The organism is Cupriavidus sp. L7L, from assembly GCF_004353535.1.
Lineage (GTDB): Bacteria > Pseudomonadota > Gammaproteobacteria > Burkholderiales > Burkholderiaceae > Cupriavidus > Cupriavidus oxalaticus_A.
On sequence record NZ_SMNY01000003.1, the window covers coordinates 230,070 to 287,238 of the forward strand.

50 protein-coding genes and 4 pseudogenes (2 of these 54 only partly in view) are annotated in these 57,169 nt (G+C 62.0%); 30 read left to right on the forward strand and 24 right to left on the reverse strand.

All coding sequences use genetic code 11. The annotated features are described in order from the left end of the window. The 3 genes from E1J61_RS03055 to E1J61_RS03065 all read right to left on the reverse strand — a co-directional run. Positions 1–610 carry the beginning of a carotenoid oxygenase family protein gene (locus E1J61_RS03055; RefSeq protein ID WP_133092677.1) on the reverse strand. Its footprint begins 866 nt before the window's first position, so only the first 610 of its 1,476 coding nucleotides appear in the window; it begins with the start codon at positions 608–610; the stop codon falls past the left edge of the window. Positions 611–655: 45 nt separating this feature from the next. Continuing rightward, the gene (locus E1J61_RS03060) at positions 656–2,329 is read right to left on the reverse strand and encodes a class I adenylate-forming enzyme family protein (RefSeq protein WP_243736750.1); all 1,674 of its coding nucleotides are present in this window, start codon (positions 2,327–2,329) and stop codon (positions 656–658) included. A 78-nt stretch (positions 2,330–2,407) separates the two neighbouring features. Continuing rightward, positions 2,408–3,847: a carotenoid oxygenase family protein gene (locus tag E1J61_RS03065; protein WP_133092679.1), complete on the reverse strand. Its 1,440-nt coding sequence runs from the start codon at positions 3,845–3,847 to the stop codon at positions 2,408–2,410. 121 nt (positions 3,848–3,968) lie between these two features. On the opposite strand from E1J61_RS03065, the gene E1J61_RS03070 reads away from it, so the two are divergent. Next, positions 3,969–4,757, forward strand: coding sequence for an IclR family transcriptional regulator (locus E1J61_RS03070; protein ID WP_133092680.1), 789 nt, complete (start codon positions 3,969–3,971; stop codon positions 4,755–4,757). 35 nt (positions 4,758–4,792) lie between these two features. Here the strand turns inward: E1J61_RS03070 and E1J61_RS03075 are convergent, their stop codons facing one another. Further along, positions 4,793–5,569, reverse strand: coding sequence for an IclR family transcriptional regulator (locus tag E1J61_RS03075; RefSeq protein ID WP_133092681.1), 777 nt, complete (start codon positions 5,567–5,569; stop codon positions 4,793–4,795). Between the two features lie 180 nt (positions 5,570–5,749). On the opposite strand from E1J61_RS03075, the gene E1J61_RS03080 reads away from it, so the two are divergent. From E1J61_RS03080 to E1J61_RS03090, 3 genes are all read left to right on the forward strand, one after another. Then, positions 5,750–6,457: an alpha/beta fold hydrolase gene (locus E1J61_RS03080; RefSeq protein ID WP_133092682.1), complete on the forward strand. Its 708-nt coding sequence runs from the start codon at positions 5,750–5,752 to the stop codon at positions 6,455–6,457. A 209-nt stretch (positions 6,458–6,666) separates the two neighbouring features. Further along, entirely contained in the window at positions 6,667–7,077 is a 411-nt protein-coding gene (locus E1J61_RS03085) for a limonene-1,2-epoxide hydrolase family protein (RefSeq protein ID WP_133092683.1), read from the forward strand. Between the two features lie 55 nt (positions 7,078–7,132). Further along, the gene (locus E1J61_RS03090; protein ID WP_133092684.1) at positions 7,133–8,128 is read left to right on the forward strand and encodes an SDR family NAD(P)-dependent oxidoreductase; all 996 of its coding nucleotides are present in this window, start codon (positions 7,133–7,135) and stop codon (positions 8,126–8,128) included. A 146-nt stretch (positions 8,129–8,274) separates the two neighbouring features. Here E1J61_RS03090 and E1J61_RS03095 read toward each other — a convergent pair. The 8 genes and pseudogenes from E1J61_RS03095 to catA form a co-directional block, all read right to left on the reverse strand. After that, positions 8,275–8,598 (reverse strand): annotated as a pseudogene (locus E1J61_RS03095) (transposase); the annotation flags it as partial. A gap of 310 nt (positions 8,599–8,908) precedes the next feature. Next, complete coding sequence (locus tag E1J61_RS03100; protein ID WP_133092685.1) at positions 8,909–9,733, reverse strand: 3-keto-5-aminohexanoate cleavage protein; 825 nt, start codon at positions 9,731–9,733, stop codon at positions 8,909–8,911. Between the two features lie 55 nt (positions 9,734–9,788). Continuing rightward, complete coding sequence (locus E1J61_RS03105) at positions 9,789–11,189, reverse strand: aromatic acid/H+ symport family MFS transporter (RefSeq protein WP_133092686.1); 1,401 nt, start codon at positions 11,187–11,189, stop codon at positions 9,789–9,791. Between the two features lie 102 nt (positions 11,190–11,291). Continuing rightward, a complete protein-coding gene (benD, locus tag E1J61_RS03110) occupies positions 11,292–12,068 on the reverse strand; it encodes a benzoate diol dehydrogenase BenD (RefSeq protein WP_133092687.1) in 777 nt (258 codons plus the stop codon). After that, a complete protein-coding gene (gene benC / locus E1J61_RS03115; protein ID WP_133092688.1) occupies positions 12,065–13,087 on the reverse strand; it encodes a benzoate 1,2-dioxygenase electron transfer component BenC in 1,023 nt (340 codons plus the stop codon). The genes benD and benC overlap by 4 nt, the downstream gene beginning before the upstream one ends. 39 nt (positions 13,088–13,126) lie before the next feature. Next, positions 13,127–13,615: a benzoate 1,2-dioxygenase small subunit gene (gene benB, locus E1J61_RS03120; RefSeq protein ID WP_133092689.1), complete on the reverse strand. Its 489-nt coding sequence runs from the start codon at positions 13,613–13,615 to the stop codon at positions 13,127–13,129. Next, positions 13,612–14,970, reverse strand: a complete 1,359-nt coding sequence (locus tag E1J61_RS03125) for a Rieske 2Fe-2S domain-containing protein (RefSeq protein ID WP_133092690.1) — start codon at positions 14,968–14,970, stop codon at positions 13,612–13,614. The genes benB and E1J61_RS03125 overlap by 4 nt, the downstream gene beginning before the upstream one ends. 105 nt (positions 14,971–15,075) lie before the next feature. Next, on the reverse strand, positions 15,076–16,011 hold the full coding sequence (gene catA, locus E1J61_RS03130) for a catechol 1,2-dioxygenase (RefSeq protein WP_133092691.1): 936 nt from the start codon (positions 16,009–16,011) through the stop codon (positions 15,076–15,078). Positions 16,012–16,183: 172 nt separating this feature from the next. Here catA and E1J61_RS03135 point away from each other — a divergent pair, with 172 nt between their 5' ends. After that, a complete protein-coding gene (locus E1J61_RS03135; RefSeq protein WP_133092692.1) occupies positions 16,184–17,107 on the forward strand; it encodes a LysR family transcriptional regulator in 924 nt (307 codons plus the stop codon). A 119-nt stretch (positions 17,108–17,226) separates the two neighbouring features. Here E1J61_RS03135 and E1J61_RS03140 read toward each other — a convergent pair whose 3' ends face one another. Beyond that, positions 17,227–17,433 (reverse strand): hypothetical protein, encoded by a 207-nt coding sequence (locus tag E1J61_RS03140; RefSeq protein ID WP_133092693.1) that lies wholly within the window; start codon positions 17,431–17,433, stop codon positions 17,227–17,229. Between the two features lie 849 nt (positions 17,434–18,282). Between E1J61_RS03140 and E1J61_RS03145 the strand changes: the two genes are divergently transcribed. The 11 genes from E1J61_RS03145 (at position 18,283) to E1J61_RS03200 (ending at position 32,928) form a co-directional block, all read left to right on the forward strand. Further along, the gene (locus E1J61_RS03145) at positions 18,283–19,068 is read left to right on the forward strand and encodes a cyclase family protein (protein WP_371702619.1); all 786 of its coding nucleotides are present in this window, start codon (positions 18,283–18,285) and stop codon (positions 19,066–19,068) included. A gap of 244 nt (positions 19,069–19,312) precedes the next feature. Next, positions 19,313–20,635, forward strand: coding sequence for an MFS transporter (locus E1J61_RS03150; protein ID WP_133092694.1), 1,323 nt, complete (start codon positions 19,313–19,315; stop codon positions 20,633–20,635). 799 nt (positions 20,636–21,434) lie between these two features. Next, positions 21,435–23,630: an indolepyruvate ferredoxin oxidoreductase subunit alpha gene (locus E1J61_RS03160; protein WP_133092695.1), complete on the forward strand. Its 2,196-nt coding sequence runs from the start codon at positions 21,435–21,437 to the stop codon at positions 23,628–23,630. A gap of 22 nt (positions 23,631–23,652) precedes the next feature. Then, positions 23,653–25,167 (forward strand): indolepyruvate oxidoreductase subunit beta family protein, encoded by a 1,515-nt coding sequence (locus tag E1J61_RS03165; RefSeq protein ID WP_256376122.1) that lies wholly within the window; start codon positions 23,653–23,655, stop codon positions 25,165–25,167. A gap of 34 nt (positions 25,168–25,201) precedes the next feature. Then, entirely contained in the window at positions 25,202–25,717 is a 516-nt protein-coding gene (locus tag E1J61_RS03170) for a thioesterase family protein (protein ID WP_133092696.1), read from the forward strand. An 89-nt stretch (positions 25,718–25,806) separates the two neighbouring features. Next, positions 25,807–28,134, forward strand: coding sequence for a bifunctional salicylyl-CoA 5-hydroxylase/oxidoreductase (locus E1J61_RS03175; protein ID WP_133092697.1), 2,328 nt, complete (start codon positions 25,807–25,809; stop codon positions 28,132–28,134). Positions 28,135–28,192: 58 nt separating this feature from the next. Beyond that, positions 28,193–29,320: a cupin domain-containing protein gene (locus E1J61_RS03180; protein ID WP_133092698.1), complete on the forward strand. Its 1,128-nt coding sequence runs from the start codon at positions 28,193–28,195 to the stop codon at positions 29,318–29,320. Between the two features lie 124 nt (positions 29,321–29,444). After that, complete coding sequence (locus tag E1J61_RS03185; protein ID WP_133092699.1) at positions 29,445–30,356, forward strand: fumarylacetoacetate hydrolase family protein; 912 nt, start codon at positions 29,445–29,447, stop codon at positions 30,354–30,356. Between the two features lie 91 nt (positions 30,357–30,447). Then, complete coding sequence (locus E1J61_RS03190; protein ID WP_133092700.1) at positions 30,448–31,482, forward strand: carbon-nitrogen hydrolase family protein; 1,035 nt, start codon at positions 30,448–30,450, stop codon at positions 31,480–31,482. Then, positions 31,483–32,253: an Asp/Glu racemase gene (locus E1J61_RS03195; RefSeq protein WP_304524026.1), complete on the forward strand. Its 771-nt coding sequence runs from the start codon at positions 31,483–31,485 to the stop codon at positions 32,251–32,253. It abuts the gene before it with no gap. 57 nt (positions 32,254–32,310) lie between these two features. Then, positions 32,311–32,928, forward strand: a complete 618-nt coding sequence (locus E1J61_RS03200; protein WP_133092701.1) for a flavin reductase family protein — start codon at positions 32,311–32,313, stop codon at positions 32,926–32,928. A 15-nt stretch (positions 32,929–32,943) separates the two neighbouring features. Here E1J61_RS03200 and E1J61_RS03205 read toward each other — a convergent pair whose 3' ends face one another. After that, entirely contained in the window at positions 32,944–33,402 is a 459-nt protein-coding gene (locus E1J61_RS03205) for a MarR family winged helix-turn-helix transcriptional regulator (RefSeq protein WP_133092702.1), read from the reverse strand. 183 nt (positions 33,403–33,585) lie between these two features. On the opposite strand from E1J61_RS03205, the gene E1J61_RS03210 reads away from it, so the two are divergent. The 9 genes and pseudogenes from E1J61_RS03210 to E1J61_RS03250 form a co-directional block, all read left to right on the forward strand. Further along, on the forward strand, positions 33,586–34,674 hold the full coding sequence (locus E1J61_RS03210; protein ID WP_243736751.1) for an AraC family transcriptional regulator: 1,089 nt from the start codon (positions 33,586–33,588) through the stop codon (positions 34,672–34,674). A gap of 316 nt (positions 34,675–34,990) precedes the next feature. Then, positions 34,991–35,779, forward strand: coding sequence for an SDR family oxidoreductase (locus E1J61_RS03215; protein ID WP_133092703.1), 789 nt, complete (start codon positions 34,991–34,993; stop codon positions 35,777–35,779). A gap of 83 nt (positions 35,780–35,862) precedes the next feature. After that, positions 35,863–37,152 carry a styrene monooxygenase/indole monooxygenase family protein gene (locus tag E1J61_RS03220; RefSeq protein WP_133092704.1) on the forward strand — a complete coding sequence of 430 codons (1,290 nt, stop codon included), beginning with the start codon at positions 35,863–35,865 and terminating at the stop codon, positions 37,150–37,152. 73 nt (positions 37,153–37,225) lie between these two features. Continuing rightward, on the forward strand, positions 37,226–37,750 hold the full coding sequence (locus E1J61_RS03225) for a flavin reductase family protein (protein ID WP_133092705.1): 525 nt from the start codon (positions 37,226–37,228) through the stop codon (positions 37,748–37,750). Between the two features lie 100 nt (positions 37,751–37,850). Further along, on the forward strand, positions 37,851–39,446 hold the full coding sequence (locus E1J61_RS03230; protein WP_133092706.1) for an NAD(P)/FAD-dependent oxidoreductase: 1,596 nt from the start codon (positions 37,851–37,853) through the stop codon (positions 39,444–39,446). A 30-nt stretch (positions 39,447–39,476) separates the two neighbouring features. Next, the gene (locus E1J61_RS03235) at positions 39,477–40,256 is read left to right on the forward strand and encodes a cyclase family protein (RefSeq protein WP_133092707.1); all 780 of its coding nucleotides are present in this window, start codon (positions 39,477–39,479) and stop codon (positions 40,254–40,256) included. A 43-nt stretch (positions 40,257–40,299) separates the two neighbouring features. Then, a complete protein-coding gene (locus E1J61_RS03240) occupies positions 40,300–41,247 on the forward strand; it encodes a transporter (protein WP_243736752.1) in 948 nt (315 codons plus the stop codon). 78 nt (positions 41,248–41,325) lie between these two features. Beyond that, on the forward strand, positions 41,326–42,564 hold the full coding sequence (locus E1J61_RS03245; RefSeq protein WP_133092708.1) for an adenylate/guanylate cyclase domain-containing protein: 1,239 nt from the start codon (positions 41,326–41,328) through the stop codon (positions 42,562–42,564). A 122-nt stretch (positions 42,565–42,686) separates the two neighbouring features. Then, a pseudogene (locus E1J61_RS03250) lies at positions 42,687–43,162 on the forward strand (integrase); the annotation flags it as partial. A gap of 216 nt (positions 43,163–43,378) precedes the next feature. On the opposite strand, the gene E1J61_RS03255 reads toward E1J61_RS03250, so the two are convergent. From E1J61_RS03255 to E1J61_RS03280, 6 genes are all read right to left on the reverse strand, one after another. Continuing rightward, a complete protein-coding gene (locus E1J61_RS03255) occupies positions 43,379–43,972 on the reverse strand; it encodes an amidase family protein (protein WP_133092709.1) in 594 nt (197 codons plus the stop codon). Between the two features lie 336 nt (positions 43,973–44,308). Continuing rightward, on the reverse strand, positions 44,309–44,440 hold the full coding sequence (locus E1J61_RS38615; protein ID WP_255519823.1) for a hypothetical protein: 132 nt from the start codon (positions 44,438–44,440) through the stop codon (positions 44,309–44,311). A 32-nt stretch (positions 44,441–44,472) separates the two neighbouring features. Next, the gene (locus E1J61_RS03265) at positions 44,473–44,937 is read right to left on the reverse strand and encodes an amidohydrolase family protein (RefSeq protein WP_133092710.1); all 465 of its coding nucleotides are present in this window, start codon (positions 44,935–44,937) and stop codon (positions 44,473–44,475) included. Further along, a complete protein-coding gene (locus E1J61_RS03270; protein ID WP_133092711.1) occupies positions 44,930–46,126 on the reverse strand; it encodes a CaiB/BaiF CoA-transferase family protein in 1,197 nt (398 codons plus the stop codon). Before E1J61_RS03270 ends, E1J61_RS03265 begins: the two co-directional genes overlap by 8 nt. Positions 46,127–46,150: 24 nt before the next feature. Next, positions 46,151–47,167 (reverse strand): tripartite tricarboxylate transporter substrate binding protein, encoded by a 1,017-nt coding sequence (locus E1J61_RS03275; RefSeq protein ID WP_371702634.1) that lies wholly within the window; start codon positions 47,165–47,167, stop codon positions 46,151–46,153. Between the two features lie 43 nt (positions 47,168–47,210). Then, on the reverse strand, positions 47,211–48,089 hold the full coding sequence (locus E1J61_RS03280; protein WP_133092712.1) for a CoA ester lyase: 879 nt from the start codon (positions 48,087–48,089) through the stop codon (positions 47,211–47,213). Positions 48,090–48,183: 94 nt separating this feature from the next. Between E1J61_RS03280 and E1J61_RS03285 the strand changes: the two genes are divergently transcribed. Both E1J61_RS03285 and E1J61_RS38765 read left to right on the forward strand, forming a co-directional pair. Continuing rightward, complete coding sequence (locus E1J61_RS03285; RefSeq protein WP_133092713.1) at positions 48,184–49,059, forward strand: LysR substrate-binding domain-containing protein; 876 nt, start codon at positions 48,184–48,186, stop codon at positions 49,057–49,059. A gap of 190 nt (positions 49,060–49,249) precedes the next feature. After that, positions 49,250–49,540: pseudogene (locus tag E1J61_RS38765) on the forward strand (hypothetical protein); the annotation flags it as partial. Between the two features lie 125 nt (positions 49,541–49,665). On the opposite strand, the gene E1J61_RS03295 reads toward E1J61_RS38765, so the two are convergent. Further along, complete coding sequence (locus tag E1J61_RS03295) at positions 49,666–50,619, reverse strand: LysR family transcriptional regulator (protein ID WP_133092715.1); 954 nt, start codon at positions 50,617–50,619, stop codon at positions 49,666–49,668. A 195-nt stretch (positions 50,620–50,814) separates the two neighbouring features. Here E1J61_RS03295 and E1J61_RS03300 point away from each other — a divergent pair, with 195 nt between their 5' ends. Beyond that, a complete protein-coding gene (locus tag E1J61_RS03300) occupies positions 50,815–51,819 on the forward strand; it encodes a tripartite tricarboxylate transporter substrate-binding protein (protein WP_165971413.1) in 1,005 nt (334 codons plus the stop codon). Positions 51,820–51,874: 55 nt separating this feature from the next. Then, a complete protein-coding gene (locus tag E1J61_RS03305; RefSeq protein ID WP_133092717.1) occupies positions 51,875–52,957 on the forward strand; it encodes a maleylacetate reductase in 1,083 nt (360 codons plus the stop codon). Between the two features lie 142 nt (positions 52,958–53,099). Here E1J61_RS03305 and E1J61_RS03310 read toward each other — a convergent pair. The 3 genes and pseudogenes from E1J61_RS03310 to E1J61_RS03320 all read right to left on the reverse strand — a co-directional run. After that, a pseudogene (locus tag E1J61_RS03310) lies at positions 53,100–53,394 on the reverse strand (hypothetical protein); the annotation flags it as partial. Between the two features lie 428 nt (positions 53,395–53,822). Next, on the reverse strand, positions 53,823–55,154 hold the full coding sequence (locus tag E1J61_RS03315) for a GAF domain-containing protein (RefSeq protein ID WP_207951173.1): 1,332 nt from the start codon (positions 55,152–55,154) through the stop codon (positions 53,823–53,825). Then, complete coding sequence (locus tag E1J61_RS03320) at positions 55,151–55,591, reverse strand: hypothetical protein (RefSeq protein ID WP_165971414.1); 441 nt, start codon at positions 55,589–55,591, stop codon at positions 55,151–55,153. Before E1J61_RS03320 ends, E1J61_RS03315 begins: the two co-directional genes overlap by 4 nt. 182 nt (positions 55,592–55,773) lie before the next feature. On the opposite strand from E1J61_RS03320, the gene E1J61_RS03325 reads away from it, so the two are divergent. Beyond that, positions 55,774–57,169, forward strand: partial view of an NAD(P)/FAD-dependent oxidoreductase gene (locus tag E1J61_RS03325; protein WP_133092719.1) — the 5' portion only. Its footprint extends 128 nt past the window's final position; 1,396 of the gene's 1,524 nt are visible here — the first part of the coding sequence; the start codon lies at positions 55,774–55,776; the stop codon falls past the right edge of the window.

Genomic DNA, 57,169 nt, shown 5'->3' on the forward strand with positions numbered 1-57,169 from the left:
ACGGGGCGTCCTTGCTGTAATTGAAAAAGAGCAGATCGCCGGTGCGCGGATCGACTTTGGCATGGGCGGAGAGGCCACAGTCCCGCAACACTTCGGCGCCCCAGGCATCGACCCCCTCCAATTCCAGGGTACGTGCATCCAACCGGTACGGTTCGCCGCATTGATAGAACATCGCGAGCGCTTTGCCGGCATGGACGATGACGTCGGTAGCGGCGCTGTCGCGCAGCCCGCCGCGCGCGCCCCAGCCCGGCAGCTCCGACAAGCTCGGCTTGTCGATCAGGCCGGCATACAGAGCCCGCCCGGCTTGTTGCTCCTGCTGGAACGCCCTGGTGCGGATGAAGCGGTTGCGGTATTCGCAGCGACCGTTTTGAAAGCTCATCAAGTGCAACATCGCGTCACCATCAAAAGGATGGAACTTGCCGAGCGGCTGGTGCACCGGGTTCTGCGTGTTGCGCAGATAGACGCCATTGAGGCGTGCCGGGATCGTCCCTTCGACCTCCAGGTCAACGGCATTGACTTCGCGATAGTTAGGGGTGAACGGCCCGGACGTGTAGGGATGCCCTTCGAGCGCTAGCGTAGGGTGGATTTCTCCGACGACTTCGACATGCATGGTTGACTCGCTGTATGAAATTTGATCGATGCGGGCGAATTAGCGCTACATCTGCACCGCCGCACTCGTGTTCTGACTTACGCTCGCCAGCAACTGGCGCAACTCCCGCTTGAGTACCTTGCCGACCGGGTTGCGTGGGAGCTCGGCCGTGATCAGCAGTTGCTCCGGCAGCTTGAAGGCTGCGACACCTTCCGCGCGCAAATGCGCCACCAGCGCAGGCAACGTGACGGTGGCGCCCGGTAGCGGCACCACTACCGCGCAGACCCGTTCGCCCAGTGTCGGATCGGGGCTGCCGATTACCGCCACCTCCCTGACATCGGGGTGGCCGAGCAGCAGGCTCTCGACTTCCTCCGACGAAATATTCATGCCACCGCGGATCACGATGTCCTTGTGGCGCCCTGCAAAGCGATAGAACTGATGACGATCTCCAGCGATTTCGAACAGGTCTCCGGTGCGGTAGTAGCCTTGCTCGTCGAAGGCGCACGCCGACAGCTCCGGGGCGTTGAAATAGCCGCTGAAGATCGCCGGTCCCTGGAAGCGGAGTTCGCCGACGTGGCCCGGCTCATCGATCTCCGCGCCGGTATCGGGATCGACGAGACGGGTGCGGATACGCTTTGCATTGGAGTGCGACCAGGTGTAACCGGGCACCCCCATGCGCGGAAAGTACAGCGCGCGCTGGCTGCGGTCGGGGATGTCCTCCGGCGTTGACGACAGTGCCGCGCCTTCATTCGAGCCGAAGTAATTGACAATTTCGACGTTGAAGCGCTGCGCGAACTGCGCCACCAGCCAGTCCGCCAGCGGGCCGCCGCCCGAACCGATGCGTTTCAGGCGCTGCAGGTGGACTCCGCTGAGACGTTCCGGCTCCTTGAGCAGGCGGCTCAGCACGGCCGGGGCAGCCACCGTATAGTCGATCAGGCTGGTTCGCAACTGCGTGAGAAATACCTCGATGTCGAACGGGTGATGATGATGCAAGCCGCCGCCGATCAGCAGCCACGCCACGAGGCTCGTCGAGACTCCCGCCATGTTGACGAAGGGGAAAGGAATCAGCAGCTGGTTGCCGGGCTGCAGGCGGCCGGCCTCCACCACCGATTGACCGACCACCAACCACTCGTTGTGGTTGCGCGGCACCCCCTTGGAGCGTGCTTCGGTGCCGGAGGTCCAGCAGATGGTGAAGACGTCATGCGCCGTCAGGCCAATCGCCTCCATGTGCGCGCATAGCGCCGCCGCGTTCCACCCAGTGGTAGCCGTTAGCGCGGCGTCAAGGTCGCCGATGGCGGGCGGCAAGGCGTCGTCCGAACCGTCCCGATAGCACCAGACTTGCTCCAGCGCGGCGCATTGCGTCATGTAGGCGGCCCACTGTTCGGCCGCTTGGAAGGAACCGACGCGCTGCGTCGTGATGGCGAACCTGGCGCCGGTGGTGCTCAGCACATGGGACAGCTCATGCCCGCGGTACTGCATCGGCACAGGCGACACGATGACGCCGGAGATGGCACAAGCAAGATATAGGGCGTGTAGCTCAACGCAATTCGGGAGCTGCAGCACAATGATGTCGTCCTTGCGCAAACCTTGCCAGTGCAGCCAAGCGGTGTAGCGGCCGACTTGCTCGAGGAGTTCACCCCAAGTCCACTGTTGCGCCGCCTTGCCCCACAGCGCAGACCGGTTAGGTGGATCGGCGACTGCGAAGGCGGTAGGCTGCCGCACCGCGGTCTCGACAAACATTGCGCCAAGCGTCCGCTCGCCCCACCATCCGCGCGCGACATAGTCTTCGATTTTGTCCCTGGATACCAAGATCATGATTTACTTCCAACGATTGAGCGTCGCTTGACTGACAAAGGTGGCGTGAAAACCGTTGGGGACACGGCGTGGCAACAGCACGCGCGCAACCGGTCCTTGGGCGAGGTTCGCGCCCCTGCAATCAAACACCTGAATTTCCGAGCGGGCATCAACGGGGTTCCAGACAAAGCAGACCAAATAGCCATCGTCTTCGGCCATGCTGTTGTCGCGCGGCGCGAAGCCGGGCTCGTTGTAGAAATGGCGCGGGCCGGCGCTGTATGCGACATAGCCGCCGGTATCGAGGTCATACTTGACCAGCCCCGGGAAGCGGGGCTCTTCGTGGCCGCCATGCGGAAACACTACGTTGTAAGACCAGCGATTCCTGCGCCCCTGGTACATGCTGTTGATGACGGGGAATTCCGTGTTGAGCACGTCGTCGATCGGGCCTTCGTGCGTCTCGCCTGTCTTCAGATTGAAGCGCCACTGGTAGAGCAGGAAGTCGCGCTGCCGCAAATGGATGGTCCGCTCCAGCCTGCGCGCGTCCGGCTGACCGTCGGGGCCTGCGTGGATGCGGTACGGCGTGCCGATCATGACGATCTCGTCGCCTTCTTCCCATGCATTGACAACGTGCAGCATGTACGTTGGCTTAGCGCTGAACCAGCGAATCTCATCTGCGTGGCCATGGCGCGGAATCACTGCAAAGCGCGACGGCTGGCTGGCATCGAACCGTAGCTTGTAGCGTCCCGCGCGCAGCGCATCGGCGTCTGGCCGCAACGGGAAGTCGTGCAGAATGCTGTAGTGCTCGGTGATGGCCATGTCGTGCGGGAGACTTGGCGCGTCGAGCGGGATTTCGGTGCGATGCACGAGCTTGCGATCCGGTCCGATCACGCCGTATTCCATATACGGCCGGGTCAAGCCATAGTCGAAGAACAGCAGCTCGCCGGTGTGCTCGTCCGGTTTGGAATGTGCCGAGATCCGGCTAATGGCGCCGCCGAAATCGGCGGGACCAATGGTCTGCAGACTGTCAGGATCGACCGCGTACGGCATACCTGAGCGATACCACATGGTAATCAGCCGGCCCGCGTGGTACTTCACATCGGTGTTGGAAGTGTTCTTGAGCGGCTCGTTGGGTCGGTCCGCGCGCAGCGGTTCCTTGAGTCCCTTCCACAGCGCGCGCCCAACGGCCTTCTCTTCCTGCAGCGCGCTGGTGGTGATCCATCGGTTGCGGTAGCTCACCTTGCCGTTGCGGAAACGCACCGCATGCAGCATGCCGTCGCCGTCGTAGGCGTGGTAGCGCCAGTTAGGCGGGAAGTAGTTGTTAGGTCCGTTGCGCACATATAGCCCATTCAGATCCGCCGGCACGCAGCCAATCACGGCCAGCTCGTCAAAGGAGTCTTCTTGTTGAATGCCCGCGTTGTTCCCGCTGAGGGCTCGATTGTCGAGGACGGGCCGGTCGACTTGCATACTGAGTGCCTCCGTGGCGCGGTGAAGATCGATGGCGTCAGTCTAGGGAGCTGCCTCGGGAACACGGCCAGCATTTTTGATATACTGGTGATTGTTTCGATATGTCATAATCGGCCTGATCATGTCCATTCCGCGCCGCGTACCGCTCGACCTGCTCGAATACGAGGGGGACCGCCAATTCGCCACGACGCTGGCGCGCGGGATCGCGCTGTTGCGCTGCTTTACGCCGGAGGAGCCGGTACTGGGTAACAAGGAACTTTCGCGCCGGCTGGAGCTGCCGGTGGCGACCATTTCGCGACTTACCTACACCTTGGTGGCGATGGGCTATCTGGCACAGGACGAGCCCCACGGCAAATACCGGCTCGGAAGTGCGGTGCTCGCGCTGAGCTACCCGCTACTGGAATTGTTCACGATTCGCCGGCGCGCACGACCCTACCTGCTCGAACTTGCCGAAAGTACGGGAGGCTCGGTGTCGATCGGTATCCGGGACCGCCTCAGCGTCGTCTATATCGAGGCAATACGCTCGCACCACCACAAGGTTTATCCACTGGATGTGGGGACGCGGCAGTCCCTCGCCGGGACCGCGATCGGGCGAGCTTACCTGATGTCATGCGCGCCATCGGAGCGCGAGGCCTTGATGAACCAGTTGCGGGTCCGCGCGCCGGAGGAGTGGCAGCGGCACCAGGCGGAGTTACGCCGCAACATGGCCGAGTATTCGCGCTGGGGGGCTTGCGTGTCGGTCGGCGAAATCTTCCCCGATGTGCAGGCGGTGGCCGTGCCACTCGGCCGGATTGATCGCGGTGAGCCCGCCGCGCTTAACTGCGCGTTCCAGGGACGTCCACTGAACCGATCCTGGCTGCTGGAAGAGATCGGGCCGAAATTGCAAACTTTGGCCCGTCAGCTGATGTGAGACCAGGCGAGGCCAGCCGCGCCTTGCCGTGTCTATTATCCCTCTCCGCGCCAACCAAACGGGCCGACTTCTTGCACCAGCAACTCGCCCAGTTCCGCGCGACGCTTCGCCGGCATCCTCGAGTTGATCGCCGCGATACTAATCCCTGCATAGCTGTTGCGGGTGAGCGCGAACGCGCATCCTACACCGCTCATTTCGACATGTGGATCCGCCGACTCCGAGTAACCGAGCTTTCGTGCGCGTGCGATTAGCTGGCGCAGCTGGGTTGCGCTGATACCGAGCCGGCTGTACTCCTTGCCATTTCTTGCCAGCATTTGCGCAATCTCTTCATCGGGCAGCATCGCCATGATGGAGACACCCACTGCGCTGGTGGCGAGCAGGCGCCGAATGCCGACTTGCACGATGAAGGCCTTGACCGGATAGTCGCCCTCCTCTCGGCACAGGCACACGGCGAAATCACCGCTGCGCACGAGCAGGAATACCGTGTCACCGGTCTGGCGGGCCAGCCGCTGCATCAACGGGCGAAAACGATCGCTTACGCTGGACAGCCCGGCGGACGAGAACCCCCATTGCAGAGCCTCGATTCCGAGCCGGTAGAGCTTAGTGGTACCGATGCGCTCGACGAAGCCCTCTTCGATCAGACACATCAGCAGACGATGCGTGGTCGAGCGATCAAGTCCTGACACCTCGATCAGATCGCGCAGCCGAATGCCGGAGCCATGGTTGGCGCCGACATGCCGGAGCAGCGACAAGGCTCTGGCTGCACTTTGCGTGCCGGACACCGGGGTAGCAACGACATTTTTCTCATCCATTGAGCAAATATATCAAATTCCGCTTGTACGGCGAAAGTCCTTCCCTTGTAATCGCGACAAACGGGGGCCACCGGTCCGCTGACACGAGCAATCGCGCGATGATGGGAATTCGGTGAACGTACTGTCATGGCAAGCAGGGAACAACGCGCGACGCCCCGACTTTAGTCAACGGAGACTGCATTGGAACGCATCAGACTATGGCTGCTACCGGGCATGATGAACACGGCCCGCGTATGGGATCCTATCGCCGCCGAACTCGCCGACGTGGCGGATGTCCACATTGCAGATCTGAGCTGGCAGACCAGCATTGCTGAGATGGCGCGGAGCGTGCTGGCGCAGCAGCAAGGGAGCTTCGCGCTGGCCGGCTTTTCGATGGGAGGCTACGTCGCGCAGGAAATCGTGGCGCAGGCGCCATCGCGCGTGTCCCACCTCGCGCTGCTCGGTACGTCCATGCGGCCCGAGAGTCCAGAACAGACGGCCGGCCGCAAGGCGCTGCTCGACGCAGTCGAGACGGATTTCTCGGCGCTGACACACAAACTGCTGGCGCTTAATCTCCATCCCGCGCAGGGCCGGGACAGCGTCCCGGCCCAAGTGCTGCGCACGATGTTCGAAACGCTTGGTCCCGACGTCTTCGCTCGTCAGATCCGCGCCATCACGTCCCGGCACGATACGCGTGCTGCGTTGCTTGCGGCGCAGATGCCAGTCGCCGCCATCTGCGGACGCGAAGATCGCGTTGTACCGCCGGCGTTGTCTGCGGAAATCGCCGCGCAGGTACCCGGCGCCAGCCTGACCTGGATCGAGCAGGCGGGACATATGGCGCCGCTCGAACAACCCTCAGCAGTTGCCAGCGCTTTACGGAAGTTGCTGCGGGTGCGAGGCGCCGCGTAGTGCCGCCGTTTTCTCGACATACGAGATATTTTCCAGATTGATCTGGATAGACAGCACAGCAAGCACTGTAATTCAACTGTAAAGACCCTCGCCCGCGGGGCTAGCAGCATTCGATAGCAGCAGAATTCGCGGGCGCGAACCACGCAGGACCAGCGGCCAGTCATGGACGACAGCCGGCAATTCAACCGATAACGAAAAGAGGAATCCAGATGGTCGCATCCACACTTTCCGCCGAACAGAAGAAAGATGTCTTTAGGGAAATGAAACAAGCCTGGGAAGCAAAGGATTGGCAAAAATGCGCCAGCCTGATCGCCCCGGACGGCGTGCTGCACTCTGTGATGCTGGACCCTTGCGTGGGGCGGCAAGCATTCTTAGAGCGCATCGAGAAAGCGGCCAAGCCTAACAAGCATGTCAAGCTACATATCCAGCGCATGGGTACTGCCGACGAGGCGCTCATCGTGGAGCGGATCGACGAGATCATCATTGACGGCATTGGCCGTTCGGTTCCGACGGTCGGCATCCTCGAGTTCGAGGGCGCGCTGATCTCGCTGTGGCGGGAGTACTACGACCGTCCGACGCTGCTGAAGGCCCTCGGCCTGAGCGCCGATCCTCACGCGTAAGGCTGATCCGCGGCACCGCACAACGCATTCCAGCTCAACTATCCGTTCCAGTATCATGGCCAAGACCCCACTCAAAAAGATCATCGCGTTCTATTGCCGCTTCACACCGAGCTACAGTGCGATCGGCTATCACGTGCGCCGCATGTTCTGGCGCCGGATCAACCCGGATTTTCGCGGGCAAACCTGGCTGGTCACCGGTGGCTCGGAAGGGATCGGCGCCTCCGCTGCCAGGCAAGCCGTGGCGGCCGGCGCTACCGTCATCTGCGTGGCGCGAGACACCGCCAAGCTGAAGGCGTTCGCCGCCTCGGTGACGCGACCGGAAGCGATACAGATCGAGACAGCGGACTTCTCACTGCAGGCTGACGTCTGGGCGCTGGTTGACCGCCTGGAGCAGCGCGGGGTGCGCATCGATGTGGCGGTCAACAATGTGGGCATCCAGAAGCGGGACCAGATCATCACCCGAGAGGGGCTCGAGACCTCGTTTGCCACAAACGTTCTCGGCCATTATCTGCTGTTGCGCGAATTGCTGGGACGCAAGATGCTGCGCGACGATGCCACCGTGATCGAGGTGGCGTCGGGCGGCATGTACAACCACGCGATGGTGGTCGACGATCTCAATATCACCGGCCCCGGCTATCTCGGCGTGCGCGCCTACGGCCTTGCTAAGCGCGCGCAGATGATGCTCATGACGCATTGGCGTGCGGCCTTCGCCAACACCGGCAAGTGCTTCTATGCGATGCACCCCGGTTGGGTCAATACCGCCAGCGTCAACCGCTCGATGCCGCGCTTCGTCGCCATTCTCAAGTCCGTGCTGCGCGACCATCAGAAGGGCGCCGACACCATCGTCTGGTTGGCCCACCGCCGGCCGGAGCAGGTACGCCCCGAGGCGATCTGGTTCGATCGCAAGGAGCGGCGCCCACATATCTACGCACATACACCTAAGTCCACTGCGACACCGTCCGATGTGGTGGCCAAACTCGAATCGCTGGTGCTTCCGCGCGGCGATTATGAAACTGTGAACTTGGCGTCAGTGAATTCGGTAGAAGTCTAAGGCTATGCTGAACAAGCCGCGTGAATTGGTGCGTTCAGACTGATAAGAACGTGTGCGGGCGAAAAACTCGGCTCTGATGACGAGAATTTTCCTACCGCATCCCCAAATGGGGCGTGTTGGCGGAGCACTTGCCCCACATTCGCCCTTTACGGACGGACTGCTCCCATCAAATGCCCTCGGCTGAGGTACAGATTGGCCAGCGCCAGGGCCGTGAAGGCCCGGCCCGCATTCTTCTTCAAGCCACGGCAGCGTACTTTGGTGAAGCCCCACAGGCGTTTGACTACGGCAAAGACATGCTCGACCCGAGCACGGATCTTCGATTTGTTGCGGTTCTTCCCACGTTGCACTTCGTCAATCTGCCCGTTCTTGCGCGTACGCTGATTGGTGAAGTCCTTGGCGCGGGGCGCCTTGGACGCGATCAGCGCCTGCTGACTGGCGTAGGCGCTATCGCCATAGACTCGCTGCTCCTGCCGATCGTCTCCATCGTCGCCAGAAAAGCCTCGCGTCGCGTTGGCTTGCGGTATTGCTCGAATCCTGCCCCTTGATCTGCACCCGCCGCCAACGTCATCTGCTTCATGTTCATCTCTTCGCGCTCGTGATTCTTCAGATAACGCTTACTCTCACGAACTGGAGGACTTAATCAGCATTGCCTTAGATCTGCCCGACCGGCTTCATCCGGAGGACATAGCGCTGCGTGCCGGACGAGGCGAGGGCTCTCCGTGTAGTCCGAATGTGAGGATTCGGTTCTGGACTATCATGCGCAGCGATGCGGGAATGGGTTTAGCACAAATTCAGGATTTCGCGAGCCTGGGCTGCGGTCGCGACGGGGCGACCATACTCCTCGCAAAGCTCGGCAACCTGGCGCACAAGCGCGGCGTTGGACGGGGCGAGCGTATTCTTGTCCATCCGCACGTTGTCCTCGAGCCCGGTGCGACAGTGCCCCCCTAGTTCGAGAGACCAGCGAGCCATCGTCAGTTGATTTCGCCCGATGCCCGCGCCGGTCCAGGTCGCATCGGGCGATAGGCGATTAAGGGTACGAACGTAGAATTCAAGCACTTCGCGATCGACCGGCATTGCGTTCTTGATGCCCATGACAAATTGGATATGCAGGGGACCGACGATCGCGCCGGCTGCCTGCATAGCTGCGGCCTGGAAGATCATCGACAGGTCAAACGCCTCGACTTCGGGCTTGATGCCGTAGGTTTTCATTTCGGCAGCGAGCCAGTCGACCAGGTCGGGCGAATTGTCATAGACCCGGGTCGGGAAGTTGACGGAGCCGGTTGCCAAGGATGCCATGTCCGGCCGCAGGGATAGCATGGCACCTCTCTCATTGCCGGCCCCAGAGCGGCCGCCGGTGGACACCTGGGTGATCATGCCCGGCGCGTGCTTGCGAATGCCTTCCAGCACCAGGGCGAAACGATCGGGATTTGACGTGGGAGTTTCGTCATCGTTGCGTACGTGAAGATGGACTAGGGTCGCGCCGGCTTCGAATGCCGCATGGGTCGATTCCACCTGCTCGCTGACTGTGATGGGTACAGCCGGATTGTCTTTTTTGCGCGGCAGTGATCCCGTGATGGCAACAGAAATAATGCAAGGCTTGGTCATGCTTGATCTCAGTAGGTTGGGTTGTGCGGACGCGGTATTGCTGGTGCCTCCAGGGTCAGCGAGAGGGCGACCTCTGCACTGGTTTGGCACCGTCCAGAACGATCGTCCGTTCTGAATCCGCTGCGCCCTGGCTCGACCTGCTGTCGATCACCGATGCCGACCGCTTGTGGTCGATCAGCAGCACAGCCAGCACTGCGATGACAGCAGGCACTGCCATTGCAGCGAAGTTCTGCTGGAGTGGCAGGGACATGCTTACCAGCACGCCGATGACAATGGGCGCCAGGATCGCGCCGCTTCTGCCGACACCGGATGCCCAGCCAATGCCCGTGCCCCGGACGGTAGCCGGGTAGTACTGCCCTGCATAGGCGTACGTCACAATCTGCGTGCCGATCGTAGACGCTCCGGCGAGCGCAACCACGAAGAACAAGGCCTCGGTCGACATCTTGTAGCCAAGTAGCGTGATAGACACGGCAGCAAGTGCGTACATGCCGACCAGCACGTATTTGATATTGAACTTGTCTGCGAGCCAACCGCCTCCGATTGCGCCGGCCATCGCGCCAAAGTTCAACACCAGGACGAAAGTCAGTGCCGAGCCGAGGCTATAGCCGGCGCCAGCCATGAGTTTCGCGAGCCAGGAACTCAATGCATAGACCATGAACAAGCACATGAAGAAAGCGACCCATAGCATCGTGGTGCTGAAACCCCGGCCATCACGGAAGAGCATACTGATGGGAGCGCTGGACCCTTTCTCGGCCTGCGGCAAGTCGAACCGGTCTGTCATCTGAGCGCGGTAGGTGGGGTCCATCTGGACCAGGACCGCTTTGAGCGTGTCCAGACGATTACGCTGGATCAGGAAGGGCAGTGACTCCGGCATCAGCTTCAACACAGCAGGGATGATAAGTACGGGAACGCTCGCAGCCAGGAATACCGATTGCCAACCGTACGTCTCGATCAGTGATTTGCCCATGATTGCCGCGAGCATCCCGCCTACGGAATACCCGCTAAACATCAGCGTAACCATGGTTCCGCGAATCTTGCGCGGCGAGAACTCTGTCATCTGTGCGACGACATTGGGCATCACACCGCCGATCCCCAATCCGGCAAGAAACCGTGTCATGCTGAACGTGATCGGATCATGTGTCATTCCCGCCGCAGCAGTAAAGATGCTGAAGAGCGCAATACAGACTGCAATGGTTTTGGGCCGGCCAATGCGATCGGCAATAGTACCCATGATGACTGCGCCGAACATCATGCCGAACAGCGCGGAACTGATCATGAAGCCGGCGCTGGTCGCATCGACGCCCATGTCTTTCATGATGGATGGGAGCGCAATGCCCACGACGGCAAGGTCATAGCCGTCAAAGATGATGATGAGCGCGCACCAGAACAACAGGCCAGCGTGGAATCTGTTGAATCGCGCATCGTCTGCGAGCTTGTGAACGTCAATCTGACGCATGCTTTGTCTCCTCGATTGTTTTTGGAATGGTTGCGACGTTCTGGGCAGTGGCTCTCCGTTAGCTCACTGCCCCATCTCCTGTCGTCGCTTCTTCGATGAGTGCTAGCCGTTGTCGCCGCCCGCAACCGGCAGCACAGCGCCTGTGATGTAGCCGGCTTCGTCAGAGGCAAGGAAAAGAATCGGCGCGATTTGTTCGTCAAGCGTGCCGTAGCGTTTGAAGAAGGTGGATTCAGTCACCTGCATCACCGCCTCGCTCATCCAGGCCTTCTCTTGCTCGCTATCTCCAATCGCGTTGCGAGGCACGCGCCGGGGAGGCGCCTGGGTTCCACCGGGTGCGGCAGCGACCACACGGATGTTGTGCTCGCCATACTCCATCGCAAGCGACTGGGTGAGCGCGTTGACGCCGCCCTTTGCAGCCGAATACGGCACGCGACGGATGCCGCGCGTTGCATTCGAGGAAACGTTCACGATGGACCCGCGTCCTTGAGCAAGCATGTGCGGAAGCACCGCGTGGCAGCCGTACAAGGTCGGCATGAGCGAGCGGCGGATCTCCGCATCAATCTGAGCCGGTTCGAACTCGGCATAGGGCCGCATGCGAATGGCCCCGCCAACGCCATTAATCAAAATGTCAATTCGGCCAAACGTCTCCACAGCGAAAGCCATCGTGGAGGCTGCGCCTTCATAGGTCTCGAGGTCGGCAATAAAGCCGGCAGTGTCGGCCCCAACCGCTTCCGCTGCGACCTCGGAGACGAAGTCGGCGCGATCGACAAACAGAACCTTCGCACCTTCAGCCGCAGCGCGTAGCGCGACGCCGCGTCCGATACCTTGGGCGGCACCGGTGACCACCATCACCTTGCCTTCGAATCGCTTGCCGCTCATGGGGTCACCGGGGCTGCGTTGGGCGTGAACTTCTCGTAATGGAAGCTGTTGGGCTTCACGCCGTTGTCGTCGAAATACTTGCGGACCGCGTCGACCATCGGCGGCGGTCCGCACAGGTACACGTCGACATCACCATCGTTCAGACATTCCGCCGGCATGTGCTGGGTCACCCAGCCCTTGCGGGGATGGCTCGATTCTGCTTCTGCAACCACGGTACTGAACGTAAAGTTCGGCAACTTCGCGACGTACGCCTCGATAGCCTCAACCTGGACCAGGTCGAGGTCTCGTGTCACGCCGTAGATGAGATGCACCTTCTGCTCCGAGTTCGCGCGAACCAGGACCTCCAGCATCGACAGGAATGGTGCCAGGCCCGTGCCGCCAGCCAGGAACAACAAGGGACGCTCCACTGCCCGGAGGTAGAAGCTGCCCAGGGGCCCCGTCAGTTGCACTTTGTGGCCTGGCTGCGCCGATTCGAGCCAGGTGCTCATCACGCCGCCAGGGATCTTTTTGATCAGGAAGCTGATTTTCGGTGCGCCCGGCGCGGACGAGAAGGAATACGAGCGATGTTTTCCGCTGCCGGGGACATCGATGTTCACATACTGGCCAGCGAGGAAGACCGGAGGGATGCTGTCCACGTCCAACTCTAGGACCACCGCCGCATCATTGTGCTGTTCGACTTTCGTGACCGTCGCAGCGAATTTGCTTTGCTCGGTTTTGCACATCGTCGACGATGCCGGCACTGCGATAACGCAGTCACTTTGCGGCACCATCTGGCACGTGAGCACGAGACCGCCGGCTTTCTCGTCGTCGCTCAACGCCTCCTCAATGAAGTCGTCGCCCAGGTCGTAGCTGCCACTCTCGGCGCGGCACTTGCAGGTGCCACACACGCCGTCGGAGCAATCCATTGGCAGGTTGATCTTGGCGCGAAACGCGGCATCGAGAACCTTTTCGCCGGCCTTGCATTCGACAAAGCGGGTCACGCCGTCTTCAAAGTTCAGTGCGATGTTGTAGCTGGACATGTTAACTCCTGCGTCCTTTCTCATTCCTACCGGTGGCAATCAGACGTGGTAGACGTCCAGCACCTGGCGGATGTAGTCGTTTTTGAGCGCAATCTTTTTGCTCGAAATCAGCAACCGATCGTCAACTTTGCGGAAGGTGACGCAGGCGGTGCCGAAGTACTGGTCCGTGACCTTATAGCGATGGCTCAACGTGTTGAAGTTGTATCGAACGTCGACTTCGTTATCCCGCTCCGCCAGCACTTCGATATTGGTGACGTTGTGGCTGGTGCGCGGCTCCGGCATCGACGCGCTGCTGCGCTCGGTTCTGATACGGAACACCCGGTCTTCCAGGCCGCCGCGGTCCGAGTAGTACATCAGAGAAATTTCGCTTTGCGGGTCTTCGGTAAGCTTGTCATCGTCATCCCAGGCCGGCATCCAGTAGGTGACGTCTGCTGTGTAGCAAGCCAACCACTCGTCCCACTGACGATCATCCAGAAAGCGCGCCTCTTGATAGAGCGCGCTACAGACCTTTTGATAATCGATGCTCATACGGCTGCCTCCGCCTGTTCTTTGCGCAGGGCTTCGCGCATCACCTGCACCCAGTATTCGTGTTGAACCACAAAGAGACCTTCATCTTCGCTGCGCTCGCCAGAGATGAGTGGGTTCAAGCCCATGCCCTTCGCATTCGCGTCAGGTCCATGGACCCACAACGGTGCACCGCGCGACATGTCGTTCCACATCGACGTCGTGCTGGCGTAGCCCGCCTGGCACGCACGGAACTCTTCGAGGTCGTCGCTGGTGCCCATGCCTGAGACGTTGAAGAAGTCTTCGTATTGACGAATGCGGATCGCGCGGCTCTCTGCGCTTTCGCCCTTTGGTGCGAAGCAGAAGATGCTGACTTCTGTCTTGTCGACACTGATCGGACGGACGACGCGAATCTGGGTACTGAACTGATCCATCAGGAACACGTTCGGATACAGACACAGGTTGCGCGTCTGATTCACGATGTACTTCGCCTTGTCTTCGCCAACGCGCGCTGCGATTTCGTCGCGATGTTGATAGACAGGACGCACTTCAGGATTCATCGTGTTGGTCCAAAGCAGGATATGGCCATGCTCGAAGCCATACACCCCCGCAACCGACTTGCTCCAACCATTTGCATCGACGGCCTTGGTGCCTTCGACATGGCGGCGCCCCATCGTTGCGGCATAGTTCCAGTGCACGGTGCTGACGTGATAGCCGTCACAACCGTTTTCCATCTGCATCTTCCAGTTGCCGTCGTAGATGTACGAAGAGTTGCCTCGCAACACTTCGAGACCGTCCGGCGCCTGCGAGACGATTTGGTCAATGATGATCTTCGTCTCGCCGAGATAGTCCTCGAGCGGCATCACGTCTTCGCTCAGGCTACCGAACAGGAAACCGCGATAGTTCTGGAAGCGCGCAACCTTCTTCAGGTCGTGCGATCCCTGTTTGTTGAACTGCACCGGATACTCGGTGGTCTTCTCGTCCTTTACCTTCAGCAGCTTGCCGGCGTTCGAGAAGGTCCAGCCGTGGAACGGGCAGGTGAAGCTGCCTTTGTTGCCGTGCTTGCGGCGGCACAGCATGGCACCCTTGTGGGCACATGCGTTGATGACCGCGTGCAACTCACCGGCCTTGTCACGCGTGATGACAATCGGCTGACGACCAATCCACGTCGTGTAGTAATCGTTGATGTTCGGTACCTGGCTTTCGTGCGCGAGGTAGACCCAGTTGCTCTCGAAGATGTGCTTCATCTCGAGTTCGTACAGATCGGCGTTCGTGAAGATGTCTCGGCGACAACGGAAAACACCATTTTCCTTGTCGTCCTGGACGGCGTTGCTCAGCAAATCGTCCAGTTGCCGTGCTTTATCGATAGTTGCGGACATGAGTCGTCTCCCTATGCGGGCTTCGTGGTCAAGCCCTTGCATCGGTTCAGAGAATTCGTGCGGGGAAGCTGGCGGCCTGGCGAGTGAGGCCGCCGCGTGAGGGGGTTACGCCGTGGCGGAAGCGCGCGGGCGATTCACAAGCTGGTTGTCCTTGCCTTGCACCAGCGGAGTCAACTCGATGTTGAATTCGATTTCCTTGTACGCGTCGCCCTTGAGGCCCAGCGCGGCACCGCCCGTTTTCTCGACAACGTGCGGCACAAGCTCTTCGCGCGTCGCATAAGCGAAGTCGTCCCAGATCAGCGGGTCGCCTTCGATATTGATCTGCGTCGTGAGCTTGCGAGTCTTGTCGCTCGTTACGAAGAAGTGTACGTGCGCCGGGCGGTTGCCGTGGCGGGCAATCACGTCAAGCAACTGTTGCGTCGCGCCTTGCGGCGGACAACCGTAGCCAACGGGCATCAGCGTGCGGAACTCGTACTTGCCGTCAGCCCCCGTCTTCACCGCGCCGCGAAGGTTGAAATCGTCCTGGGCGCCGGTCGGGTCGAAGTGCGAGTAAAAGCCCTTGGAGTTGGCGTGCCAGCATTCGACAACCGCATCGGCCACGGGCTTGCCGTCCGGTCCGGTCACCGTGCCACGGATGATGAGCGGACCCGCGTCTTCGTCGGCATTGAGATCAATCTTAGAGACACCAGCTCGCACCGGGGCGCCCGCAACATACAGCGGGCCTTCAATCGTGCGCGGCGTGCCGCCGTGGATGTCAGCTTCACGGTCCTCTGCATCCATGCGGATGTCGAGATACTTCTCGAGGCCAAGGCCCGCGGCCAAGAGGGCCGCCTCACCATCTTGCCCAAGCTTGTTGAAGTAATTCACGCCGGCCCAAATCTCGTCGGGCGTCATGTCTAAATCGTCGATGGCCTTGAAGAGGTCGCTCAGCAGACGATGAGTAATCTGCTTGGTACGAGCGTTGCCATCGTGGCTTCCCAGATTAGCAGCGGCCTTCAGCAGGTCCTGCACTTCCTTCGAGTCGAACACTTTGACACTCATGTCTGCTCCTAAACTTTCTGTTTTGGTGGGGTAAACCCTTGTTTCAGGTAACTCTAAACTTACTCAGAAGGTATAATGTGACCGTGAAACAGAGCGTGATGGCAGAATATAGGACGGCAAACCGGTCAGTCCAACACTGTTTTAGTATGGAATCATATCTGGGAGGTATTGTATGGAGCTGCGACATCTTCGCTACTTTGTAGCGGTTGCCGAGGAGCGCAACTTCACGCGCGCAGCAAAGCGGCTTCATATCGCGCAGCCGCCATTAAGCCGCCAGATACAGCAGCTCGAAGAAACGTTGGGGGTCCAGCTATTCGAACGAAGCTCTCGTCCGCTTAAGCTCACCGAGACAGGCAAGTTTTTTTACTCGCACGCAGTACATCTCATTGCGCAGACGAACGAGTTGGAATCCATGACAAGGCGCGTTGGCAGTATCGAGCGCAGTCTGTCCGTCGGCTTTGTGGGGTCCACGCTCTACGGCATGCTTCCAAAGATCATTCGGCGATTCCGGGACGAGAACAAGTCGGTCGAGCTCAGCCTCCACGAGATGTCGACGATGGACCAGATTCGCGCGCTCAAGGACGGACGTATCGATGTAGGGTTCGGTCGGATTCGACACGAGGATGCGAGCATCCGCCGGGTGATTCTCCGCGAGGAGAAAATGATCGTTGCACTTCCCGTCGGTCATCCGCTCTCCACGTCGAAGCCGGTGCTCGCGCTTCGAGACCTCATCTACGAAACGCTCATTGTTTTTCCCAAGGCACCGAGGCCAAGCTACGCTGACCAGGTTCTTTCGGCTTTCCAGGAGCGAGCCCTTACGCCTCGGCGCATCTATGACGTGCGCGAGTTGCAGATTGCATTGGGGCTTGTCGCGGCGGGAGAAGGGATTGCAGTCGTCCCGAGCAGCGTCTATGGGCTCAAGCGCGACGACGTGAGCTACATGGAACTGGATGACCCAACCCTCACGTCGCCCATCATCATGAGTATGCGTGCGATGGATGAGTCGCGTGACATCAAGGAGATGCTGGAAATGATCTATCGGCTGTACGAGGAAGAGGGGATTCCCCATGTACCTCGCACGGATAAGGGGGCGTAAGGCATTTCATCATGGGGTTTACGTTGTTGGATCTAGACAGCTGAATATTGCGCGAGGCATTTCCCGCCGACGACGCCATCGTCGATCATGTGTCGCTGGTACCGGTCTGCCGAGTACCGTCATTGGCTGACTCGTAGGTTTGGTAGGTTCTTTGGTAAATGGGCGAATGCAGCAGTATCCATGAGCGGCTGCAGTAGACTGGTAAAGACCCCTGCGCCGGCCAGCGTCGGCAGCATGTACGCCTCGACGCCGTAATGGCGCGCGTTGGCGGCGGCCATGATGATGAAGCTACAGATCGATGCACAGAGTGGCATCGAACGAAGCATGAGTGCCCCCGGTTTTCAGAAAGCATTTGACCTTTGGAGTCTCGAGGGTTGAGGGCAGGGATTCATTTACTGGCGGCCGCATCGGCGTAGCGCATTTGGCACGAAATGAGTGCGGCCGCTCAGTCCCGCCCCGTCAGAGTACCGAAATTACTACTCACAAAATTGAAGTAATATCGGTACGGAGACTAACAAGAAAATCGCTAATATTTTAATTTACAACGTCTTTGGAACAGGCCCGGAGGGAGGACTTTTACTTCACTTCACGCCAGGCTACCGAGCCAACCGCCAAACGCTTCGTCGTCGAATGGACGCGGAGCAACGGGCCAAGGCCTGACACCCTCAGGAGAGCAGGGTTCGCACGCCGCGGACAGCCATCAAGGCGCTGCGATTGGCCCTTCTTCGATTGAGGATCCTTGCCCCTCCCTATCAGCAAGCCACAAGTTTAGGTGAAAGTAGATACAACTTCAGGTATGCAAGCGGCCCTCACAATGGCGCTCCTCTTTAGAACTTGTGAGCCATGGTCCATAGGTCAACGAGTACCCGATGTCATGCATCGTGTTGCCTTAGCGGCGACGCTGCCTACCAGTACATGAAATTCGTTGGAATAGCTGATAGAACGAAAGCGGCATCCATGGGACGCCAGCGCCAGGCGAGGGACTGTTGCCGCCATTTGATGCGGCTGGTTCCATTGGCACGTTAGTGACCAGCGCTTGTGGCCTGCCCTACGTGAGAGAGGTCGATCATCTCTGGCCCATCCAGGAGGTCCACCGAACTGGCGCAGGTACCTCCGCGCCCAGGCGTTGCCGTAGGCCGCTGGTTCGTATCGCGCACGCAGTCGACGTCGACACAGTGGGGTGGCCGCCCGATTGCCGTTTTCCGCGTGGTGCTCCGGACTTCCCCGCGCTGGTGCTGCCCCCCGAATTCGGGCAGGTGTGGGCGTTCAAGATGGAACGCATCAGCCAGTACGATGACAAGGGACCGGGCTGGTACTGGAACAACTTCTCCTGCGGCGAGCATACCGGCACGCATTTCGACGCGCCGGTGCACTGGATCTCGGGCAAGAACCACGCCAACAACAGCGTGGACACCATCGACCCGGCCAACTTCATCGCTCCCGCGGTGGTGGTCGATGCCAGCGCCGAAGTGGCGGAGGACCCCGACTGGGTGCTGACGGTGACGCACCTGCAGCGCTGGGAAGCCGAACACGGCCGCATTCCCACCGGCGCCTGGGTGCTGCTGCGCACCGACTGGAGCAAGAAGACCGACCCTGCCGAGTTCCTCGGCCTGCGCGAGGACGGTGCCCATACGCCCGGCCCGGAACAGGCTGCGGTTGAGTGGCTGATCCATGAGCGCAATGTACACGGCTTCGGCGTCGAAACCATCAACACCGACGCCGGCCAGTCCTACGCCTGGTCGCTGCCCTACCCCTGTCACACGCTGATGCACGGCGCAAACAAGTATGGGCTGCAATGCCTGAAGAACCTGGACCAGCTGCCGCCAACCGGCGCGTTGATCGTGGCGGCACCGCTGAAGATCCAGAATGGGTCTGGCAGTCCGTTGCGGGTACTGGCGATCGCGGCTACCCGTTCTCCAAGCGCACTGACCTTTACGCCGCCTGGCGCTATGACAAGGTGACCGACCTGAACCCAGGCAACACCTTCGGCCTGGGCCTGCGCCACAAGTTCTAGTTGCGACCTCGCCGCCTCACCGTAGAGGCGCCGGCCAGGCCACCATCGCCCGCCTCAAAAAAATATATTTCCAAAATCATATGTTTATGCCTAAACTATGAACAACAACGAGCGCGTGGCGACGATCGCGCGAAACAGGTTCCCTGGCGGCCTCTCCGGTTCCATATCCGCCACCCATCAGGAGACAGACAATGACCCCAGCTGGCAGCGCTCAGCCCTGGCGCCCCACCTCTCGCGCAACCTATACCGTACTTTTCGTATGCTTCCTTGCAATTCTTTTTGAAGGCTATGACGTCGGCGTCATGGGAGCGGTACTGCCCGCGCTCGCCGACGACCGCAACTGGAACCTGACGCCGCTGGAACTCGGCGCCCTCAGCAGCTATGCCCTGGTCGGCATGTTCTTTGGCGCCTTCCTGATTGGCACGCTGAGCGAGATGATCGGCCGTCGCCGCATGCTGCTGCTCTGCGTTTCCTTGTTCTCACTGACCATGCTGGGCGCGTCGTACGCGCCGACGCCCGCCATCTTCGGCGTCTTGCGATTTATCGGCGGGCTCGGCCTCGGCGGCGTCATTCCGGTCGCCGCCGCCTTGACCATCGAGTACTCGCCGCCGCATCGCCGCAGCTTCAACTATGGGTTGATGTACTCTGGGTATTCGGTCGGCATTCTTTGCGCAGCCCTCATCGCGATGTGGCTGTTGCCGAATCTTGGCTGGCGTGGCGTGATTGGCCTGGGCGCCGTGCCCATGGTGTTGATACCGCTAATGGCGTGGCTGCTCCCAGAGTCGCTGGAGTACTTGGTGGGGCAAGGCCGGATCGATGAAGCGCAGGCATTGGCCGATCGCACTGGTCATGGCCGGCTGCCGTCACAAGTTCGGCCCGCGAACAGCGCCGCCCGCGCCACCTGGCGCGACGTGATGTCTAGCATGTTCACCCGCAAACAACTACGCGCGACAGCGTGCTTCTGGATCGCACTGTTCTTCGGCTTGCTGCTGGTCTATGGCCTCAATACGTGGTTGCCGACGATCATGCGCAAGAATGGCTATGACCTCGGCTCCAGCCTTTCCTTCCTCGTTATCTTCAGCCTTGCCTCCGCGGTGGGCGGCCTCTTCCTGGGCAGCGCGGCGGACAGGATGGGCGCACGTGGCACCGTCGCACTCTTCTACCTGATCGGCGCTCTCGCCATCGGCGCACTGATGTTCCGAAACTCCGTTGTCGTCAATTATCTTCTGGTCGCGCTGGCAGGCGTGGGCAGCGTCTCGGCATCCCTAATCCTTACCGGATATCTGGCCGGTTACTACCCGGCGCACGCACGCGCCGCGGCAACAGGATGGGCCCTGAGCTTCGCGCGATTCGGCGCCATGAGCGGCCCGCTCGTCGGCGGCTACGTGGCCGGCTCAAGCCTGAGTTTCGGCTGGAATTTCATCACATTTTCCATTGCCGGCCTTGCCGCTGCGCTGGCTGTAGCGCTGCTCCCATCGGCGCGGGAGCCAGTCGTCGTGGCCCGCGTCCGCTAGCAAAGCAACGCACAGATCGCCTGAGGCGGGGCTTCGGCTTCCACCGAAGCCGTACTAGCGTACCTCTAACTCCGTGCATATATATGACTTTGGCATTGTTCATATTTAAACAATATTTATTTCAAAGTATCGGCTCGATATCTGGATATCGGAAAGCGGATTGCGGATAGAAGCATCATCACCGGTACACCAAACTGTCCTTCACATGGCTACATGCGAGCCAATACAAAAGTGGAGACAGACGTGCAAGGAACTCAGAGCAAGACGGCGATCGTGACCGGTGGCGCAACCATGATTGGGGAAGCGGTCGTTTCGGCTCTCGTCTCGGCAGGCGAAACCAACGCCTGAGAATGGGGCCGGCCGTTCGATCTACCGGCAACGGCTCCATCCCAATATCTGCTTGAAGTCATGGATATTCCGCTGAGCTTCGCAGCGTTAGGGCATCCATCGCCGTAGCGCTAACTTCTATCGCGTGACCACGCAAGGTGTGGCTCTGTGCAGCGCGAAGAACTCATGCTCTCGCGAAATGCACATCGACCTATGCAGCAAGAACATGGGGCGTCGGTGGCCTGAGCCTCCGGCGCACTACCTGGGCGCGGCGTCTACCACGACTCCCAGGTATGCCGCGAGGCAATAACCACTCGATATTCGGAGCTACGGGTTTTTCCTCCCCACTGATCCATCACTCCGGCCTCATATATGATTTTGGAATTGTTTAAGCTTAAACTATACTCATCACAAAGAGGACTCGCACTGCGCTTTGCAGTATGTCCCCATCCAAGCATCAGGAAGGAAAGCCATGGCTGAGCGTTCATTCGTTGAAGAAGTCAAGAAGTTGCGTCTGGGTTCAGGCGAGGTATTCAGTGGCGAGGGCATCCTCGCGGTCACCAAGGCGCTGCTCGAGTCCGGCGTGGCGTATGTCGCGGGGTACCAAGGCTCCCCAATTTCGCATCTGATGGACGTTCTGGCGGATGCGCAGGACATTCTGGCCGAGAACGGCATCAGATTCGAAAACAGTGCGAGCGAAGCTACAGCGGCAGCGTCGCTGGCCGCCTCGGTCAACTACGCGCTGCGCGGGGCGGTGACATTCAAAGCTACTGTCGGCACCAACGTAGCGTCCGACGCGCTCGCCAACCTGGCTTCGGGTGGGGTGACCGGAGGCGCGCTGATCATCGTCGGTGAAGATTACGGTGAGGGTTCCTCGATCATGCAGGAACGCAGCCATGCCTTCGCGATGAAGTCTCAGATGTGGCTGCTGGATCCGCGCCCCAACCTGCCCTGCATTGTCCAGGCTGTGAAGGATGGCTTCGACTTGTCAGAGGCTTCCAATACCCCGGTGATGCTCCAACTGAGGGTGCGTTCCTGCCACGTACATGGGCAGTTTGTGGCTTCCGACAACCGCCGCAGCAAATTTTCGATTCAGGATGCGCTTGACAACCCTGCACGCGACCTCAGCCGGATCGTTCTGCCGCCAGCCAGCTTCGTGCACGAGCATGAGAAGGTAAAGCAGCGCTGGCCCGCTGCTGTGAAATTCATCGAGGAGCGCAAACTCAACGAGTTCTTCGACGGCGAGATGGACGACATCGGCATCGCCGTACAGGGTGGCAGCTACAACACGCTGATTCGTGCGCTGGAGCAACTAGGCCTGGCGGATGTGTTTGGCGAGTCCAGGATTCCGCTGTACGTGATGAACGTGGCTTACCCGCTGATTGATTCAGAGTGGGAACGCTTCTGCGCCGGCAAGCGCGCGGTGCTGGTGCTGGAAGAAGGACAGCCCAATTTCATCGAACAGAACGCCGCAAACATCTTGCGCATCGCAGGGGCGAAGGTCACCTTGCACGGCAAGGATCTTCTGCCGCTGGCAGGCGAGTACAACACCGCCACGATTCTCAAGGGACTGCGCGCCTTCCTGGAACAATACGGCAAGATCGCACCGCAGCCTGAGCCAAAGCCCGAGCGTAGGGTGATTCCGCTGGTGCAAGCCCCGACCGCTATCGTCGATGCCGTAGCCGCCGAAGTACTGGAACCGCAGAAGCTGGTTGACGAAAGTGTTCATGCACGCCCACCTGGCTTCTGCACCGGCTGCCCGGAGCGTCCGATCTTTACCGCAATGAAACTGGTGGAGCGCGAGATCGGCGAACACCACGTGAGCGCCGACATCGGCTGTCACCTGTTCTCGATCCTGCCGCCGTTCAACCTTGGCAATACCACGATGGGATACGGCCTGGGCGGCGCCAGTGCCGCGGCGCTGAATGCGCCAACAGGCAAACGCGCCATTTCCGTGATGGGTGACGGGGGCTTCTGGCACAACGGCCTGACCAGCGGTATCGCGAATGCAGTATTCAACAAGAGCGACAACCTCACCGTTGTCGTCGACAACAGCTACACATCGGCCACAGGAGGCCAGGACATCCTCTCGTCCACGGCGCACAACGACACGCGTAGCACTGGCCATGCCATCGAGGATGCTGTGCGAGGCGTGGGCGTCAAGTGGGTGAAGACCATCCGCCGCACGTATGACCTGAAGGCGATGAAGGCAACGCTCAAGGAAGCGCTGACCACCGGTGCCAAGGGACCGAAAGTGCTGATCGCCCAAAGCGAGTGCATGCTGAACAAGCAGCGCCGAGAGAAGCCCAAGACGCGCAAAGCGATTGCCGATGGCCAACGCGTCGTGCGGGAGCGCTTCGGCGTGGATTCGGATACCTGCACCGGCGACCACTCGTGCATTCGCCTGTCCGGATGTCCTTCGCTGACGATCAAGCCCAATCCGGATCCGCTGCGCACCGACCCGGTGGCGTCTGTCCTGGATAGCTGCGTGGGTTGCGGTCTATGCGGCGAGGTTTCCCATGCCGCCGTGCTTTGCCCGTCGTTCTACCGCGCCCAGATTGTTACCAATCCGACCCGCATGGACAAGCTGCGTCAGCGGCTGCGCGACACGGTGATTGGCTTCCTGCAAAAACGCGAAGCCGCGCGCCGCGCACGCTTTGCATTCTGAATCTACGATCAAGAGGTTCATCGTGAACGTACCCATCAATCTCAGCGCCAAGACGATCAAGGTTGCCATTCTCGCCATGGGCGGGGAAGGCGGCGGCGTGCTGGCAGACTGGATCGTGGATCTCGGCGAGCACAACGGCTACATCGCGCAGACCACTTCGGTACCCGGCGTGGCTCAGCGTACCGGCGCCACCATTTATTACGTCGAATTGTTTCCGCGCGAGATCGCCGAACGTGCCGGCCGCATGCCAGTGCTTGCGTTGATGCCGACGCCCGGCGACGTCGATGTGGTACTCGCTTCCGAGCTGATGGAAGCCGGTCGCGCGGTACAACGCGGGCTAGTTACGCCGGATCGCACCACCCTTCTGTCATCGACCCATCGGGTCTACTCCATCGCTGAAAAGGCGGCAATGGGCGATGGCCGTGTCGACAGCAATGAACTGATCGCCCACGCCAGCAAAGCCGCCAAGCGCTTCATACGCTTCGACATGGCCCAGGCTGCAGAAGCTAACGGTAGCGTCATTAGCGCGGTCCTGTTCGGTGCGCTGGCGGGCACCGGCGTGCTGCCCTTCAGCCGGGCGCAGTTCGAAGCGACCATCGAGCGTGGCGGCGTTGGCGTCAAACCTAGCTTGCGCGCGTTCGGCGCCGCCTTCGCTACGGCTGAAACGGGCGATGCGCCGGCCCCTTCCGAGCCTTCGGCTCCTGCCGAACTCAATCCGCGGGACAACAAGGTCGCCCAGGTGCTGCAACGTGTCCGCGATGAGCAACCGGCGGAGATCCAGCATGTCGTGGTAGAAGGCGTGCGTCGCATGATCGACTACCAGGACGTCGGCTATGCAGGCCTCTACCTGAACCGGCTCCAGTTGGTGCGCCAGGCGGTGGGCGTCAACAGTATCCCGCTGCTGCGTGAAACCGCGCGCCACCTCGCGCTGTGGATGACTTACGAGGACACCATCCGCGTGGCCGACCTCAAGACGCGCGGCACCCGCTTCGAGCGCGTCCGCGGCGAAGTTCGCGCAAGTGACAAACAACTGCTGGCAATCAATGAATTCATGCACCCGCGCGTGGAAGAAATCTGCGAAACACTGCCAGCCGGGCTCGGACGCTGGTTGATGAAGCCGCACTTGGTGCACCGCCTGGTGCGCCGCTTTACTACCGCCGGCCGCGTGGTCACGACGAGCTCGCTGCGCGGCTACCTGATGCTGTGGACCGTGGCACGTCTGCGCGCCATTCGCCGTTGCACGCTGCGCTACGCACTCGAGACCGAACGCATCGAAAGCTGGCTGGCACAGGTTCTTGCGGCCGCCCGCCTGAATCCCGCGCTTGCGCTGGAAGTGGTGCAATGCCAGAGGCTGGTGAAAGGCTATAGCGACACGCACGTGCGCGGCTTGACCAATTACCAGACCCTGATGAGCGCAGTCGTGCGGGCAGGTGCCCGCCTGGCGCCGGCCACGCTGCGGGAGTTGCGCGAGGCAGCCCTGGCGGACGAGCACGGCAAGAAGCTGAAGGAAGCCCTGATGCGCCACGCGCTGGCGTGACCCAACTCCGAACCTTTTGCAGGAATTGAAGATCATGACCACTCCGCACACCTTCAGGCGCCAGCACAAGATCCATTTCTCCGAATGCGATCCCGCTGGGATTGTGTTCTACCCCCAGTACTTCGTGCTGTTTAACGACCTGATCGAAAGCTGGATCGACACTCTGTTGCCGGATGGGTACCACGGTGTGATTGGCGCACGTCGACTCGGCATGCCAACGGTCCACCTGGAGGCGGACTTCAAAGCCATCAGCCGCTTTGGCGACCGTGTCTGGCTGGAGCTGGAAGTGGTGCGTGTTGGCGGAAAGTCGATCACGCTGGCCTGGCGATGCTCGGGGGTGGACGGCGAGGTGCGGATGGCCGTCACGCAGACCATCGTGATGACCTCTCTCGACACGCACCTGGCGATCACGGTCCCGGAGGATCTGCGCGCTGCGATCGAGCATGGGCCGGCCCCGGCCCGCACAGAAGATGGGGCGTTGACTGAGTTGGGTCACCGTATCGGGACGCATTCTGCTCCTGGCGGCCGGCCTTTTCGCGAAACGGTCTGAATCCAGCACGTTCAGACCTTGGGCAAATGCCAACGCGACCCGCGCAGGGACGCCGAAGGCTCCGGTAGTAACTTGATTTGGAAACAGCCATGAAGATCGTATGTATCGGCGGTGGTCCCGCCGGCCTCTATTTCGGCCTGTTGATGAAGCTGCAGGATCCCGCCAATGAAGTCGTCGTGGTGGAGCGCAATCGCCCTTATGACACCTTCGGATGGGGCGTTGTGTTCTCCGACGCAACCCTGGGCAACCTGCGGGAAGCCGATCCTGTTTCGGCCGACACGATCGGCGACGCGTTCAATCGCTGGGATGACGTTGAAGTTCACTTCAAGGGTCGGGCGGTGCGCAGTGGCGGCCACGGTTTCATCGGCATCGGCCGCAAGCGCCTGTTGAACATCCTGCAGGCGCGTTGCGAGGAAGTGGGCGTCGAACTGGTTTTCGAAACCAATGTCGACGACGATCAGGCCATCGCGCGCAAGTACAACGCGGACCTGGTCCTTGCCTCTGACGGCCTGAACAGCGTGGTGCGGAAACGCTACGCCGATACGTTCCGACCGGATATCGACACCCGCAAGTGTCGCTTCGTCTGGCTGGGCACGAAAAAGGTATTCGATGCCTTCAACTTCATCTTCGTGCCGACCGAGCACGGCTGGTTCCAGGCGCACGCCTACCGTTTCGAAGATGGTACTTCGACATTTATTGTCGAGACCCCAGAAGAAACGTGGAAGGCGGCCGGCATCGACCAGATGAGCCAGGAGGAAGGCATCGCCTACTGTGAGCGCCTGTTTGCCCCGTACCTGGATGGCCATCCGCTCATCAGCAACGCCTCTCACCTGCGCGGCTCGGCGATCTGGATCCAGTTCCCACGCGTGATTTGCGAAAGGTGGGTGCATTGGAACACGTTGACTGACGACGCCGGCGTTGACAAGAAAGTACCGGTGGTGCTGATGGGCGACGCTGCGCACACCGCGCACTTCTCGATTGGTTCCGGCACCAAGCTGGCGCTCGAGGATGCCATTGAGCTGGCACGTACCATCAAGCGCGTCGATGGCTCCTTGGAAGCGGCGCTGGCGCAGTACGAAGCGGTGCGTTCGGTCGAAGTCCTGAAGATCCAAAATGCCGCGCGCAACTCCACCGAATGGTTCGAGAACGTCAAGCGCTATGAAGACCTGGAACCCGAGCAGTTCGCGTACTCGCTGCTGACTCGCTCTCAGCGCATCTCCCACGAAAACCTGCGTCTGCGCGACAAGGCATGGCTGGATGGTTACGAATCGTGGTTGGCAAAGCGCTCCGGCACCGAAGCCACGGCGGTACCGCCTCTTCTGACGCCGTACACCGTACGCGGTGTCGCGCTGAAGAATCGCGTGGTGGTATCGCCTACCGCGATGTATTCGTGTCAGGAAGGCATGCCGGGGACCTTCCACATGGTCCACCTGGGTAGTCGCGCCTTGGGCGGTGCCGGACTCGTCATGGTGGAAATGACGGCGGTCTCGCCAGAGGGGCGCATCACGCCGGGTTGCCCGGGGCTTTGGAATGATTTGCAGACCTTCGCTTTTGCCAGCATTGTCCGCTTCGTCCACGAACATACCAGTGCGCGCATCGGCGTGCAAATCGGTCACGCCGGCCGCCGCGGCTCCACCCAGCTCGGCTGGGAGCAGGCTGATCATCCGCTGCCTGAGAACAACTGGCCTCTGCTTTCAGCTTCCGCGCTGCCTTACCAGCCCGGCATTTCCCACACACCTCGCGCCATGACGCGCGAGGACATGGATCGCGTGCGCGACGACTTTGTCGCAGCCACCCGACGTGCGGCTGCCGCCGGCTTTGACTGGCTGGAGCTCCAGGCGGGCCACGGATACCTGCTGTCGAGCTTCATCTCGCCCGTCACCAACCACCGTACCGACGAATATGGCGGCACGCTTGAGCAGCGCATGGCGTTCCCGATTGAAGTGCTGCTCGCAGTACGTGAAGCCTGGCCTCAGGACAGACCGATTTCTGTTCGGATTTCGGCCACCGACTGGGTGAGCGGCGGCATCAGCGCAGATGACGCGGTCGAGATAGCTCGGCTGTTCAAGCAAGCTGGTGCGGACGTCATTGACTGCTCGTCGGGCGAAGTGACCCCGGAACAGAAGCCGGTATACGGGCGCATGTTCCAAACCCCGTTCTCCGACCGGGTTCGCAACGAGGCTGGTGTCCCCACTATCGCCGTGGGCGCGATCACCGAGGCCGACCAGGTCAACGGGATCATTGCCTCGGGGCGCGCCGATCTTTGCGCAATCTCTCGCCCGCATCTGGCCGATCCGGCCTGGCTGCTGCGCGAGACTGCGAAGCTTGGCTACCACCGTGTCGAATGGCCAAAGCAATACCTGCTTGCCAAGGACCAGCTCGAGCGAAACCTCCAGCGCGCGGCAGCCGGAGCCTGATTGCTTCTACCCCGCAGGCAATCCGAGCGGGGAAAGACACACACAAGGGAAGAAGACGATGTCGGACACCTCATATGACACTTACCGTGAGAACGTAGCGGGTCGAGCGGACGTGGCAGACACGCCGGAGTTGCTCGCCTACTACAAGGAACTGGCAGCGCTCAAGACTGGTGCGCTCTGGACTGTTGCCAACAAGATTGAGCCGTGGCAACCGAAGTCCGAATCGGTACCGGTGCTGTGGCGCTATCGCGATCTGCGTAACCACGTACTGCGGTCGGTCGACCTCGTTACGCCCGAGAAAGCGGGCCGCCGGGTGATCTACCTGAACAATCCGGGTCGCCAGGACGTGTCGGCGGCCGTGGGTTGGCTCTACTCCGGCCTGCAGGTGATGCATCCGGGCGAAGCCGCCTCCGCGCACGCGCATTCGTCCTCGGCGCTGCGCTTCATCATGGAAGGCAGCGGTGCGTACACGATCGTCGATGGCCACAAGATGACGCTGAACGCCAATGACTTCGTGCTGACCCCCAACGGCACCTGGCACGAGCACGGTGTATCGGCCGACGGCACCACCTGCATCTGGCAAGACGGTCTGGATATTCCATTGGTCAATGCGATGGAAGCAGGCTTCTACGCCGTCCATCCGGATCTCCAGCAGGCCGTCACGCATCCGGTCGACGACATGCCGGCCATCTGGGGCGGCAAGGGCTTGCGCCCGCACGGGGGCAACTGGACAAAACCGTACTCGCCACTGTTCAAGTATGAATGGGCACCGACCTACGAGGCGCTGGTTCGCCATAGCAAGGCCACGGACGGCAGCCCTTTCGACGGTGTGCTGATGCACTATGTCAATCCCGTCACCGGTGGACCGGTAATGCCGACGATCGGCGCCAGCATGCAGCTACTGCGCCCTGGTGAAGCCACCCAGGCGCATCGCCACACCGGCAGCTTCATTTACCAGGTTGCCAAGGGCAGTGGCTATTCAGTCATCAATGGCAAGCGCTTTGACTGGACCGAGCGCGACATCTTCTGCGTGCCCTCCTGGGCCTTCCATGAGCACGCCAATGCGTCAGCCAGCGATGACGCTGTGCTGTTCTGCTTCAACGACCTTCCGGTTATGCATTCGTTGGGGTTGTACCGGGAAGAGGCCCTGGCAGAGAACGGCGGCCACCAGGTGGTAGCCGACTGACCTGAGAACGGTCGTTGCCCATTGCCCATTCTCCATTGCCCATGTGACAACGATTTCCACAACCTTACCCATTATTTGTTTGCGCAGCCGCCTATAACGCGGCACTCACTGGAGTAGTCATACCATGCGTCTCGTCACCTATCGCTCAGAAGTCGCCGCCGCCGCCCGCCTGGGTGCTCTCGTCGACGGCAATATCGTCGACCTTGCCCGCTTCGGCACCGCCGTCGGCGTGGACATTCCTTCCACCATGCTGGAGTTCATTGACCTGGGACCCGAGGCGGTCCGCTCGACCAGCGCGCTGCTGAACGAATATCGCGGCAAGCTTCCCTTCGGCGTGGCCTTCCCTGCCTCGAACGTCAAGCTGTTGGCCCCGATTCCGCGCCCCCGCAAGAACGTCTGGGGCATCGGCCTGAACTACGTCGAGCACGTGGCGGAATCCAGCCGCAGCCTGGACACCTCCAAGGAACTGCCCAAGGAGCCGGTGATCTTCTCCAAGCCGCCGACCACCGTGATTGGCCCGGGCGATGCCATCGAGCACAACAAGGAAATCACCCAGCAGATGGACTGGGAGGTCGAGCTTGCTGTCGTGATTGGCACCCGCGGCAAGGGCGTGAAAGAGGCCGACGCACTGAATTACGTGTTTGGCTATAGCGTGATGATCGATATCTCGGCACGCGACTGCCGCCGCGCCGGCCAGTGGATCTATTCCAAGGGGCAGGACACCTACGCCCCATTTGGGCCGGTCATCGTCACCGCTGACGAGATCCCGGATCCGCACACGCTGGACCTGTCGCTGACCGTCAACGGCGTGACCAAGCAAAGCTCCAATACCCGTCACATGCTGTTCAAGGTGCCCGCGCTGATCGCCGACATCAGCAAGGGCATGGCCCTGGAGCCGGGCGACATCATCGCTACGGGAACGCCGGATGGTGTGGGCGCAGGCCGCACTCCGCAGGAATGGCTGTGGCCGGGCGATACCGTGGTGGCCACGGTAGAAGGCATCGGTCAGTTGCGCCACCCGGTGGTCGCAGTCTGAGTCACGGTATCCGATGAAACGGCAGTCCCGATGCGATATGCGTTCCGGGACTGGCCATTCGGAAGTGTGGAAGTGTAAGGAGAGAACTGCAATGCTCAACCTGCCAAAATTCAAGGCTGCAGCCGTCCAGGCGGCTCCCGTCTTCCTGGATGCCGACGCGACCGTCGACAAGGTCTGCCGACTGGTCAAGGAGGCGGCGGACAATGGCGCGAAGCTGGTCGCCTTCCCGGAGGTGTTCGTGGCCGGCTACCCGTACTGGAGCTGGTTGACCAACCCTGTCGACGCCAGTCCCTGGTTCGAGAAGCTGGTCAAGGCTTCCATCGAGATTCCTGGCCCGGAAATCCGCAAGATTGCACAGGCCGCGCAGGCCAACCATATCAACGTAGTCGTTGGCGTCAACGAGCGCAGCCGCACCGGTGTCGGCACCCTCTACAACACGCTGGTCACGATCAGCGATGAAGGCCGCATTCTCGGCCGTCACCGCAAGCTGGTACCGACGTGGGCAGAGAAGCTGACCTGGGCCAACGGCGACGCCTCGGCGCTGCGCGTGCACCAGACCAGCGTCGGGCCGCTCGGCTCTCTTGCGTGCGGCGAAAACACCAACACGCTGGCGCGGTTCTCGCTGCTGTCGCAAGGCGAGCTGATGCATGTGGCGAGCTATATCGCCCTGCCGGTGGCGCCGGCCGACTATGACATGGCCGAAGCGATCAAAGTGCGCGCTGCCGCCCACTGCTTCGAAGGCAAGGTGTTCACTGCAGTGTCGTGCTCGACGGTGTCGGAGGAGATCATCGAGGCGATGAGCCCGCTGAACCCTAAGGCACAAGAACTGCTGTCGCGCCGTAACAGCGCCTTTTCCGGCTTCCTCGGCCCGGACGGCCGCGTGATCGGCGAGCCGCTGATCGACGTGGAAGGCATTGTCTATGCGGACATCGACCTGTCGCGCTGCATCCAGCCACGCCAGATGCATGACATTACCGGCCACTACAACCGTTTCGACATCTTTGACCTTCGCGTCGACCGCCGGCCGCTGCAGCCCGCGCAATTCACCGACGGTGCCGCCCAGAGTTTCGACCTGGACGCCGACCAGGCGGAACTCAATGCATTCGACCTTTCCGAGAGCAAGTAAATGTCTTTCCTGTTGACGCCCCAAAAGCCGCTGCGCATCGGGCAAATCGTGCCGTCGTCCAACACCACCATGGAGACGGAAATCCCCGCCATGCTGCGCGAGCGCGAAAAGGATTTCGCCGAACGCTTCACCTTCCACTCCAGCCGCATGCGGATGAAAAAGGTGGTCAAGGAGGAGCTCGAAGCCATGGACCGCGATAGCGACCGCTGCGCCCTCGAGCTCTCCGACGCGCGCGTGGACGTGCTCGGCTATGCCTGCCTGGTGGCCATCATGAGCATGGGCAAAGGCTATCACCGTGTCTCCGAGGCACGTCTTACCCAGCGCACCGTCGACAACGGTAACCCGGCTCCGGTGGTAACTAGCGCCGGCGCGCTGGTAGACGGCCTGCATGCCATGGGCGCAAAACGCGTCTCGGTGGTATGCCCGTATATGAAGCCGCTGACGAAGCTGGTGGTGGAGTACATCGAGAGCGAAGGTGTGGAGGTCAAGGATTACTGCGCGCTGGAAATCCCCGATAACCTGCAGGTCGCCGCACAAGACCCCGCAAACCTGCTGGAAATCTACAAGCGCGTCGACACGACCGGCGTGGATGCGATCGTACTATCGGCCTGCGTGCAAATGCAGTCCCTGCCATCGATCCAGAAGGTGCAGGACGAATCCGGCATTCCCACGCTTTCGGCAGCCGTGGCAACTACCTGGCAGATGCTGCGCAAGCTGAATCTGCGTACGGAAGTTGCCGGCTGCGGCGAGCTGCTGAGCGGCAAGTTCTAAGCGTCCCCAATCTTTCGCCGCCTCCGGCAATGCCGGGGCGGTGCACCTAGCACGCTTATGGACGATATCCATTTCTACGAGCCCACGCTGGGCCACGGGCTGCGCCACGATCCGCTGGCCGCCATCGTCGGCCCGCGCCCCATCGGCTGGATTGCCACCGTGGACAAGGCAGGGGTACCAAACCTGGCGCCCTATGCATTCTTCAACGTCTTCAACTACTCCCCGCCGGTCGTCGCCTTCTCCAGCGTCGGCTACAAGGACACGGTACGGAATGTCGAGGCGACTGGCGAGTTTGTCTGGAATCTGGTCACACGTCCGCTGGCCCAGCGCATGAACGTGACCAGCACCGGCGTACCGCCGGAAGTCGATGAATTCAGTCTTGCCGGCTTGACACCGACGCCGTCTCGCCTGGTGTCCGCACCCCGGGTAAAGGAAAGCCCGGTGTCATTTGAATGCCGCGCGACTCGAGTCATGCAACTGGGCAGAGCCGACGGCGCCATGCTGGACACATGGATGGTGCTGGGAGAAGTGGTCGGTGTGCATATCGACCGGGCCTTCGTTCAGGACGGCGTGTATGACACCGCCGCTGCGCGTCCGATACTGCGCGGTGGCGGCCCCGCGGATTACTACGAGGTCAGCAAGGCGACGCTCTTTCAGATGCGCCGGCCGGCCTGAGGCTTGTGGATGGACTCAGATGGCAGGGCGGTGCAGGCGGATCAGCAGCTTTAACGTGGCACGCAGCTCGTCAGCTTTTTTTTGACCAAGCGGTGCCAGCACTTCCGCTTCGTGGGTCCGCGCCTGCGCGATCAGGCTTGAGGTCAGCTTTTGGCCACTTCGAGTGATGCGAACCAGCGTGATGCGCCGGTCGCTTTCATGGGGAATGCGCTTCACATAACCTTGTGCTTCCATTCGGTCGAGCAAGCGCGTCACGGTAGGCTGCTTGGTCACCGAAAGCTGCGCCAGCTCCCCGATGCTGATTGGCTTACCCCCCGACAGCGTGGACAACACGCGCCAGTCTGAAACGGTGAAGCCGTTCGCCACGACAATCGCGTGGAATTCGCCGGAAATCAGTTGGCTGGCTTGGGCCAGCAACGCTGGCGTGTAATTGTCGACGAAATCGTCGTCAGAGGTCCCAATAGACGTATTCATAAAGTATGGTGAGCGATTGGGCGGCCCCCAAGGCGGCCGCGCGACAGTAGACCATACCACGGCGGCCATTGCTTGCCGGCAAGGCCCGGGTCGGCAGCACTTTCCCCTCTTGATGCAAAAGGGATTTTCGGTACAAAGTAATTGCATTGCAGAAGCGCCTATCGCTGCCAAGCCAACGAAGCCATGCTGCAATCCCGCAGGAACGAGACAATGCTAACCGCCCCCCGGTCAATCTCCGAAACCAATGCGCCGGCGAATGCAGAAGACTGCTCGCCGGCCGGCATGCTGTCCGACTACCCGTTGTTCCGCTCGGTGGACGTGGAAGAGACGCAGGGAAAGATCGCGGCAGTCTTTTGCCCCCATGAGCTGCGCGTCATTGGTGCATTGCAGCATCTGCATGTCCAGCATAACATTGTGCGGCTCCAGGAGACCGCAATAAACTTCCTCGCATATGGCGCGCATGTCGAGATCGATCCCGGCCGCCTGGGGAATTTTTATCTGGCCCAGATCCCCGTAACCGGGCATGCCAGCATTCTGTGCGGGCACCAAGAAATACTTTCCGATGTTCACACGGCCACTCTTTTGAGTCCTGACACGCCGACTCGCATGCATTGGCACGAGGACTGTGCCCAAGTGTTGCTGTGGATAAAAAAGGAGGCGATCGAGCACCGCTTTGCCTTGCTGACGGGGCGCGATCCAGGCGAACCTCTCTCGTTCGACCCAACGCTTCCCAAGCAAGCGGGGATTTCCAGCCCGTGGACCCAGGCCGTACTTGACCTTGCCCGCAATATCGACCAGCACGGTACGCACTGGCTCCAGTTTCCCGTTGCGGTGGCTTCGATGGAGGACTATCTCTTGCGAACGCTGCTGCTACTTCAGCCCCATACCTACACCGAGTTCGTTGCCCGCAGTAGCGAACCCGCCAAACCGCGTCACTTGCAACGCGTGATTGACTATGTGCAAGCGAATGTAGACGAGCCGCTTACCGTCGCCGACCTCGCGCGAGTCGCCTGCGTTAGCATCCGGGCGCTAGAGGAAGGCTTTCGCCGCCATCTCAATACGACGCCGGTCGGCTATCTGCGAGACGTCAGACTGGATGGTGTACGACAGGCGCTCATTGCCGCCGCAGGCGCGAAGCAGGCCTCGGTCGCGGATATTGCCTATCGCTTCGGGTTTACCCATCTTGGCCGATTTGCGGCCTACTACAAGCAGCGCTTTGGCGTAACACCGTCGGCGACCTTGCAAAGGCCCGGCGCCGAGCCAAGGTCCTAGCGCACAGCCTGTCTCGGCGCTAATAGCTCACGGCGCAAATAGCTCTCCGGAACGCATCGCCAGGCGAACTGGCTGCCTTCAACGTAATCGTTGATACAACAACGCAAATACGCCTTCCTGGCTGTACTGGAATCCGCCCTCCAGGAAGCCAGCAATGCTGCCACATCCCCCTCCAATCCACGTGTCCTAGCCGAACTTCCCATCGGCTCGTTATCCGGATATCGGAAAGCGCATTGCGGATAGAAGCATCATCACCGATACACCAAACTGTCCTTCACATGGCTACGTGCGAGCCAATACAAAAGTGGAGACAGACATGCAAGGAATTCAAGGCAAGACGGCGATCGTGACCGGTGGCGCAACCATGATCGGCGAGGCCGTCATTTCGGCCCTCGTCTCGGCCGGCGCGAACGTTGTTGTTGTCGACATCGATAAGCAAGGAGGCAGTCAGGTTGCGGAACGCCACGCGGCACATTGCCGCTTTGTCGCCGTGGACGTGACCAGCGATGCCGATATCTCTACCTGCATTGCTGACACCGTGAACGCCTTTGGGGGCATCGACCTTCTGGTCAACTGCGCCTGCACCTACGTCGACAATGGCGCGGAGTCCACCCGCGAGCAGTGGCTGGAGTCCTACAACGTCAACGTGGTTGGCGCCGCGATGATGCTGAAAGCTTGCGTGCCGCAGATGAAGAAGCGCGGCGGTGGCGCAGTGGTGAACTTTGCCTCGATCTCGGCCGGCGTGGCGCAGTCGGGGCGCTGGCTGTACCCGATTACCAAAGCCGCGATGCAGCAATTCACTCGCAGCGCGGCGCTCGACCTCGCCCCCGACAACATTCGAATCAACTCGGTCTCACCAGGATGGACCTGGTCGTCGGTGATCAGCGCGCTTAGCGGTGGCGACAAAGCGAAGGCTGACAGTGTTGCCGCCGATTTCCACCCGCTCGGTCGGCTCGGCAAACCCGAGGAAGTCGCGCAAGTGGTGCTCTTTCTCTTGTCCGATGCGGCCAGCTTCGTCACCGGCACTGACTACGCCTGCGACGGAGGCTATGGCGCGTTGGGCCCGGAAGGCCGGCAGACCGCCATCCAGCGGCTCACTGCTTAGCGCTACTGACTGCCGCGGCGCAGGCAAACCCATGCCAGCCCTGCGCCAGCCAAAAAGCAAGATATCCCCCACTGGAGAGACACATGACAACCCAACCCATTTCGAAGATCACGCCGCGCAAGATTGCCATTGTTGGCGCAGGGCAGGCTGGCCTGTTGCTGGGGTGCGCCCTGCTGCAACAGGGCTACGAAGTCACGCTGGTCACTAACCGCACGGCAGAGGAAGTCTGGAACGGCAAGGTGATGTCGTCCCAATGCATTTTCAACCAGGCGCTTCAGATCGAGCGCAATTTCGGATTGAATCAATGGGAGGCACAGTGCCCCACCGTCGACGGCATTGGCCTGACCATCCCCACCGCTGATGGGAAAGGCGAAATGGCGATCCATTGGCGCGCCCGCCTGAATGCCTATGCGCAGTCGGTCGACCAGCGCGTCAAGATGCCTGGATGGATGGCTGAGTTCGAAAGCCGGGGCGGCAACCTGCGCATCGAGAACGTAGAAATTCCCGAGCTTGAGGCTTTGACGCAGAGCCACGACCTGGTCCTGCTGGCTGGTGGCAAAGGAGAGATCGTTAACCTGCTGACCCGCAATGAGGCACGTTCTCCCGTGCGTCAGCCGCAGCGCCAGCTCGCGCTCGCCTACGTAACGGGCATGCAACGTAGCGGCCCGTTCGAGTGCGTCAATTTCAACCTGATTCCGGGCGTCGGCGAATACTTCGTGTTTCCGGCACTGACGACCAAGGGCACCAGCGAAACACAGGCCTGCGACATCATGGTCTTCGAAGCCATTCCGGGCGGCCCGATGGACCGCTGGGCCGACGTCAAGTCCGCCGACCAGCATCTGGATGTCTGTCTGGGCATCCTGCGCGACTACCTGCCCTGGGAGAACGAGCGCTGTGCCGGCGTGCAACTCACGGATGCCAACGGGATTCTGAGCGGGCGTGTCACGCCGACCGTACGCAATCCCACCCTTACGCTGCCATCCGGCCGCGTGGTGATGGGCCTCGGCGATGCCGTCATGGTCAACGACCCGATCACCGGCCAAGGCTCGAATAACGCCACCAAGGGCGCCCTCCACTATTTCGATTCCATCCTGCGCCATGGCGACAAGCCCTTCGACAAGGCATGGATGCAATCGACCTTCGACGGCCTGTACGAGGGCTACGCCGAGCCGGTGATCCGCTGGACCAACTCGTTGCTGTTCCCACCCCCGGACCACATCGTCAGGCTGTTCGCCACGGCGCAACACGCACCGCGTATCGCCCATCGCATTGCCAATGGCTTCAATGATCCTCGCGACTACGGCAGCTATTGGTTCGACGAGGAAGCCACCGACGCCTGGATCGCGCAAGAGTCCCAGTCCCGCGCCGCCTGAGACAGAGCAGCAACTACCCGAAAACTAGTCGCCTGCTTGCGCCCATCGGTGCAGCAGGCTACAGGAGACAGCCATGACCGACGCACGCGAATTCCGGAATGCCCTCGGCCGCTTCGCCACCGGCGTAGCCATTGTCACAACCCGCACCGCCGATGGTGAACCATGGGGCGTAACTGTCAACAGCTTTAGCTCGGTATCGCTGGAGCCGCGACTGGTGCTGTGGAGCCTTGCAAAAAAATCCTACAGTCTGGAGGCGTTTCAGAACACCGGCAGTTTCGTGATTCATATTCTCGCCGCAGACCAGGAAGATGTTTCCAACCGCTTTGCCCGCGGCGCGGAAGGTAAGTTCGCCGGCATCACATGCGCCGATGGCATCGATGGCTCGCCTGTCCTGTCAGGTTGCGCAGCGGTATTCCAATGCCGCAACACGCATCAGTATGACGGCGGCGATCACATCATCTTCCTGGGCGAGGTCCAGCACTTTGACACATCGGATCGGGAATCCCTGCTTTTCTACAAGGGAAACTACGCGCGTACCGCCAACGCTCTTACGGATCTTTCAGATCTGATCCGCACCGAATACGTCGCCGCGACCTGATTCCGGCACCGCACACGGCAATTCGTCCGAAGGAAGCTGGCCAACGCAGCGACCAAACGTATTTGCCCGTCTCTCTTATCCTTGCCCCCGGGATAATCCAATGAGTACGTATGACGCCGTCATTGTCGGCAGTGGTATCAATTCTCTCGTCTGCGCTGCCGTTCTCGCCAGACGCGGCAAGCGTGTCTGCGTGCTGGAACGCAATAGCACGCTCGGCGGATGCATTCGCACAGAGACCCTCAACGCTCCCGGTTATCTCCATGACACGTTGTCCACGGCACATCCGCTGTTTGTCACCTCACCGGGATACGCGGAGCTGAAGGATGATCTTCATCAGGCAGGACTCAGCTACCGCAATAACAGTACGCCCACTGGCGTACTGCTGCCCGATAACCGCTCGCTGATTCTTAGCACGTCCCGTGAGCGCAATGTCAGTGCGTTCAATGCGCTGTCGAGCGGCGACGGCGATGCCTTTCAAGCCGCCATGCAAGAAGTCGAGCAGAACGCCGGCCTGGTCTTCTCGCTGCTAGGCAACGAACTGTGGAGTACCAGCGTTGCAAAGACCGTTGCCGGTCGTCTGTGGAAGCAAGGCGTGCATGACACTGTCGCCTTCTTTTCCCCTGCGTTGATGAGTTGCCGGAGTTGGCTGGAGACGCGACTCAAATCCGATCTGGTCAAGGCGCTGCTAGCCCCTTGGGTATTGCATACAGGCCTGGGCCCGGAAAGTGCCATGTCTGCATTGATGGGCAAGGTAGTCGCCTTCACGCTGGAAGCTGTTGGCCTGCCTATCGTTCAGGGCGGCAATGCCCGTACTGTTGACGCCTTTCGCAGAATCGTCGAGAACCGGGGTGGTGCTTTCCATGTGAATGCCGACGTCGAGGACATCCTTGTCGAGGGCGGTTCGGCGCGCGGCGTCAGGACGCGGGACGACCGCGTTTTCATGGGCAAGGAGATCATCTGCAACGTCACGCCCGGCCAGCTTTACGGAAAGCTGCTGGCCCCCAAGCACGTTCCCCCTGGCCTACGCCAGCAGGCAGCCGAGTACCGCTACGGCAAGGGGAACATGCAGATCCATTTGGCGCTGTCCGCCCCTCCGGACTGGCCTCAAGAACATCTGCGCGACGTCATCTACCTGCACCTTACCTCGGGTCTGGACGGTGTCTCGAGGGCCGTGAGCGAAGCGGAGCGGGGCCTGCTCCCAGCCGAGGGCACGATTTGCGTTGCGCAACCTTGCGCTGTTGACCCTTCCCGAAGCCCCGCAGGAGGCTGGGTGCTTTGGATTCAGGTTCCCGAGTGCCCTCGTCAGGTTAAAGGCGATGCTCTTGGAGAGATCGCTGTTCCTGCGGATGGCCGCTGGACCGCCGAACTCCGTGAGCGCTACGCCGACCGCATTATCGACCGCATTGCGCGCCAGGTCCCAAACCTCAAGGCGAGCATCGTCGGTCGTACGGTCCTCTCCCCAGCGGATCTTGAGTCGATGAACGTCAACCTCGTCGGCGGCGACCCCTATTCCGGCGAATGCAGCATTGACCAGTTCATGTTCTGGCGTCCGGTTCCCGGCGTCAAGGACCACGCTACCCCGGTTAAGCATCTCCACCACATCGGCGCCTCGACCCATCCAGGCCCAGGGCTTGGCGGTACCTCGGGCTACCACGTCGCAAATGCGCTCGCAAAGAAACGGGCGAAATCCAACTGATAAGTGAAGTAACCACAGGAGACAACAACCATGAGCAACAGCCTCGCGCACTTCGCAGCAGACCTGCTGTCCGGACGCATCCGCGTGGTGGACCTGACGCAGACCCTGAGTTCTGAATTTCCGACCATCTCGTTGCCTCCGGAGATGGGCCAGACTTGGCCCTTCCGGCAAGAGACCATCTCGCGCTACGACAATCGCGGACCAAACTGGTACTGGAACAACTTTTCGTGCGGCGAACATACCGGGACCCACTTCGACGCACCCGTCCATTGGATCTCTGGTAAAGACTTGCCGGACAATACGACCGACACCATCCCCGCCGAGAAGTTTTTCGCCACCGCCTGCGTCATCGACTGCTCGAGCGAGGCTGCGGAAGACCCGGACTATCTGCTCACTATCGATGCCGTCAAGGCGTGGGAAGCCCGTCACGGGCTCATTCCTCCCCGCTCCTGGGTCCTGATGCGCACCGACTGGTCCAAGCGCACCAGCGCCGAGGCGTACCTGAATGCGCGCGACGATGGCATGCACACACCTGGCCCTGACCAGGGCGTCGTCCAGTGGATGATTGAAGAGCGCGATGTTCATGGATTTGGTGTCGAAGCCATCGGCACCGACGCGGGCCAGTCCTATGGCTGGGAGTTGCCGTTCCCGTGCCATTACCTCATGCATGGCAACAACCGCTATGGCCTGCAATGCCTGACCAATCTCGACCAGCTCCCGCCGCAAGGTGCATTGATTGTCGCTGCCCCGCTGAAGATCAAGGACGGTTCAGGCAGCCCGCTTCGCGTCCTGGCTCTGATTCCCGGCTGACATTCCACTAGCTCGACCATAATCACAAAAGGAGGCGTACGAATTGAACAAACGAGCAATCGCGGCCATGCTGGCCGGTTCGCTTGCGCTGGTTGGCAATCAGGCAGCCCTTGCAAAGGAGGGTGCAGACCAGTACCCAAATGGAGCCGAAAGCTGGATGTCAGGAGCTTTGCCCCCGCCTGGCACCTATTTCCTCAACTACACCGGCTACTACGGCGGAAAGCTGAAAGACGGCAACGGCGACAACGCAAACATCGCCGGCAGCCCTGCAAAGGTTGACGCCTGGTTCGACGCGTTGCGGGTGGTGAAGGTCACCGACATCACGCTTCTTGGCGCGAGCTGGGGCATGCAGGCGATCGTCCCGCTCGTCTACCAGTCCATGAATCTGCCCCAGATGGGCGGCCGTCGCAACGCCACGGGCTTAGGTGATATCACGATCGACCCGATTATCCTGGGTTGGCATGGCGCGAACTGGCATGTCACGACGGGTCTGGATATCTACGTGCCTACAGGGCGCTACGATCAGAATGATCCCCGGGTCAGCATCGGCGCGAACTACTGGGCCTTCGAGCCAGTGGCGGCATTCACCTGGCTAAGCCAGAGCGGCTGGGAAATCTCTGCCAAGTTCATGTACAACATCAAGGGGAAGAACAATGACGCTAACTTCGGCGGCATGACAGGAAGTTACCAGTCCGGACAGGAATTCCACGTCGATTATGCCTTGGGCAAGCATATCGGCCCGTGGACTGTCGGATTGAGCGGCTACTATCTGAAGCAGGTCACGGACGACAAGTTCAATGGTGCCGTAGTTCCAGAAGTGCCTGGGGTGTGGAGCCGTGGCCGTCGCGGCGAGGTGCTGGCTATCGGCCCTAGCGTCTCCTATACCAACGCCAAGGGAACTAGTTTCGTTGCCCAATGGCAGCATGAAGCATATGCAAAGAACCGGTTTGGCGGCGACAAGCTATGGTCCAAGGTAGTCACGGCCTTCTGACGAAACGAGCCCGTACTGGTCGCGGGTGCGTCACCAAGTCACGCGAGTTGAGTCCGCATCGCCGTCGGAGGGTGAAGCATGGCATCCATAAGCCTCTTGTTCCCTGATGCCCGGCAACTCCGGGTGCGCGATGTTACGCTTTTGGCAAGCGACGATCTGCAGACCCAGCGGGACAAGCTTGCGCGCATCATGCTGGACGCGATGTATCAATTCGTGGGCCTGCTGGATGTGCACGGCACGATGCTCGAGATCAACCGGGCCGCGCTCGAGGCGATTGGCATACGGATGGACGACATTCGGGGGAAGCCGTTCTGGGAGGCCCGCTGGTGGGTCGTTTCGCCAGAGACCCAGGCATTGCTGCGAGAGCTGATCCAGCGTGCGAGCCAGGGCGAATTTGTCCGTTGCGACTTCGAAAACTACGGCCAGGCCATGGGCGAGGAAACGATCATTGTCGACTTCTCGCTCCTGCCGATCAGGGATTCGAACGGGAACGTCGTATTCCTGCTCCCGGAAGGCCGCAATATCACCGAGAAGAAGCGCGCCGAGGCCGCGCTGGCGCGCAAGACCGAGGAACTGCAGGCAAGCTGGGAATTGATCAGCCGCCAGCACGACGAGCTCCGAAGCCTCTATGACAGGCTTCTGGCCGAGCAGGAGCTGTCGGAGCGTCTGCTACTCAATCTGTTGCCCCTCCCGATCGCTGAACGGCTGAAAGCGCGTCCTGACCGGATCGCCAGCGGCGTTCCGGAACTTATCGCCGACAGCTTTCCGGACGTGACGGTCCTGTTCGCGGACGTCGTGGCGTTCACGCGTTTCTCTGCAGGCATGAGCCCCGAGCAGTTGGTTGCCATCCTCAATGAGATCTTCACCGAATTCGACACGATTGCCGACTATCGTGGCCTTGAGAAGATCAAGACCATCGGCGACGCCTACATGGCAGCCGCGGGGCTGCCGGAGCCGGCGCCTGACCACGCGGTGCGGGCCGCGCATATGGCGCTGGACATGACAGACGCGCTCGCGCATTTCAACCACCGCACCGGCTTCAACCTACAGATGCGCATTGGCATCAACAGCGGCCCAGTGGTCGCCGGCGTCATCGGGAAACGCAAATTCATCTACGACTTGTGGGGGGCGGCCGTCAACACCGCCAGCCGGATGGAATCGCATGGCGTAGCGGGTCGGGTGCAGGTCACCGACGCGACTAGACAGCTATTGGGTGAGTCATTCTTGTTCGAAGAGCGCGGCGGAATCGAGGCGAAGGGGATAGGCGCGCTGCACACCTGGTTCCTAACAGGCCGGAATGATGCGTTATCCGCATAATGGGCTGTTTTCCCCACTACAATCAAGGCCTGCAAGTAGCTCGAACCGCTGCGTCGGCGCGTCCGCGACCCGGCCAGAGCTATATAGGGTTGCCCTTTGCTACCTGTCTGCACCATCGTAGAACGGTGCTGCAACTGGGCAAGCCGCTGCCCTCGCTCACGCACGAGGACCTGCTTTCGTACGAGCGCTTTCTGGCCGACCCGCAACCAGCCGCGCGCTGAGTGCTGGCCGGCAGCAAGAAACTCGCTCGCAGCCATCCAGACTGGCGCCCGGCAGCGTGCGCCAGGCGATGGTGATTCTGAACGCGCTGTTCGCCTGGTTAACCGAGGCGGGCTACCTGGCCGGCAACCTGCTCGCCTCGCCCGCCGCCGGCGCGCCCCCGCGAAGGCGCGCATCACTCGTTATCTGAGCCACGACTGTGGGAGACGGTCAAGGAAACAGTCGCTGGGATGCCGACCGAGACGGCGCGGAGAGACTGCATGCGGCCCGTTGCCGCTGGGTGCTGAGCGTGCTCTATCTGGGCGGCTTGCGCGCGTCGGAGCTGACCGCGATCACGATGGGCGCGTTCTTCTGTCGCCGCGATGCCCAGGGTGTCCAATAGCTGGCCGGAAGGGTTATTTCAATTTCATGAAACTATAATAAGACCCCCGCTGCAGGCTTACGGCTTTGCTTGAAGCCTTCCATTTGACCGCATGGTTAGCTACCACCGGCACCGGGCTAGACGCATCGCGCTGCGTGCGCATCGGTGTATTTCGGCGTAACGATTATCCACGATCCTCCATACGTGGAAGAGCGGGACACTGACTCCCCGCGCTCAGTCCGCGATGCCCGCCGGGAGGCGCGTGTGGGCAATCCCAAAGCGCTCGAGCGCCGCCGCGGCCGCTAGGCAGCAGTCCTCGCGCCAGGGCGCGGCGACCAGTTGCACGCCCATGGGCAATCCCTGTCCTTCTGCGGGCCACAGCGGGACGCAGCACACCGGCACGCCGATGCAGGACAGCGGCTGCGCCAGTAGCCCAAGGCCGGCGCGCGGCGGCACCTGTTGGCCGTGCAGATCAACTGCCTCGGCGGCGATGTGGCTGGCAACGAATGGCGTGGCGGGAGCCAGCAACAGATCGTAGCGCTCAAATAACGCCATGGCCTCGCGATAGACCTGCAGCCGCACCCGCTGCGCTTGGATGACCCAGTGCGCGGGAATCAGGCTGCCAGCCACCAGCCGGTCGCGCGAGTTCGGCTCATACTCCGCATAGCGGGTGCGCAATCGCTCGCGGTGCAGCGCACCACCCTCCGCGCCGGTGACGATAAAGGCCGCAGTGCGCGCCTGCTCGGCGCCGCGCAACTCCACTGTGTCGCGCGCGCCAAGTGCAGCGGCCGCAGTGGCAACTGCCGTGCGCGCCGCAGCGTCGGCCATGGCATGGAACCAGCCACCAAGGATGCCGATACGCGCACCTCCGGGCGCCCAGCCAGACGCGTGCAATCCCGACAATCGGGCTGAACTGACCTCTTCTCAAGGAGCGCAAGCATTGATCGCATGATGGCTAACAGGTTGGACCGGGGCGAGGAAAACCCGATAGGGAATGTGAGCGGTAACGCTCGATGATCAGATGAGGACCTCGCCAGCGAATTCCATATGGGCCAGCAGGCTGAGCGGCCTACACAAACGGGCCGGACATAAGCGTGCTGCCTTCACCTGTCGACCACCATGTCAATCGGCTTGCAATCCGGGAGGCGCACGACACGCGCCGTGTTATCGGCACCGCCACCCGCCGAGTAAGGCACCACCATGCGGCGGTTTGTCGGGGAACGCGATGGCGCTGAGCGGCACCGCCGCAGCCAGAATCGCCAGGCCTTTGCCAAGGCGCTGCAGGGTCATTTTCATGCTGTCTCCAGTTTTTTGTTGGTTCGGGCCGGCTATGCAGTCCCGAATCCGTACAGCGAGGCAGGGTTGTCCACCAGGATGCGCTGCCGGAGCGCATTCGTACCGGTCCAACGGGCCAGCAGGTCGTACAGCAAGGCATCGTCCGGCTTGACGCGGGTCTCTGCGGTCCAGTGCAATTGCAGATGCCAGCCCAACTCGGCAACACGATTGGCGAGCGCTTCCACCATCTGGAAGCTCACCACCGCATGGGCCTCGGTGTAGAGGGAGAAGCGGATGCCACGGATGCCTCCCGCGTGAAGGGCCTGCAGGGCCTCGTCGGTCACGTCCGGCCGCACCACCGCAACGCCGCGCGTATTGGCGAACCCCAACTTCTGGCACGGGTCGTAGATGTGCAGGTGAGCGTCGCAGGCGTTGGCGATCGCTGTGCTGTGTGGCGCGCAGCTTGCCGAAGAGTTCGACACCCGGGGGATCCGGGCGCCATCGCGGCGATCAGGCATGCCATGCCAACCTGTCCGCGGCTTCACGGACCCTGTCTCCGTGCTGATCGAGTGCGGGGGCGGCGAACGGCTCCGGGCCGGGCGTGCGCCCGAACTTCACGGCGCGCGTGAAGCCACGATAGCGGCCGACCACGGGGTGCTCGAACGTCGCCACCATCTCTTCCGCTGCGACCTGGGGAAAATCGAACATGTCCTCCACCGAGCGAGCGGCCGCGCACGGCACCTCCTCGCCGAATATGGTCTCCCATTCCAGCGCCGAACGCTCCTGCAATGCCGTGTGCAGGCGCGGCACGATTTCCCCATGATGCTCCGCGCGCTTGCGCACGCTGTCATAACGATCGGTCGACAACAGATCTGCCAACCCGGTCTTCTCGCATAGCGCCCGCCAGAAATGCGGGGTATTGGCCGAGATATAGATGTAGCCGTCCCGAGTCGGATGAATGCCGGTAATTCCGCCCGAGCGCATGTCGCGTCCGATCTCTTTGGGCTCCGAATCGGCCCAGACCATCCGCGCCGATTGCATGGTCAGCGCTGCGCGCAGCAGCGACACGCCCACATACTGCCCCGCCCCGCTCTTCTCCCGCTCGTAGAGCGCCGAAGACACCGCGCCCGCGACCAGCGCCGAGGCATAGTAGTCAACCACGGAGCCGTACAGGATCTCCGGCGGCCCCCCGTGCTTGCCCTGCAACGTGCACATGCCGGTCATGGTCTGCAGCACCTGGTCGTAACCGGCCTTGTCCTTCAGCGGGCCCGTCTCGCCGTAGCCGCTGACGGCGCAGTAGACCAAGCGTGGGTTGACGGCACGGAGCTGCTCGTAGCCGATGCCGAGCCGGCCCGGCACGCTCGGGCGGAAGTTATGCACCAGCACATCCGCGTTGCGCACCAACGCCAGCAGCCGCTCCAGATCGGCCGGGTTCTTCAGGTCGAGCACGACACCCAGCTTGCTTCTGTTCACGCCCAGGAAGGCTCGACTTTCGGCCTCCAGGGTCGAGGGGTACTTGCGCAGGTTGTCGCCCACGGGCGGCTCGACCTTGATGACGTCGGCGCCCTGGTCAGCAAGCAGTGAGCAGCCGTACGGCCCCGCGATATAGGCGCTCAGGTCGAGCACGCGCACCCCGCTCAGTGGCCCCGGCTGTCCCGCCCGGTTTGAGCGGAAGACGTCTTCCGCGGCAGTGGTGTTGGTGTGCATACAGCCTCCGAATCAGCTAGGGGTTCAATCCGCGACAATGTTCTGCTGCGTGGCCAACGCCTTCCACCGGACCACATCGGCGGCGATCGTCTCGGCGAACTGTTGGGGAGTGACGGGCTTCGCCTCGGCGCCTTCCTTGAGAATCGCCGCCTTGACGCTTGGCTTCGCCAGTGCCATGTTCACCACCGCATTGAGCCGCGTAATGACCGCCGCTGGCGTGCCTGCCGGCGCGAGAAAGCCCCACCAGAGTTCAAACTCGTAGCCAGGGACCGCGCTCGCCATCGGCATCAGGTCCGGCGCGATGGGGCTTGGCTTAAGACTCGTGATCCCCACCGCCCTTACCTTCCCGGCGCGGACCATCGGCAGCAGCGAGGGGCCGCTTGAGATCAGCATCTGTGTCTGGTTGCCGATCAGGTCGGTAACGGCGGGACCCATGCCTCGGTAGGGTACGTGCGTGATGTTCAGCTTGCCGGCCTTGGCCTTGAGCAGTTCGGTGCCGAACTGGTTGACGCTGCCGGGGCCGGAAGATGCATAGTTGAACTTGCCCGGATTGGCGCGGATCGCGTTGATCAGTTCCTGCGGCGTTTTCGCAGGAAAGTCGTTGCTGACCGCCACGATAAACGGCCCCTTGGCGACCATCGCCACCGGCGCAAAGCTCTTGACCGCATCGTAGGGCAGCTTGCTCTGCACCGCTGCATTGGTCGTCATGCTCGACGAGACCGCGACCAGCGTATAGCCGTCCGGCGCTGCCTTGGCCGCCATGCCGGTTCCCGTGTTGCCACTCGCGCCGGGGCGGTTGTCGATGATCACCGCTTGCTTCAGTTCGTCGCCCATCTCCTTCGCCACGATACGGGCGAAGATGTCGTTCGAGCCGCCAGGCGGATACGGCACGATGATCGTGATGGGCTTGGACGGATAGGGGTTCCCGCCTGCGGCGTTGGCCGATACCGCCAGAGCGCCGAACGCGGCGATCAGCCCGAAGCATGCGGCGACAGTACGCGATTGGGGGCGCGATTGGGGGCGCGATTGGGAGGTCATCATGGGTTGTCTCCTGAATGGTCTTATGTAGCTCTGCGACGCGGTGTCAGGCGGCGATCAGGCCGAGCCGCCTGGCGATCTCGACAGTGGACTGTGCTCGCCGGACGAAAGGACCGTCGATCATCTTCCCATCGACGACGTAGGCCCCGACGCCGTCGGCCTGCGCCTGGGCGGCAGCCGCGACGACCCGCAGCGCGTGCGCGATCTCATCGTCGGACGGGCGATAGACATCGTTTGCCAGCGCGATCTGGCTGGGGTGGATGCAACTCTTGCCCAGGAAGCCCATCTGCCTGGATATCTCCGCCTCGGCGCGGAAGCCTTCTGTATCGCGGATATTGGCGAACACCGTGTCATAGGCATAGACGTTGGCTTCTGCAGCCGCCATCCGCACGGCAAACATGGCCGATGCGATCGCTGCGGGGTTGCGCCGATGGATGCCGGCTGGCTCGAACAGGTCCCCCAGCCCAAGCTGCAGGCCTGCCACGCGCGGATGAGAGCCCGCCAGTTCCGCGGCGCAGCGCAGCGCCTTTGGCGACTCAATATTCACCAGCAACCCGACCTTCTCATCCTCGTCGGTGAAGCCGTTGGCCCGCTCCGCCTGTGCGATCGCCGTCGCCACGCGGAGGACGTCGTCAACGCTCTCCGGCTTTGGCAGGTTAACCAGATGCAGGCCCGGCACCACCACCGCGGCCAGGTCGGCCTCGCAATGCCCGCTGTCGAAGCCATTGATGCGAACGATCAGGGTCTTTGTCGTCGAGCGAGTCTCGGGGGAGCGTAGCAGTTGCGACAGCAACTCACGGGCCTCGGCTTTCTTCTCTTCGGCAACTGCATCCTCCAGGTCGAAGGACAGCGCATCCGCGTCGCTTGCGAGCGCCTTGGCGAAAAACTCGGGGCGTGAACCGGGGACGAACAGCTTGCTTCTCATGGCGATACCGTATTTCTGTGGGATGGAATGCAGTGTGGGCCAACCAAAAGAGAAGATAAACTATGATCTCCTACCTTCGCACAATAGAAAATCTATGGAGACGAGCTATCTCAAGGCGTTTAGCCTGGTAGTCGAAACCGGCACGCTGGCCGAGGCCGCGAGGCGGCTCAATGTCACGCCGGCGGCGGTCTCTCAACAGATCCAGGTGCTGGAGCGTGAACTTGGCACTGCGTTGCTGGCACGATCCGGCCGCACCGTAGCGCCGACCGAGTCCGGGCGCCGCCTCGCTGCACGCTGTGTCTCGCTGCTAAAAGAAGTCGACGGCTTGAGGGGGTGGGTGAATCAAGCGGAGGAGGTGCGCGAGCTTCGCATCGGCACCATCAATACCGCGCTCCACAGTCTCCTGCCAGACGCGCTCGCGCGTTTTGCGGCCCGGCATCCGGGCGTGTCCGTCCGCATCTGGTCTGCCATGTCGAGCGAGCTTTATGACGCCGTCAAGCAATCGGAGTTGGACGCCGCGGTCTGCCTGCACCCACCCTTCTCCATCCCCAAAGCCTTTGCCTGGGAACTGCTGCGCAAGGAGCCTCTGGTCGTGCTAGCGGCGCAGCGGGACAGGGAAATGGATCCGCATGAGCTGCTGCGCACCAGGCCGCTGATCCGCTATGACCGCAGCTTGGGTGGAGGCAAACAGGCCAACGATTACCTGCGCAAGGCCGGCATTACGCCCTCGCAGGAGCGCTTTGAGCTCAGCTCCTTGCTCGCCATTGCCATGATGGTGGATCGTGGCCTGGGCGTGTCGCTGGTACCGGATATCGCCTCGCCGCTGACTGCCGGCCTGCGTATCGTGAAGCTCCATCTACCGACGGAACCGGAGCCGCGTCGGTTCGGCTTGCTGTGGCGAAGGACGTCGCACAGCGCCAGCCTGATCCGATCCTTCCTTGAGCAGGCTCGCCTCGCGGCAAAAGCGTAGTTGCGTGCTACCGCCGCGCCCACGCGTTGCCGCCTACCCCGCAGTTCGGGGAGACAAAATACGCGGTGACGCGGCCGCCTTCCTGCATGGCGAGCTGCTGGGAGGCGCCGACGGTCCGGTGTCCGCCGTGCGCGGCCGGCTGCTTCCCGGCGACGTGCCCGCCTACGCCGGCTACGCCGCCTGGCGAGCCGTGCTGCCCGAGCGCGTCCTGCTCGCGTCAACCCATCAGCTCCTGCAGGACACCTTCGCGTTCCAGGATGGCGGCGGCCACCAGCTTCTGACCTACCGCATCCCCGGCGAAGACGGCAGCGTTCGCGACGGTGAACGGCGCCAGAACTGGGTCTGGTACCGGAGGCTCGCGCCGGGTCCGGCGCTCGACGCGCTGCTGCGCGACCGCAGCGGCCAGCGGCACAGCTACTCCCTGCCGCCAGGTGCCATGCAGGACATCGAGATCCGCGTACTGAAGGTGGCTGCCCTCAACACCCTGGCACCCGTCCTCGCCAGCCTGGTCACCGCGACGCCGGATCCCTTTCTGCAGCTGAAAAGCCAGGCCTTGCCGGATCCGGCTTTGCTGCTGCCATCCATGCGGCGCCCGGCAATGACATCTCAGGCGGCATCGCGCCCGGCAGGACCACCGGCGCGCGTCATCGCCACCTGCCAGCGGGGCGGGGAGCCGATGCTCTGGAGCAGGTGCGCGGAAAATGCCTTGAGCTTGGCCGGCGCGCGCGGCGCGGCCCGCACCAGATGGATGCCGCCTTGCGCCTGCGGCAACACGCCCTCCAGCAGTAGTTCCACCAGGCGGCCCGCACCGATATCCTCGCCGACCGACCAGTCCGGCATCAGCGCAATCCCGAGCCCCTGCAACACCGACAGCCGGCGCGCATCGCAATCATCACACTCCATGGCAAACGCGGCACTCGCGGCATGGGCCGGCCTGAGTACTTCTCGCCATCCGCGCATGCTGGTACTGTGGGCGCGGTCGATCAGACGGTGATGCGCGAGCTCTTCGGCATGCAAGGGACGGCCGTGCACCTGGAGATAGGCCGGCGTTGCGCAGGCGATATAGCGCTGGCTGGCGATGCGCCGGGCAATCAGGCTGCTGTCGGCCTGCTGTCCGACGCGGATGACCACGTCGAAGCGCTCCAGCACCGGATCCACGACACGGTCGGTCAGCTCCAGCTCCACGGTCAGCCCCGGATACTGCGCATACAGGCTGCCAAGATGCGGCACCACATGGCGTCGCGCGAAGGCCGGCAGGCAGGCAACCCGCAGCCTGCCACTGACGCCTTGTTCCAGCGCCGTCACGGCGTCGCGCGTTTCGTTCAGTTCCTGCAGGATGCGCGTGGCGCGCTCGAACAGCAGGTCCCCGGCCTCGGTGCGCACCAGCGCGCGCGTGGAACGCGTGAACAGCGCCACGCCCATTTCGCGCTCGAGGGCATCGATCTGGCGCGCTACCGACGACGCTACCTGTCCCTTGCGCCTGGCGACCGCCGAAAAGCTGCCGGCGCGCGCCACGTCGACGAAGGTGGCCAGGTTCTCGGCAAAACGGACAAATTCCATTTGTGCATTTCCCGCAAAGGCGTTGCGCGGAAGCAAAGGCTTCCCGTTGCAGCAACCAGCGCATAGTATCGGCACGATGCGCTGCGGTGCAAGCCTTTTTGCAGGAAATGCAAAGCAGAAGCATCATGTCATTTGCTAAACCGACAAGCCGACACGAACGATCGGAAGGTACCGACCATGGAGACAAGTTCCACGATGACTACCGCCCTTGCCCCCCTTTTCCATGCGGCGCGGGCGCGCGCGCAAACATCCGCCGCGCTGTTGCTGACGCTTGCCTGCACGCTGGCGCCGGGCTTCGCGCGGGCGGATGCATGGCCCGCCAAGCCGGTCACGATCGTCGTCCCCTATGCCGCGGGCGGCACCGTCGACAAGGTCGCGCGGCAGGTCCAGGAGGGCCTGCGCAAGCGGCTGGCGCAGACGGTGGTGATCGACAACCGCGCGGGCGCGGGCGGCACCATCGGCACGGGGCAGATTGCGCGCAGCGCGCCGGACGGCTACACCGTCGGCATGGTGTTCGACGGCTTTGCGACCGAGCCGCATTTCTACCCGAAGCTGCCCTATGCCTCGCACCGCGACCTGACAGGCGTTTCCTATATGGTGCGCTCGCCGATGGTGCTGGTCGTACCCGCCGCCTCGCCCTACAAGACCGTGCAGGACTACGTGACGGCGGCACGCGTGCCGAACAAGGTGTCCTACGCATCGGTGGGCAACGGCAGCTCGAACCAGCTCGTGGCCGAAGCCTTCCACGAGGCCGCCGGCACCAGCGGCATCCATACTCCATACAAGGGCGGCGGCCCGGCCATCAACGACCTGCTCGGTGGCCACGTCGACTCGATGATCGCGAGCCTGCCGCTGGTACTGCCCTATGTGCAGTCGGGCAAGCTGCGCGCGCTGGCCGTGACCTCGCGCCAGCGTGACGCGAGGCTGCCGGCTGTGCCGGCGGTAGCCGAGTCCTACAAGGGCTTCGAGGCCTATTCGTGGGTCGCGATGATCGCGCCGGCCAAGACCCCGCCGGAAGTGCTGGAGAAGCTGTCCAGCGCCATGACGTCGACGCTGCGCGATCCGGCGATTGCGAAACTGCTGACTGACGGCGGCTTCGACGTGGTGGCCGGCGACGCACAGCAGACCAACAAGCTGATCCAGGATGAATCGGCGCGCTGGGGCCGGCTGATCAAGGCGCGCAACATCGCGGTCGATTGAACGCCCTGCTGCTGGCATCGAGCCTTTACCCACTTCCTGACAGGGCATTTTCGCGATGGTTCCTTTCGCCTACCAGACCCGTCCGCAACGCGTCGTCTTCGGCCCCGGCAGCCTGGCGCGGCTGGGCGACGAAGCCGATGCCCTCGGCGCGCGCAGCGCGCTGGTGCTGTGCACGCCCGGCCAGCGCAAGCTTGCCGAACGCGCGGCCGCGGTGCTGGGCGCACGCAGCGCCGGGATTTTCGACGGCGCCGTGATGCACGTGCCGATCGAACAGGCGCGCCTGGCGCGCGAGCACGCCGCGCGGCTCGGCGCCGACTGCGCTGTCGCCATTGGCGGCGGCTCGACCATAGGGCTGGCCAAGGCCATCGCACTGGAGTCGGAACTGCCCGTCATCGCTGTGCCGACGACCTACGCCGGGTCGGAAATGACGCCGATCTATGGTCTGACCGATGCCGGCCTGAAGCGCACGGGGCGCGATGCGCGCGTGCTGCCACGAACCATCCTCTACGATCCGGACCTCTCGCTGGGCCTGCCCGTTGCGATCAGCGTGACCAGTGGCATGAATGCCATCGCCCATGCGGCGGAGGGGCTCTATGCCTCCGACCGTAACCCCGTTAGCCAATGGATGTCACGCGAAGGCATTGCAGCATTCGGCCGGGCCCTGCCGGTCATTGCCGCAGCGGAGCAGCACACAGATGAGGCGTCGCGCGAAGCCCGCAGCGACGCGCTCTACGGCGCCTGGCTGTGCGGGGCCGTGCTCGGCAGCGTGACGGCCGGTCTGCATCACAAGCTTTGCCACACATTGGGCGGGACCTTCAACCTGCCGCACGCCGAGGTCCACACGGTGGTGCTCCCCCATGCGCTGGCGTACAACGCGCCTGCCGCGCCGGAGGCAATGGCCGCCATTGCACAGGCACTGGGTGCCGGGCACGGCAGCGGTCCGCTCGCCGTGTTCGAACTGGCGGCGAAGCTCGGTGCGCCGACATCGTTGCGTGAACTGGGACTGTCGTCGGCGGACCTCGATCGCGCCTGCGAGCTGGCGCTGCGCGACCAGTATCCGAATCCGCGTCCGCTCGAACGCGAGGGGATCCGCCAGCTGCTGGAAGACGCATTCGCCGGCACAGCGCCGTCGGCCTGAACGGCAGCGGCCGGGGCTGCCACATCGCACGGACAACACCGCCACGGTCGCCATCCGTGCTCAGGCGTGCGCGATACCCATGATCCGGTTGCCCATGCCAATGCCCCACGCCGTCATTCTCGCGCCCTCCGCTAGTCGGTCCCAAGTACAGCCGGTCGTGCGAGCGCACGCCAAGCGCGCCGCGGGACGACGCCGGCAAAGGCAAAGGCGCCTATCACCTCGGGCTGAAGCACGATCCCGCCACCGCGGCTGCTCTGTGCGGAGGGCGAACGCTCAAACACCTCCACATCCCAGCCGACCGCGCGCAGCGCGGTTGCCGCGAACGAGCCGCCGAGCGAGCCGCCGATGACGAGGGCCCTGGGCGGGCGCGCGAGCGCCGCCGGGTCCGGCGCGACAGATGCCGCTGGTTCTGCATCAAGGGAAAGATTGCCTTCCATGTCTGGCTCCAATATGCGGTCCGATGTGCGATCCGATGCAGCCATGGTAGAGGGCCGTGCGTGATCGCTGAATGGGACGGCAAAGCAAGAGCGCTTTGCGGCAACAGCAACGACCGGCGGCGGCAGGCGGCGGCCCCGACGCTGCAGCCGCGGCCTTGCGCGCGATGCAACGCTGGATTGCACGGGTATGCCATTCATGCCGGCGGCGATCGCGCCTAACCTTCCTGCATCCCCGACGCATCGCGTTGAACAAGGGGAAGCGACATGGAAAATAAAGCCACTCTTCACTATGTGAGACAAAGACAGCCAGGTTGCCGAGCGCAAGCGTAGTCGCCGAAGAAGCGCAACTGGCCGGTCTGCGGTCTGTGAGGCGCCTTTGCGCATGCCGGCAGGGAGGTCCGGACATGCCAGCACCAACATTTCGCCGCTCACCCAGCCCTCATAAGCACAGGCACCCCATCCACAACCAGCCGGACCTGCCCCCGCCCCGCATGAATTAACTGCACGGGCAAATTCTTCTCGCCCAACCGCCGCCGGAGCAGCAGCATCCGCGTTTCGAGGTTGTCCTTGATCTCCGGTAGCCGCAGCGCCTCCGCCAGTCGGATCTCGCGGTTGCTGAACGCGTTCCGGCCTTCGTTGATGTAGACGCCGAGCATATAGGCCAGCAGGCGTCCCGCGACGCCCTTTATAACGTAGGCGTTGTCGATGAAGACGCTATCGTCAACAGCGTGGTGCGTCACGTGGATGACGCGATCATCTGGCAGTCCGGGCACCGTGCGGAGCACTGGCGGGCGGGCATCCGGGACCAGCGCTTCGCAGAGCGCCAGAGCCAGTGCGCACTGGCTGGCGATCATTTCAAGTGTCGTTTCATGTGCCGTGCGAAAGGCGATCCGCTCCGGGCTTTCCACAAACAACACGCCGCGCAGCGTGTCCTGGGCCAGCATGGGGACGGCCATCTGACTCATGGCGTCGGGCAGGCTGGGCAGCACGATGATGCGGGTGCGGTTCTCGTCGGCGGGGCTGGTGGCTTCGATCGCGTTGCCCAGCCGCCGAATCCGGCTCAGGTCATTGACTTTCACCGGTCGCCGGGTGACGGCGGCGATGCCAATTAGTCCCTCGTCGAATGCCACTTCGGAACCAACGCCGGAGCGGCCGTAGCCGCGGCTGACCACGGTGGTAAGCAGGCGTCGGATTGGGTCGCTCTGCAGCACGATGGCATGCGGGAATCCCAATTGCGCGCAGCCATCGAGCACTGCACCCATTACGCCTTCCGTATCGCTTTGTGCGCTGATGGTTTTCATCACCTGGCCGAGGACGGCAAGATCGGGCGCCGGCGATGCGTCGCCCGCATGATCCGTCCCCGCGGGAGAAACCACAGGTACGATGTCATCGACGCGGAACACGTCGATGGCCTTGAGACGCATGATGCCAGCCATGCCGACTTGGGCGCTGCTGGCCCGCAAATGGTCTGCCACGCGCTTGAACAGCGGCCCTTCGTCGCGGGATGAAACCCAGGTGATATCCAGCTTGTACTGACCGCCGTGGCGGGCGCTGACCAGCAGCAGGCAGGCATGCGGATTGGCGCGGATATTGGCGGCGGTCTTGGCGAAGAACTGGTTGGAGATGGCGATATGCGCGTCGTCCACCATCACCACCTGCGACAGGTAGGAGATATTGGGCGTGCCGTCGGCCGCAGTTGTGGCGATGATCGAGGGGATCACGCCTTCGAAGCAGTCGTCGAGGTCGCGCAGTGGCATCATCCCGCACCCCTAGCCGTGGGTGAGTCTGCGGCGGTGCCTGCCTTTGGCCCGGGGGTCTGGATGTAGGCCTCGCGCACATGCAGCCGTGCGACCGTCAGCTCCCGATCCGCGAGCCACGACGAGACCAATTCGGGCCGCAGTCCGAGGCCGCCGAACAAAGCATCGATGTCGGCCCGGTAGCGCCGGGAAAGCTCCAGGTCTGAGGAATCGACTGCGCGAAGTTGGGCGAAGCCTTTCAATTGATAGGAGACATAGTCCGCGGGGCGAGCAAAGGTGACGGCGGCCTGCCCGTTGGCGGCTAAGTTGTCCATCGCTTCCGGCCATTGCCAGGCGGACACGATGACCTCGACGATTTCCTCGTCGATCGCGCGAGCACCGACCGCGCGAGCGATCGAGGGGCGGTTGGCCTGGTCTCGCGTGCCCACGATGATCATCACGGGGCTCGCGATAAAGTCCAGGATCTCTTCTGATAGCCGCATATTGGCCCGGATTGTCTTCGCTTCGCAAACGGTTAGGAACAACTTAGGAAGTACGACAAGCCGCTTAGCAACTTTTTAGCGACGTTATTTTGTGTGGCAGATTATAACGTTGGGACCATCGACAAAAGGGTAGTCCCACCATGCAACATCCGAAAAGCAGGCAGGTTGCCATCATCGGCGCCGGCCCGGGCGGCTTGGTCTCGGCTCGCTGGCTGCTGCAGCACGGCTTCGAGCCGATCCTGTTCGAGGCCGGCGACCGGCTCGGCGGTCAATGGAACTTGTGCAGCGCGGCCAGCGCGACCTGGTCCGGGATGCGCACAAACACCAGCCGAGTCACGTCGGCCTTCTCCGACCTGGACCATGGCACAGATGTCGCGACGTATCCGCGCCAGGATCAAATGCTTGCCTATCTGGAGCGCTATGCAGCCCGCTTCGATTTGCTGCGCTGCATCCGCTTCGGCACGCGTGTCGAGCGCCTCGAGGCCGCGGAGGGCGGCTGCTGGCGGCTACGCTCGCGCAGTGCGAGCAGAATGCACGAAGAGAGCTTCAGCCAAGTAATCGTGGCCACGGGCGCGCAAGCCGTGCCGCTACTGCCCGACATTCCTGGCATGGCGAACTTTACCGGCGCGCTCGGTATCGCACATACCGCGCGTTACAAGGGTGCTGAGCCTTACCGAGGCCGTTCTGTGCTGGTGGCCGGCTGTTCGATCAGCGCCCTGGAAATCGCCTCTGATCTCGCTTTTGGCGGAGCAAACGTCACAGCAGCCTACCGCCGCCAGCGTTATATTGTCCCTAAGCTAATTGCGGGCGTGCCGGCCGAACATATGCTGTTCCACCGCGCGGCAGCGCTGGCGGGCGAGGCGCTTCCGGCCGAGGCGCTAGCGGATAGCCTGAAGGCGGCCGTGCTTCGGGCCGGCGGCGCGCCCGACCAGTTTGGGGCGCCAGTGCCCGATGCCAATGTGTTTGCGGCGGGCATCTCCCAGTCACAGGGATTCCTGCCGGCGGTGGCCGAAGGCCGCGTTACCGTGCGCCCCTGGATCGACCGCATCGACGGGGGCACCGTGCGCTTTACCGACGGCACTGTCGCAACGCCCGATGCGATTCTCTTCGGAACCGGCTATGGCCTGTCGGTGCCGTGGTTGGCGCCAGACATTGCACGCACGCTGAACTACGACGGCAGGGGGCTAGACCTGCACGCTCATACCTTTCACCCGAACCTCCGGGGACTGGCCTTCGTCGGCCTCTACAACCTGGTCGGCCCCTATCTGCCGGTGCTCGAACTGCAGGCCCGTTGGATTGCCTACACGCTGGCCGGCCTGGCACCCATGCCGTCGCCGACACAGATGGCGCAAGGGCTGGCGGCGTGCCGGGCGATGCGGCAGCGCGGGCAGCAGCCAGTGCTACATGATCTTGCGGTTTCGCTGGCGCGCCAGATCGGCGCGGAGCCCGATCTGGCGCGCTGGCCCGAGCTCGAACGCGCGCTGTTGTTCGGCCCCCTGTCGCCGGTCTCGTTCCGCCTGCAAGGCCCAGACCACC

What these genes read in the sequence shown, in the direction of transcription:
- E1J61_RS03060 (WP_243736750.1), bottom strand. Translation starts at nt 2,329, where the DNA reads ATGTTTGTCGAGACCGCGGTGCGGCAGCCTACCGCCTTCGCAGTCGCC.
- E1J61_RS03065 (WP_133092679.1), bottom strand. Translation starts at nt 3,847, where the DNA reads ATGCAAGTCGACCGGCCCGTCCTCGACAATCGAGCCCTCAGCGGGAAC.
- E1J61_RS03070 (WP_133092680.1), top strand. Translation starts at nt 3,969, where the DNA reads ATGTCCATTCCGCGCCGCGTACCGCTCGACCTGCTCGAATACGAGGGG.
- E1J61_RS03075 (WP_133092681.1), bottom strand. Translation starts at nt 5,569, where the DNA reads ATGGATGAGAAAAATGTCGTTGCTACCCCGGTGTCCGGCACGCAAAGT.
- E1J61_RS03085 (WP_133092683.1), top strand. Translation starts at nt 6,667, where the DNA reads ATGGTCGCATCCACACTTTCCGCCGAACAGAAGAAAGATGTCTTTAGG.
- E1J61_RS03090 (WP_133092684.1), top strand. Translation starts at nt 7,133, where the DNA reads ATGGCCAAGACCCCACTCAAAAAGATCATCGCGTTCTATTGCCGCTTC.
- E1J61_RS03100 (WP_133092685.1), bottom strand. Translation starts at nt 9,733, where the DNA reads ATGACCAAGCCTTGCATTATTTCTGTTGCCATCACGGGATCACTGCCG.
- E1J61_RS03105 (WP_133092686.1), bottom strand. Translation starts at nt 11,189, where the DNA reads ATGCGTCAGATTGACGTTCACAAGCTCGCAGACGATGCGCGATTCAAC.
- benD (WP_133092687.1), bottom strand. Translation starts at nt 12,068, where the DNA reads ATGAGCGGCAAGCGATTCGAAGGCAAGGTGATGGTGGTCACCGGTGCC.
- benC (WP_133092688.1), bottom strand. Translation starts at nt 13,087, where the DNA reads ATGTCCAGCTACAACATCGCACTGAACTTTGAAGACGGCGTGACCCGC.
- benB (WP_133092689.1), bottom strand. Translation starts at nt 13,615, where the DNA reads ATGAGCATCGATTATCAAAAGGTCTGTAGCGCGCTCTATCAAGAGGCG.
- E1J61_RS03125 (WP_133092690.1), bottom strand. Translation starts at nt 14,970, where the DNA reads ATGTCCGCAACTATCGATAAAGCACGGCAACTGGACGATTTGCTGAGC.
- catA (WP_133092691.1), bottom strand. Translation starts at nt 16,011, where the DNA reads ATGAGTGTCAAAGTGTTCGACTCGAAGGAAGTGCAGGACCTGCTGAAG.
- E1J61_RS03135 (WP_133092692.1), top strand. Translation starts at nt 16,184, where the DNA reads ATGGAGCTGCGACATCTTCGCTACTTTGTAGCGGTTGCCGAGGAGCGC.
- E1J61_RS03140 (WP_133092693.1), bottom strand. Translation starts at nt 17,433, where the DNA reads ATGCTTCGTTCGATGCCACTCTGTGCATCGATCTGTAGCTTCATCATC.
- E1J61_RS03150 (WP_133092694.1), top strand. Translation starts at nt 19,313, where the DNA reads ATGACCCCAGCTGGCAGCGCTCAGCCCTGGCGCCCCACCTCTCGCGCA.
- E1J61_RS03160 (WP_133092695.1), top strand. Translation starts at nt 21,435, where the DNA reads ATGGCTGAGCGTTCATTCGTTGAAGAAGTCAAGAAGTTGCGTCTGGGT.
- E1J61_RS03170 (WP_133092696.1), top strand. Translation starts at nt 25,202, where the DNA reads ATGACCACTCCGCACACCTTCAGGCGCCAGCACAAGATCCATTTCTCC.
- E1J61_RS03175 (WP_133092697.1), top strand. Translation starts at nt 25,807, where the DNA reads ATGAAGATCGTATGTATCGGCGGTGGTCCCGCCGGCCTCTATTTCGGC.
- E1J61_RS03180 (WP_133092698.1), top strand. Translation starts at nt 28,193, where the DNA reads ATGTCGGACACCTCATATGACACTTACCGTGAGAACGTAGCGGGTCGA.
- E1J61_RS03185 (WP_133092699.1), top strand. Translation starts at nt 29,445, where the DNA reads ATGCGTCTCGTCACCTATCGCTCAGAAGTCGCCGCCGCCGCCCGCCTG.
- E1J61_RS03190 (WP_133092700.1), top strand. Translation starts at nt 30,448, where the DNA reads ATGCTCAACCTGCCAAAATTCAAGGCTGCAGCCGTCCAGGCGGCTCCC.
- E1J61_RS03195 (WP_304524026.1), top strand. Translation starts at nt 31,483, where the DNA reads ATGTCTTTCCTGTTGACGCCCCAAAAGCCGCTGCGCATCGGGCAAATC.
- E1J61_RS03200 (WP_133092701.1), top strand. Translation starts at nt 32,311, where the DNA reads ATGGACGATATCCATTTCTACGAGCCCACGCTGGGCCACGGGCTGCGC.
- E1J61_RS03205 (WP_133092702.1), bottom strand. Translation starts at nt 33,402, where the DNA reads ATGAATACGTCTATTGGGACCTCTGACGACGATTTCGTCGACAATTAC.
- E1J61_RS03210 (WP_243736751.1), top strand. Translation starts at nt 33,586, where the DNA reads ATGCTGCAATCCCGCAGGAACGAGACAATGCTAACCGCCCCCCGGTCA.
- E1J61_RS03215 (WP_133092703.1), top strand. Translation starts at nt 34,991, where the DNA reads ATGCAAGGAATTCAAGGCAAGACGGCGATCGTGACCGGTGGCGCAACC.
- E1J61_RS03220 (WP_133092704.1), top strand. Translation starts at nt 35,863, where the DNA reads ATGACAACCCAACCCATTTCGAAGATCACGCCGCGCAAGATTGCCATT.
- E1J61_RS03225 (WP_133092705.1), top strand. Translation starts at nt 37,226, where the DNA reads ATGACCGACGCACGCGAATTCCGGAATGCCCTCGGCCGCTTCGCCACC.
- E1J61_RS03230 (WP_133092706.1), top strand. Translation starts at nt 37,851, where the DNA reads ATGAGTACGTATGACGCCGTCATTGTCGGCAGTGGTATCAATTCTCTC.
- E1J61_RS03235 (WP_133092707.1), top strand. Translation starts at nt 39,477, where the DNA reads ATGAGCAACAGCCTCGCGCACTTCGCAGCAGACCTGCTGTCCGGACGC.
- E1J61_RS03245 (WP_133092708.1), top strand. Translation starts at nt 41,326, where the DNA reads ATGGCATCCATAAGCCTCTTGTTCCCTGATGCCCGGCAACTCCGGGTG.
- E1J61_RS03255 (WP_133092709.1), bottom strand. Translation starts at nt 43,972, where the DNA reads ATGGCCGACGCTGCGGCGCGCACGGCAGTTGCCACTGCGGCCGCTGCA.
- E1J61_RS38615 (WP_255519823.1), bottom strand. Translation starts at nt 44,440, where the DNA reads ATGAAAATGACCCTGCAGCGCCTTGGCAAAGGCCTGGCGATTCTGGCT.
- E1J61_RS03265 (WP_133092710.1), bottom strand. Translation starts at nt 44,937, where the DNA reads ATGCCTGATCGCCGCGATGGCGCCCGGATCCCCCGGGTGTCGAACTCT.
- E1J61_RS03270 (WP_133092711.1), bottom strand. Translation starts at nt 46,126, where the DNA reads ATGCACACCAACACCACTGCCGCGGAAGACGTCTTCCGCTCAAACCGG.
- E1J61_RS03275 (WP_371702634.1), bottom strand. Translation starts at nt 47,167, where the DNA reads ATGATGACCTCCCAATCGCGCCCCCAATCGCGCCCCCAATCGCGTACT.
- E1J61_RS03280 (WP_133092712.1), bottom strand. Translation starts at nt 48,089, where the DNA reads ATGAGAAGCAAGCTGTTCGTCCCCGGTTCACGCCCCGAGTTTTTCGCC.
- E1J61_RS03285 (WP_133092713.1), top strand. Translation starts at nt 48,184, where the DNA reads ATGGAGACGAGCTATCTCAAGGCGTTTAGCCTGGTAGTCGAAACCGGC.
- E1J61_RS03295 (WP_133092715.1), bottom strand. Translation starts at nt 50,619, where the DNA reads ATGGAATTTGTCCGTTTTGCCGAGAACCTGGCCACCTTCGTCGACGTG.
- E1J61_RS03300 (WP_165971413.1), top strand. Translation starts at nt 50,815, where the DNA reads ATGACTACCGCCCTTGCCCCCCTTTTCCATGCGGCGCGGGCGCGCGCG.
- E1J61_RS03305 (WP_133092717.1), top strand. Translation starts at nt 51,875, where the DNA reads ATGGTTCCTTTCGCCTACCAGACCCGTCCGCAACGCGTCGTCTTCGGC.
- E1J61_RS03315 (WP_207951173.1), bottom strand. Translation starts at nt 55,154, where the DNA reads ATGATGCCACTGCGCGACCTCGACGACTGCTTCGAAGGCGTGATCCCC.